The organism is Actinomadura violacea (genome assembly GCF_017573465.1).
In the GTDB taxonomy this organism is placed as follows: Bacteria; Actinomycetota; Actinomycetes; order Streptosporangiales; family Streptosporangiaceae; genus Spirillospora; species Spirillospora violacea.
In genome coordinates this window covers 226,940-281,500 of record NZ_JAGEPF010000008.1, presented here as the reverse complement: position 1 = coordinate 281,500, position 54,561 = coordinate 226,940, and the positions used below count along the sequence as shown (strand labels likewise).

58 protein-coding genes (2 of these 58 only partly in view) are annotated in these 54,561 nt (G+C 73.1%); 31 read left to right on the top strand and 27 right to left on the bottom strand.

Features of this window, described 5'->3' with window-relative positions; genetic code table 11:
• Positions 1–357, top strand: partial view of an SCO6745 family protein gene (locus tag J4709_RS14490; protein ID WP_208240995.1) — the 3' portion only. It extends 468 nt beyond the left edge of the window; 357 of the gene's 825 nt are visible here — the last part of the coding sequence; the start codon falls outside the window, past its left edge; it ends in the stop codon at positions 355–357.
• Positions 358–475: 118 nt separating this feature from the next.
• Positions 476–2,503 carry an elongation factor G gene (fusA, locus tag J4709_RS14485; RefSeq protein ID WP_208240994.1) on the top strand — a complete coding sequence of 676 codons (2,028 nt, stop codon included), beginning with the start codon at positions 476–478 and terminating at the stop codon, positions 2,501–2,503.
• A 41-nt stretch (positions 2,504–2,544) separates the two neighbouring features.
• Here fusA and J4709_RS14480 read toward each other — a convergent pair whose 3' ends face one another.
• A complete protein-coding gene (locus tag J4709_RS14480; protein WP_208240993.1) occupies positions 2,545–3,606 on the bottom strand; it encodes a hypothetical protein in 1,062 nt (353 codons plus the stop codon).
• A 212-nt stretch (positions 3,607–3,818) separates the two neighbouring features.
• Between J4709_RS14480 and J4709_RS14475 the strand changes: the two genes are divergently transcribed.
• A complete protein-coding gene (locus J4709_RS14475; RefSeq protein ID WP_208240992.1) occupies positions 3,819–5,588 on the top strand; it encodes a hydroxysqualene dehydroxylase in 1,770 nt (589 codons plus the stop codon).
• Here the strand turns inward: J4709_RS14475 and J4709_RS14470 are convergent.
• Entirely contained in the window at positions 5,585–6,778 is a 1,194-nt protein-coding gene (locus tag J4709_RS14470; protein WP_208240991.1) for a PucR family transcriptional regulator, read from the bottom strand. The genes J4709_RS14475 and J4709_RS14470 overlap by 4 nt on opposite strands.
• Positions 6,779–6,995: 217 nt before the next feature.
• Between J4709_RS14470 and J4709_RS14465 the strand changes: the two genes are divergently transcribed.
• The 5 genes from J4709_RS14465 (at position 6,996) to J4709_RS14445 (ending at position 12,239) form a co-directional block, all read left to right on the top strand.
• The gene (locus tag J4709_RS14465; RefSeq protein WP_208240990.1) at positions 6,996–7,847 is read left to right on the top strand and encodes an SGNH/GDSL hydrolase family protein; all 852 of its coding nucleotides are present in this window, start codon (positions 6,996–6,998) and stop codon (positions 7,845–7,847) included.
• Positions 7,848–8,015: 168 nt separating this feature from the next.
• Positions 8,016–8,819: a maleylpyruvate isomerase family mycothiol-dependent enzyme gene (locus tag J4709_RS14460; protein WP_208240989.1), complete on the top strand. Its 804-nt coding sequence runs from the start codon at positions 8,016–8,018 to the stop codon at positions 8,817–8,819.
• A 116-nt stretch (positions 8,820–8,935) separates the two neighbouring features.
• On the top strand, positions 8,936–10,042 hold the full coding sequence (locus tag J4709_RS14455) for a hypothetical protein (protein WP_208240988.1): 1,107 nt from the start codon (positions 8,936–8,938) through the stop codon (positions 10,040–10,042).
• Positions 10,043–10,206: 164 nt separating this feature from the next.
• Positions 10,207–11,187, top strand: coding sequence for a DUF7064 domain-containing protein (locus tag J4709_RS14450; RefSeq protein ID WP_208240987.1), 981 nt, complete (start codon positions 10,207–10,209; stop codon positions 11,185–11,187).
• Positions 11,184–12,239 (top strand): phosphotransferase, encoded by a 1,056-nt coding sequence (locus J4709_RS14445; protein ID WP_208240986.1) that lies wholly within the window; start codon positions 11,184–11,186, stop codon positions 12,237–12,239. The genes J4709_RS14450 and J4709_RS14445 overlap by 4 nt, the downstream gene beginning before the upstream one ends.
• 47 nt (positions 12,240–12,286) lie before the next feature.
• Here J4709_RS14445 and J4709_RS14440 read toward each other — a convergent pair whose 3' ends face one another.
• Positions 12,287–12,781, bottom strand: coding sequence for a nuclear transport factor 2 family protein (locus J4709_RS14440; RefSeq protein ID WP_208240985.1), 495 nt, complete (start codon positions 12,779–12,781; stop codon positions 12,287–12,289).
• On the bottom strand, positions 12,778–13,653 hold the full coding sequence (locus J4709_RS14435) for an LLM class F420-dependent oxidoreductase (protein WP_208240984.1): 876 nt from the start codon (positions 13,651–13,653) through the stop codon (positions 12,778–12,780). Before J4709_RS14435 ends, J4709_RS14440 begins: the two co-directional genes overlap by 4 nt.
• A 177-nt stretch (positions 13,654–13,830) precedes the next feature.
• On the opposite strand from J4709_RS14435, the gene J4709_RS14430 reads away from it, so the two are divergent.
• The gene (locus J4709_RS14430) at positions 13,831–14,727 is read left to right on the top strand and encodes an IclR family transcriptional regulator (protein WP_208240983.1); all 897 of its coding nucleotides are present in this window, start codon (positions 13,831–13,833) and stop codon (positions 14,725–14,727) included.
• A gap of 19 nt (positions 14,728–14,746) precedes the next feature.
• Here the strand turns inward: J4709_RS14430 and J4709_RS14425 are convergent, their stop codons facing one another.
• Positions 14,747–15,355, bottom strand: coding sequence for a flavin reductase family protein (locus J4709_RS14425; protein WP_208240982.1), 609 nt, complete (start codon positions 15,353–15,355; stop codon positions 14,747–14,749).
• A 236-nt stretch (positions 15,356–15,591) separates the two neighbouring features.
• On the opposite strand from J4709_RS14425, the gene J4709_RS14420 reads away from it, so the two are divergent.
• The 4 genes from J4709_RS14420 to J4709_RS14405 are packed head-to-tail and all read left to right on the top strand — an operon-like array spanning position 15,592 to position 20,382.
• Positions 15,592–16,461 carry an alpha/beta fold hydrolase gene (locus J4709_RS14420; protein ID WP_208240981.1) on the top strand — a complete coding sequence of 290 codons (870 nt, stop codon included), beginning with the start codon at positions 15,592–15,594 and terminating at the stop codon, positions 16,459–16,461.
• On the top strand, positions 16,458–18,155 hold the full coding sequence (locus tag J4709_RS14415; protein ID WP_208240980.1) for an FAD-binding protein: 1,698 nt from the start codon (positions 16,458–16,460) through the stop codon (positions 18,153–18,155). The genes J4709_RS14420 and J4709_RS14415 overlap by 4 nt, the downstream gene beginning before the upstream one ends.
• The gene (locus J4709_RS14410) at positions 18,152–19,177 is read left to right on the top strand and encodes a ferredoxin--NADP reductase (RefSeq protein ID WP_208240979.1); all 1,026 of its coding nucleotides are present in this window, start codon (positions 18,152–18,154) and stop codon (positions 19,175–19,177) included. Before J4709_RS14415 ends, J4709_RS14410 begins: the two co-directional genes overlap by 4 nt.
• A gap of 20 nt (positions 19,178–19,197) precedes the next feature.
• Positions 19,198–20,382: an acyl-CoA dehydrogenase family protein gene (locus J4709_RS14405; protein WP_208240978.1), complete on the top strand. Its 1,185-nt coding sequence runs from the start codon at positions 19,198–19,200 to the stop codon at positions 20,380–20,382.
• A gap of 58 nt (positions 20,383–20,440) precedes the next feature.
• Here the strand turns inward: J4709_RS14405 and J4709_RS14400 are convergent, their stop codons facing one another.
• Entirely contained in the window at positions 20,441–21,277 is an 837-nt protein-coding gene (locus J4709_RS14400; RefSeq protein WP_208240977.1) for an SDR family NAD(P)-dependent oxidoreductase, read from the bottom strand.
• Between the two features lie 156 nt (positions 21,278–21,433).
• Between J4709_RS14400 and J4709_RS14395 the strand changes: the two genes are divergently transcribed.
• Genes J4709_RS14395 through J4709_RS14375 form a run of 5 tightly spaced genes read left to right on the top strand, consistent with a single transcriptional unit; the run spans position 21,434 to position 25,969 of the window.
• Positions 21,434–22,339 (top strand): VOC family protein, encoded by a 906-nt coding sequence (locus tag J4709_RS14395; RefSeq protein ID WP_208240976.1) that lies wholly within the window; start codon positions 21,434–21,436, stop codon positions 22,337–22,339.
• Positions 22,340–22,343: 4 nt separating this feature from the next.
• Complete coding sequence (locus J4709_RS14390; RefSeq protein WP_208240975.1) at positions 22,344–23,828, top strand: FAD-dependent oxidoreductase; 1,485 nt, start codon at positions 22,344–22,346, stop codon at positions 23,826–23,828.
• Positions 23,825–24,706: an LLM class F420-dependent oxidoreductase gene (locus J4709_RS14385; protein ID WP_208240974.1), complete on the top strand. Its 882-nt coding sequence runs from the start codon at positions 23,825–23,827 to the stop codon at positions 24,704–24,706. Before J4709_RS14390 ends, J4709_RS14385 begins: the two co-directional genes overlap by 4 nt.
• Positions 24,703–25,164: a nuclear transport factor 2 family protein gene (locus J4709_RS14380; protein WP_208240973.1), complete on the top strand. Its 462-nt coding sequence runs from the start codon at positions 24,703–24,705 to the stop codon at positions 25,162–25,164. The genes J4709_RS14385 and J4709_RS14380 overlap by 4 nt, the downstream gene beginning before the upstream one ends.
• Positions 25,157–25,969, top strand: coding sequence for an SDR family NAD(P)-dependent oxidoreductase (locus J4709_RS14375; RefSeq protein ID WP_208240972.1), 813 nt, complete (start codon positions 25,157–25,159; stop codon positions 25,967–25,969). The genes J4709_RS14380 and J4709_RS14375 overlap by 8 nt, the downstream gene beginning before the upstream one ends.
• Before the next feature lie 64 nt (positions 25,970–26,033).
• Here J4709_RS14375 and J4709_RS14370 read toward each other — a convergent pair whose 3' ends face one another.
• Genes J4709_RS14370 through J4709_RS14350 form a run of 5 tightly spaced genes read right to left on the bottom strand, consistent with a single transcriptional unit; the run spans position 26,034 to position 31,587 of the window.
• Complete coding sequence (locus J4709_RS14370) at positions 26,034–27,002, bottom strand: ABC transporter ATP-binding protein (RefSeq protein WP_208240971.1); 969 nt, start codon at positions 27,000–27,002, stop codon at positions 26,034–26,036.
• Positions 27,002–27,976, bottom strand: a complete 975-nt coding sequence (locus J4709_RS14365; protein ID WP_208240970.1) for an ABC transporter ATP-binding protein — start codon at positions 27,974–27,976, stop codon at positions 27,002–27,004. Before J4709_RS14365 ends, J4709_RS14370 begins: the two co-directional genes overlap by 1 nt.
• An 8-nt stretch (positions 27,977–27,984) precedes the next feature.
• Positions 27,985–29,016, bottom strand: a complete 1,032-nt coding sequence (locus J4709_RS14360; RefSeq protein ID WP_208240969.1) for an ABC transporter permease — start codon at positions 29,014–29,016, stop codon at positions 27,985–27,987.
• A complete protein-coding gene (locus J4709_RS14355) occupies positions 29,009–29,962 on the bottom strand; it encodes an ABC transporter permease (RefSeq protein ID WP_208240968.1) in 954 nt (317 codons plus the stop codon). The genes J4709_RS14360 and J4709_RS14355 overlap by 8 nt, the downstream gene beginning before the upstream one ends.
• 11 nt (positions 29,963–29,973) lie before the next feature.
• Entirely contained in the window at positions 29,974–31,587 is a 1,614-nt protein-coding gene (locus J4709_RS14350) for an ABC transporter substrate-binding protein (protein WP_307801233.1), read from the bottom strand.
• A gap of 163 nt (positions 31,588–31,750) precedes the next feature.
• Between J4709_RS14350 and J4709_RS14345 the strand changes: the two genes are divergently transcribed.
• Complete coding sequence (locus J4709_RS14345; protein WP_208240967.1) at positions 31,751–33,367, top strand: AMP-binding protein; 1,617 nt, start codon at positions 31,751–31,753, stop codon at positions 33,365–33,367.
• 29 nt (positions 33,368–33,396) lie between these two features.
• On the opposite strand, the gene J4709_RS14340 is transcribed toward J4709_RS14345, so the two are convergent.
• Together J4709_RS14340 and J4709_RS14335 are read right to left on the bottom strand one after the other, a co-directional pair.
• Positions 33,397–33,840, bottom strand: a complete 444-nt coding sequence (locus J4709_RS14340; protein ID WP_232383455.1) for a MarR family winged helix-turn-helix transcriptional regulator — start codon at positions 33,838–33,840, stop codon at positions 33,397–33,399.
• 24 nt (positions 33,841–33,864) lie between these two features.
• Positions 33,865–34,773: an MBL fold metallo-hydrolase gene (locus J4709_RS14335; protein ID WP_208240966.1), complete on the bottom strand. Its 909-nt coding sequence runs from the start codon at positions 34,771–34,773 to the stop codon at positions 33,865–33,867.
• A gap of 101 nt (positions 34,774–34,874) precedes the next feature.
• Between J4709_RS14335 and J4709_RS14330 the strand changes: the two genes are divergently transcribed.
• Positions 34,875–35,750 carry a LysR family transcriptional regulator gene (locus J4709_RS14330; RefSeq protein ID WP_208240965.1) on the top strand — a complete coding sequence of 292 codons (876 nt, stop codon included), beginning with the start codon at positions 34,875–34,877 and terminating at the stop codon, positions 35,748–35,750.
• Positions 35,751–35,834: 84 nt separating this feature from the next.
• A complete protein-coding gene (locus J4709_RS14325; protein WP_208240964.1) occupies positions 35,835–36,200 on the top strand; it encodes a hypothetical protein in 366 nt (121 codons plus the stop codon).
• Here J4709_RS14325 and J4709_RS14320 read toward each other — a convergent pair.
• Together J4709_RS14320 and J4709_RS14315 are read right to left on the bottom strand one after the other, a co-directional pair.
• The gene (locus J4709_RS14320; RefSeq protein WP_208240963.1) at positions 36,197–36,628 is read right to left on the bottom strand and encodes a VOC family protein; all 432 of its coding nucleotides are present in this window, start codon (positions 36,626–36,628) and stop codon (positions 36,197–36,199) included. The genes J4709_RS14325 and J4709_RS14320 overlap by 4 nt on opposite strands.
• The gene (locus J4709_RS14315) at positions 36,618–37,553 is read right to left on the bottom strand and encodes an NADP-dependent oxidoreductase (RefSeq protein WP_208240962.1); all 936 of its coding nucleotides are present in this window, start codon (positions 37,551–37,553) and stop codon (positions 36,618–36,620) included. The genes J4709_RS14320 and J4709_RS14315 overlap by 11 nt, the downstream gene beginning before the upstream one ends.
• 138 nt (positions 37,554–37,691) lie before the next feature.
• Between J4709_RS14315 and J4709_RS14310 the strand changes: the two genes are divergently transcribed.
• The 3 genes from J4709_RS14310 to J4709_RS14300 all read left to right on the top strand — a co-directional run bounded on the left by J4709_RS14310 (position 37,692) and on the right by J4709_RS14300 (position 40,862).
• Positions 37,692–39,038 carry a hypothetical protein gene (locus J4709_RS14310; protein WP_208240961.1) on the top strand — a complete coding sequence of 449 codons (1,347 nt, stop codon included), beginning with the start codon at positions 37,692–37,694 and terminating at the stop codon, positions 39,036–39,038.
• 129 nt (positions 39,039–39,167) lie between these two features.
• Positions 39,168–40,376 carry an MFS transporter gene (locus J4709_RS14305; RefSeq protein ID WP_208240960.1) on the top strand — a complete coding sequence of 403 codons (1,209 nt, stop codon included), beginning with the start codon at positions 39,168–39,170 and terminating at the stop codon, positions 40,374–40,376.
• 78 nt (positions 40,377–40,454) lie between these two features.
• The gene (locus J4709_RS14300) at positions 40,455–40,862 is read left to right on the top strand and encodes a nitroreductase family deazaflavin-dependent oxidoreductase (RefSeq protein ID WP_208240959.1); all 408 of its coding nucleotides are present in this window, start codon (positions 40,455–40,457) and stop codon (positions 40,860–40,862) included.
• Here the strand turns inward: J4709_RS14300 and J4709_RS14295 are convergent, their stop codons facing one another.
• The 5 genes from J4709_RS14295 to J4709_RS14275 form a co-directional block, all read right to left on the bottom strand.
• Positions 40,863–41,525 carry a response regulator transcription factor gene (locus J4709_RS14295; protein WP_208240958.1) on the bottom strand — a complete coding sequence of 221 codons (663 nt, stop codon included), beginning with the start codon at positions 41,523–41,525 and terminating at the stop codon, positions 40,863–40,865.
• A complete protein-coding gene (locus J4709_RS14290; RefSeq protein WP_307801231.1) occupies positions 41,510–42,877 on the bottom strand; it encodes a sensor histidine kinase in 1,368 nt (455 codons plus the stop codon). Before J4709_RS14290 ends, J4709_RS14295 begins: the two co-directional genes overlap by 16 nt.
• Positions 42,874–43,092: a hypothetical protein gene (locus J4709_RS14285; RefSeq protein WP_208240957.1), complete on the bottom strand. Its 219-nt coding sequence runs from the start codon at positions 43,090–43,092 to the stop codon at positions 42,874–42,876. Before J4709_RS14285 ends, J4709_RS14290 begins: the two co-directional genes overlap by 4 nt.
• Before the next feature lie 113 nt (positions 43,093–43,205).
• Positions 43,206–43,739 (bottom strand): DUF488 domain-containing protein, encoded by a 534-nt coding sequence (locus J4709_RS14280; RefSeq protein ID WP_208240956.1) that lies wholly within the window; start codon positions 43,737–43,739, stop codon positions 43,206–43,208.
• Between the two features lie 59 nt (positions 43,740–43,798).
• Positions 43,799–44,422, bottom strand: coding sequence for an NAD(P)-dependent oxidoreductase (locus J4709_RS14275; RefSeq protein WP_208240955.1), 624 nt, complete (start codon positions 44,420–44,422; stop codon positions 43,799–43,801).
• A 102-nt stretch (positions 44,423–44,524) separates the two neighbouring features.
• On the opposite strand from J4709_RS14275, the gene J4709_RS14270 reads away from it, so the two are divergent.
• On the top strand, positions 44,525–44,911 hold the full coding sequence (locus J4709_RS14270; RefSeq protein WP_208240954.1) for a winged helix-turn-helix transcriptional regulator: 387 nt from the start codon (positions 44,525–44,527) through the stop codon (positions 44,909–44,911).
• A 2-nt stretch (positions 44,912–44,913) separates the two neighbouring features.
• Here the strand turns inward: J4709_RS14270 and J4709_RS14265 are convergent, their stop codons facing one another.
• Entirely contained in the window at positions 44,914–45,282 is a 369-nt protein-coding gene (locus J4709_RS14265; protein WP_208240953.1) for a hypothetical protein, read from the bottom strand.
• Between the two features lie 257 nt (positions 45,283–45,539).
• Positions 45,540–46,124, bottom strand: a complete 585-nt coding sequence (locus J4709_RS14260) for a TetR/AcrR family transcriptional regulator (protein WP_208240952.1) — start codon at positions 46,122–46,124, stop codon at positions 45,540–45,542.
• A 96-nt stretch (positions 46,125–46,220) separates the two neighbouring features.
• Here J4709_RS14260 and J4709_RS14255 point away from each other — a divergent pair, with 96 nt between their 5' ends.
• From J4709_RS14255 to J4709_RS14245, 3 genes are all read left to right on the top strand, one after another.
• Positions 46,221–47,450 carry an alpha/beta hydrolase gene (locus J4709_RS14255; RefSeq protein WP_232383454.1) on the top strand — a complete coding sequence of 410 codons (1,230 nt, stop codon included), beginning with the start codon at positions 46,221–46,223 and terminating at the stop codon, positions 47,448–47,450.
• Positions 47,451–47,518: 68 nt separating this feature from the next.
• Positions 47,519–48,490: a zinc-binding dehydrogenase gene (locus J4709_RS14250; protein WP_208240951.1), complete on the top strand. Its 972-nt coding sequence runs from the start codon at positions 47,519–47,521 to the stop codon at positions 48,488–48,490.
• A gap of 239 nt (positions 48,491–48,729) precedes the next feature.
• Positions 48,730–49,233 (top strand): DinB family protein, encoded by a 504-nt coding sequence (locus J4709_RS14245; RefSeq protein WP_208240950.1) that lies wholly within the window; start codon positions 48,730–48,732, stop codon positions 49,231–49,233.
• Here J4709_RS14245 and J4709_RS56145 read toward each other — a convergent pair.
• Positions 49,230–49,622 carry a transposase gene (locus tag J4709_RS56145; RefSeq protein ID WP_372442078.1) on the bottom strand — a complete coding sequence of 131 codons (393 nt, stop codon included), beginning with the start codon at positions 49,620–49,622 and terminating at the stop codon, positions 49,230–49,232. The genes J4709_RS14245 and J4709_RS56145 overlap by 4 nt on opposite strands.
• A 1,069-nt stretch (positions 49,623–50,691) precedes the next feature.
• Between J4709_RS56145 and J4709_RS14235 the strand changes: the two genes are divergently transcribed.
• The gene (locus J4709_RS14235) at positions 50,692–51,474 is read left to right on the top strand and encodes a type IV toxin-antitoxin system AbiEi family antitoxin (protein WP_208240949.1); all 783 of its coding nucleotides are present in this window, start codon (positions 50,692–50,694) and stop codon (positions 51,472–51,474) included.
• A 92-nt stretch (positions 51,475–51,566) separates the two neighbouring features.
• On the opposite strand, the gene J4709_RS14230 is transcribed toward J4709_RS14235, so the two are convergent.
• Positions 51,567–51,752 (bottom strand): DUF397 domain-containing protein, encoded by a 186-nt coding sequence (locus tag J4709_RS14230; protein WP_208240948.1) that lies wholly within the window; start codon positions 51,750–51,752, stop codon positions 51,567–51,569.
• Entirely contained in the window at positions 51,749–52,558 is an 810-nt protein-coding gene (locus J4709_RS14225) for a helix-turn-helix domain-containing protein (RefSeq protein ID WP_208240947.1), read from the bottom strand. The genes J4709_RS14230 and J4709_RS14225 overlap by 4 nt, the downstream gene beginning before the upstream one ends.
• A gap of 177 nt (positions 52,559–52,735) precedes the next feature.
• Here J4709_RS14225 and J4709_RS14220 point away from each other — a divergent pair, with 177 nt between their 5' ends.
• Both J4709_RS14220 and J4709_RS14215 read left to right on the top strand, forming a co-directional pair.
• Positions 52,736–53,113, top strand: a complete 378-nt coding sequence (locus J4709_RS14220; RefSeq protein WP_208240946.1) for an ATP-binding protein — start codon at positions 52,736–52,738, stop codon at positions 53,111–53,113.
• Between the two features lie 107 nt (positions 53,114–53,220).
• Positions 53,221–53,463 (top strand): hypothetical protein, encoded by a 243-nt coding sequence (locus J4709_RS14215; protein ID WP_208240945.1) that lies wholly within the window; start codon positions 53,221–53,223, stop codon positions 53,461–53,463.
• 43 nt (positions 53,464–53,506) lie between these two features.
• Here the strand turns inward: J4709_RS14215 and J4709_RS14210 are convergent, their stop codons facing one another.
• Together J4709_RS14210 and J4709_RS14205 are read right to left on the bottom strand one after the other, a co-directional pair.
• Positions 53,507–54,406, bottom strand: coding sequence for a hypothetical protein (locus J4709_RS14210; protein ID WP_208240944.1), 900 nt, complete (start codon positions 54,404–54,406; stop codon positions 53,507–53,509).
• A protein-coding gene (locus J4709_RS14205; RefSeq protein ID WP_208240943.1) for an RNA polymerase sigma factor crosses the window boundary here: on the bottom strand, positions 54,403–54,561 show its final stretch. 363 nt of this gene lie beyond the right edge of the window; the window shows 159 of its 522 coding nt (coding positions 364–522); the start codon falls outside the window, past its right edge; the stop codon is at positions 54,403–54,405. The genes J4709_RS14210 and J4709_RS14205 overlap by 4 nt, the downstream gene beginning before the upstream one ends.

Below are 54,561 nucleotides of genomic sequence, written 5' to 3'. Positions count from 1 at the left end.
CGCGGCGACGGGCACATCGCCGCCCTCACCGACGCGGGCGTCGCACCGCTCGAAGCCCTCGTCCTGCACGCCGCCACCGGCACCATCCCGACGCCGTTCCTCAAGGCCAGCCGCGCGTGGCCGGCCGAAGAATGGGCCGCGACCGAGGACGCGCTGCGCGCCCGCGGCCTCCTCGACGGCGACGAGCTCTCCCAAGCGGGCAAGGAGTTCCGGCAGCGCATCGAGGACCGCACCGACGAGCTCGCGCTCCCGGCCTACGCCGCCCTCGGCGAGGCGGACTGCGAGCGCCTCGCCGAACTGGCCCGCCCGTTCGGCCGCGCCGTCGTCACCGCGGGACTGCTGAACCCCGGAAACTGATCGCTCCCGGGCCCGGAAAGCGCCGGAAAACCCTTGGCGCCGATTCCGGGCCCCCGGTTATCGTCGCGGGGCCGCGGAAATTCCGCGCGCACGGGATCCGGAAAAGGAGTGATTCCCGATGACCGCGACCTTCCTTGACCTGACGACCGTTCGCAACATCGGGATCATGGCGCACATCGACGCCGGCAAGACCACCACCGCCGAGCGGATCCTCTACTTCACCGGCGTCTCGCACCGCATCGGAGAGGTCCACGACGGCAATACCGCGCTCGACTGGACCGACCAGGAACGCGAACGCGGGATCACCATCACCTCCGCCGCCACGACCTGCCACTGGCGCGGCCACACGATCAACCTGATCGACACGCCGGGCCACGTCGACTTCGGCATCGAGGTCGAACGCTGCCTGCGCGTCCTCGACGGCGCCGTGGCCGTGTTCGACGGCGTCGCCGGCGTCGAGCCGCAGTCCGAGACCGTGTGGCGGCAGGCCGACCGGTACGGCGTCCCGCGCATCTGCTTCGTCAACAAGCTCGACCGCGCGGGCGCCGACCTCGCCCGTTGCGCCGGCATGATCGCCGACCGGTTGGGCGCGGTCCCGCTCGTCCTGCAGCTGCCGATCGGCGCCGAGGCCGGCTTCACCGGCGTCGTCGACCTGGTCGAGGACCGCGCGCTCGTCTGGGCCGGCGGCGGCGAACCGGACGTCCGGCCCGTCCCGCCCGGCCTGCGGGCCGACGCGCGGCGGTGGCGGGCCCGGCTCGTCGAGACCCTCGCCGAGCACGACGAGACGATCATGGAGCTGTACGTGGCCGGCGCCGAACCGCCGGCCGGGCGGCTGCACGAGGCGATCCGCCGGCTCACCGTCGCGTCCGCCGCGACCCCGGTGCTGTGCGGCAGCGCGTACAGGAACAAGGGCGTCCAGCCGCTGCTGGACGCGATCGCGCGGTACCTGCCCTCGCCGCTGGACGCCGAGGGGCCGCGCGCCGCGTCCGACCGGGCACCGCTGTCCGCCCTCGCCTTCAAGATCATGACCGCCCGGCACGTCGGCCGGCTCGCCTTCGTCCGGATCTACTCCGGCCGCCTGGAGCCCGGCACGTCCGTGCTGAACAGCGTCACCGGAGCGAAGGAGCGCATCGGCAAGATCTACCGCGTCCACGCGAACCGCCGCGAGGAGATCGCGTCGGCGGGCGCGGGCGACATCGTCGCGGTCCTGGGCCTCAAGCGGACCACGACCGGCGACACGCTCTGCGACCCGGCGCACCCGGTCGTCCTGGAGTCCCTGGACGTCCCCGCCCCGGTCATCGAGGTCGCCATCGAGCCCCGCGCGAAGGGCGACCAGGAGAAGATGGCCGCCGCCGTCCGGCGGCTCGCCGAGGAGGACCCGTCCTTCCAGGTGCACGCCGACGCCGAGACCGGCCAGACCGTCATCGGCGGAATGGGGGAGCTGCACCTGGAGGTCATCGTCGGCCGCCTGAAGGACGACCACGGCGTCGCCGCCAATGTCGGCCGGCCCCGCGTCGCCTACCGGGAGACCATTCGCCGGACCGCTTCCAAGGTCGAGACGACCTACCGGAAGCAGAACGGCGGAAAGGGGCAGTATGCGAAAGTCCAGCTCTCCATCGAACCGATCGAGGAGCATTATGAGTTCGTCAACGAAGTGACCGGTGGCCGCGTCCCGCGCCATTTCGTGCCGTCCGTGGACGACGGCTGCCAGCAGGCGATGCGGACGGGCCCGCTCGCGGGCTTCCCGATGACGGGCGTCCGCGTCACGCTGCTCGACGGCGACCACCACCCCGTCGACTCGTCCGAGCTCGCCTTCACGATCGCCGGCTCGCTGGCGTTCCAGGAGGCGGTCCGGCGCGCGTCGCCCGCGCTGCTCGAACCCGTGATGGCCGTCGAGGTCACCACGCCCGCCGAGTACATGGGCGCGGTCATCGGCGACCTCAACGCGCGCCGCGGCCGCGTCGAGGGGACCCGCCCGCAGGGCGGCGCCGAGGTCGTCCGCGCCCTCGTCCCGCTCGCGGAGATGTTCGGCTACGTCGGACATCTGCGCGGCGCCACGTCGGGCCGCGCCGTCCACTCGATGCGGTTCGACTCGTACGCCTTGGTCCCGCCCGCCGTGGCGGCCAAGGTGACGGCGGCCGCCTGACCACCCGGCCGCACGGGCCCGCGCCCGTGCGGCCGGCCCTTTCAGCGGACGCCGTCGATGACCCAGCCGGCGCTCGCGCGCACGAGGTACAGGCCGGGCCCCGGGATCTCCGCCGCCTTGGTGAACGTGTCCGAACCGGCGACCACCGACCCCGCCAGCTCGCACTCCCACGAGAACCGCAGCAGCGCGAACGACCCCCGCCCCTTCTGCCGGACCCGGATCGGCACCGGCCCGCCGTCATGCCGGAACAGGTACATGCCGTGCCCGGACATGCCGTCCCGCAACGGCGGCACGTCCGCCGGCGCGACCGGCCACGCCGCCCACGGCACGTCGGACGAGACCTGCAGCGTCAGCAGCCGCTTCCGGCCGGGGGCCAGCGGGAAGACCACCCGCCGGATCCTCTCGCCGCCCGACGTCCACAGCGACCTCGGGCTTCCCCGGTGCTGGATGTCGACGGACGCCATCGCCGGGCCGGAGAAGCGGACCACCAGGACGGACGCCTCCCGTGGAGCGACCGAGAGCTCCACGCGGGCGTTGCCCTTCCTGCGGGCCACGCTCTCCTGCGGCGTCCCGGGGGGAGGCGCGTCGAACGGAGCCGCGCCGTCCGGCTCGTCGGGCAGAGCCCGCTCGGCCTTCCGGCTCCCGGACGCGGCGGCGCGGCCCGTCTCGATCGGCGGGAGGCCGTCCTCCAGCCGCACCGCGTCAGCCGCGCACACCGGCACCGGACGCGCCGCCTCGCCCGGCGGAGCCCACACCACCAGCCGCACCGACGGCCCGTGCCGCGCGTCGAAGAAGCACAGCGGCCGGTGCTCCGGCACCGCCCGGCCCGCCAGCCGGGCGTCCACGCAGGCCAGCGCGTGGCGCCCCGCGTCCAGGGCCCGGACGGCGTCCTCGGCGTCGAGCAGGTCCCTGTCCCCGACGAACGCGCGCTTCGCCTGCTCGTAGGAGTCGAGGGCGCGTTCGTAGTCGGCCAGCAGAGCCGTGTCGCCGGCATGCTCGGCCGGCTCCAGCGCGAGCGCCGCCAGCGCTTCCCCGAACGCGGTGATGTCCGCCTCGACCGCGGCGAGCCCGGCCCCGCGACGCCGCTTGAAGATCCCGAACACCTCGGCAACGTACCGCCCCGGGCCGCGGCCCGGCGCCGGATCCGGCCGGATGCGGCGATGGTCCCGTGGCCACTGTTGGCAGCGGTTCCGTCGCTATTGGCGGCGCGTTAATAGCGTGTTACAAGTAACTCAACACTTATGCAGCGCCCGGTCGGGGGGCGCGCGGGCGCCCTGCGGGCTCCGGAGAAACCGGAGCGCCAGAGGAGGTCACCATGGGTGAGACCACGCGCAGACGGTTCCTGCGCGACGCCGGGCTGATGGGCGCGGCCACGGCGGGAGCGCTGGCGATGGGACCGGCGCCCGCGCGGGCCGCGGCCGGCAAGCGCGTCGCCGTGCTCGGCGGCGGCGTCGCCGGGCTGAGCGCGGCGCACGAACTGGCCGACCGGGGCTTCCAGGTCGACGTCTACGAGCGCACCGCCCTCGGCGGCAAGGCGCGCAGCATCTTCCCGCCGGGCACCGGGACGGGCGGCCGCCTCGACCTGCCGGGCGAGCACGGGTTCCGGTTCTTCCCCGGCTTCTACTTCAACCTGACCGACAACATGCGCCGGACGCCGTTCCCCGGCAACAAGAACGGATGCTGGGACAACCTCGTCCGCGCCGACGCGTACATGATGGCGCGGCAGGGACGGCCCGACCTGACCATCCCGTTCCCGTTCCCGCTGCCGCCGAAATCCAGCATCTACGACAAGGCCAGCTTCCTCGCGACGATCCAGTCCGGGCTGCAGACGGTCGCGAAACTGTCGCTCACCGAGGCCGCGTTCGCCGCGCAGAAACTGCTCGTCTACGTCACGAGCTGCGACGCCCGCAAACTCGGGCAATGGGACGACCTGACCTGGTCGGACTACATCCGCGCCGACCGGTTCTCCGACGAGTACAACAAGTTCATCGCCGACGGCACGATCCGCAACCTCGCCGCGACCAAGTCCAAGGACGCCAGCACCCACTCGATCGCCAAGGTCGGCGAGGCGACGGTGTGGAGCATCCTCGACCTCGGCAACGAGCCCGGCGGGACCGTCGACCGGGTGCTGGACGGGTCGACGTCGGAGATGTGGCTCGACCCGTGGATCGCGCACCTGAAGAGCCTCGGCGTCACCTTCCACGTCGGCTACAACGTCGATTCCCTGCAGCTGTCCAAGGGCACCGTCACGGGCGCCGGAGTCACCGCGAACGGCGGTTCCAGCACGGTCACGGCCGACTACTACATCGTCTCGATGCCGTGCGAGCGGGCCGTGAAACTGCTCAGCGACGACGTCCTCAAGGCCGACCCGTCACTCGCCGGAATCAAGAGCCTGCGCACCGACTGGATGACCGGCCTGCAGTTCTTCCTCAAGAAGAAACTGCCGCTGGCGCCCGGCCACGTGAACTACGGCGACTCGGCGTGGGCGGTCACGTCCATCAGCCAGGAGCAGTTCTGGAAGCGGGACTTCTCCACCTACGGGGACGGCACCGTGCAGGACTGCCTCTCGTCCATCGTCTCCGACTGGTTCACCCCCGGCACGTTCAACAAGAAGAAGGCGAGCGAGTGCACGCCCGCCGAGATCGCCGCGGAGACGTGGGCCGAGATCAAGGCGCACCTCAACGACACCGGCACCGTCCTCACCGACGACATGCTGCACTCGTGGTTCCTGGACCCGGCGATCGTCCGCAGCGGGACCGGCGTCACCAACGACACCCCGCTGTTCATCCAGCAGCCCGGCTCGTGGAAGCTGCGGCCCGACTCCAAGACGAAGATCCCGAACCTGTTCCTGGCCGGCGACTGGGTGAAGACGCCGATCAACGTCACGACGATGGAGGGCGCGAACCAGGGCGGCCGGCAGGCGGTGAACGCGCTGCTGGACGCGGCCGGGTCGAACGCGTCGCGCTGCTCGGTGCACGAGCTGTACGAGTCGCCGCTGTGGACGCTGTTCAAGGCCAACGACAAGGTCCGCTACGCGCTCGGCCTGCCGCACGAGTTCGACATCCTCGACGCGCGCTGGCCCTAGCCGAGTGACCGCCGCGCCACCAGCGCCGCGTTGAGCAGCTGCAGGTCCGTCGGGCGGGCCGGGTCCAGGCCGGTCAGCTCGCAGATCCGGCGGACGCGGTAGGCGACCGTGTTCGGGTGGACGTGCAGGGCCGCCGCGGTGGCGCGGCGGTCCAGGTCGTCGGCCAGGTAGCGGCGCAGCGTGTGCAGCAGCTCGGGCTTGCGGTCGAGCGGCTCCAGCAGCCCGGCGAGCGGGACGAGCGCGCCGCTCGGCCGGCTGAGCTGGTAGTCCAGCAGGACGTCGGCGAGCCGGTACAGGCCGGGCGGGCGGCCCGTCCCGCGGACGAGGTCGATGACCTCGGCGGTCTGCGCGACGGCGGCGGGGATCCCGGACGGCCCGGTGACCTCCGCCGCCGCCGTGACGCGCGTGTCGGCGGCCTTGCCGGCCTGCGCGACCAGGTCGTGCAGCAGGTCGAAGGACGGCGGCGCGGCGAACGGCAGCAGCGCCGTGCCGCCGGACGCGTCGAGCGCGGTGAGGGCGGGCTCGCCGGCGAACCGGTCCAGCACCGTCCGGACGCGGCGGATCTTGCGGCGGGCCGCGACCCGGGCGCGCTGGCCGGCGCCGCGCTCGTCGGCCGTCCGGGTGAACGCCAGCGCCAGCACGGCGTACCGGGCGGCGGGCCGCAGGCCGGTCCGGCGGGCGATCTGGTCGAGCGGGTCCCCGGCGAGCAGCGCGGTCATCAGCGCGTGCCGCCCGCCCTGCTCCTGGCTGTCCAGGACCTGCCGGACCTCCAGGTAGGAGCCGCTGACCGACGTCGCCAGCCGGGCCTGGAAGTCGACGAAGTAGCCGAGCGCCTCCTGCAGGTCGGGCAGGTCGGACGGCAGCGCGCCCGCGGCCAGCTCGTCCCAGGCCATCGCCGCGCCGATCCGGTAGGCGGTGAGGATCGCCTCCAGCGGCACCCCCTCCTCGGCGCGCAGCGCGGCCGAGTCGCGCTGCCGCCCGAACTCGCCGGCGCCGGCCGGGCGGCGGCGCTCCAGCACGTCCGCGAACTGGCGGAGGCTGTGCTGGACGATCCCGGCGATGTCCCCGGCGATCTCCTCCTGCGGCAGCTCCGCGTAGACGGGCAGCTCGTCCAGCAGCCGCGCGAGCACGCGGCGGGTCAGCACCGGCGCGCGCGCCCGCAGATGGGCGGCCAGCGGCCGCCCCGCCATGCACAGCGCACGCGCCCCGGCCGCGCCCGCAGGCGGTCCGCAAGCGCCCGCAGGCGGTCCGCAAGCGCCCGCAGGCGGTCCGGCCGTGCTCAGCGGCCCCTTGTTGTCCTCCGGCACAACGGCTCCCGGGAAACTCTGCGCCCGCACCAATTGAACGGTGTGTCAAAAGTCTGGACGATCACGGCGTCATCGTCCATGACGGCCAGGGAGCGAAGTGATGAAGCGTCTGTTCGGCGGCGTGGTCGGCTCGATCGTCGCGGCGGCCGCGGCCCTGGCGGTCGCCGGGCCCGCGCACGCGGCGGCGGGACGGTACGTCGCGCTCGGCGACTCGATGGCGTCCGGCCCGCTCATCCCGGACATCACCGGCAACGTCGGCTGCGGCCGGTCCACCCACAACTACGCGCACGACCTGGCCTCGGCGATGGGCCTGAACCTCGCGGACGCGACGTGCAGCGGCGCGTCCACCAAGCACATGACGCAGTCGCAGGACACCAGCGTCGCGGGCGTCGACACCGGGACCGTCCCGCCGCAGTTCGATGCGCTCACCGCCGACACCAGCCTGGTCACGCTGACGATCGGCGGCAACGACGTGGGCCTGGTCGGCATCGCGCAGAACTGCGCGACGCTCGATCCGACCGCGACGCCGTGCAAGGGCAAGTACGAGGCGCAGGTCGCGCAGCGCACCGCCGACTTCGAGCCGAAGCTGTCGGCCGTGCTCGACGGCATCCGGCAGCGGTCCCCGAACGCCCGGATCGTCGTCACCGGCTACGGGCTCTACATCAAGCCGAACGGCTGCTGGCCCGTCCAGCCGGTGCTGTCCACCGACGCCAACTTCCTGCAGGGTTCCGTCAACGCCATGAACGCGGTCATCAAGCGGCAGACCGAGGCGCACGGCGACACCTACATCGACCTGGTCGCGCCGAGCGCCGGGCACGACTCGTGCCAGTCGGCGTCCAAGCGCTGGCTGGAGGGCTACGTCCCCGTGCACGCCGCCGCCCCGCTGCACCCGAACGCCTCCGGCGAGGCCGCCTACGCCGGGATCATCCGGGGCGCGATCGACGCCTCCTGAACCCGGCCTCCGCGACCACAGGCGCCGTGTTCGGCGACATGGCGCCGCCTCCGGCCTGGGCGCCGTCCCTCCTCCAAGGGGCGGCGCCCAGGCGCGTCCAGGGGGTGTCGGTAGATTGAGGACGCCTTTCCCCCTTTGACGCTTTCCCCTTTGACTAAGGACGCCGGGATGAACGCAGAGATGCGCGGCAACGTCGCCGCGTTCGAGCAGACGGTCCGCTCCTCCCTCGCACTGGCCGCGACGCTCGGCGCCGCCGAGTGGGACCGCGCGACCGAGTGCCCGGGCTGGACGGTCAAGGACCAGTTCGCCCACCTCGTCTCGGTGGAGGCGGCACTGCTCGGCGACCCCGCCCCCGAGGTCGAGGTCCCCGAGTTCGACCACGTCCGCAACGACTTCGGGCGGTTCCTGGAGGCCGGCGTGCACGCCCGGCGGGCCGTCCCCGGGCCGCAGGTCGCGGCCGAGCTGGCGGACGTGCTGGAGCGCCGCCTCGTCCAGCTGGCCGACCAGGACCCGGACGCGCCGGCGACCCTCCCGAACGGCAAGGAGGGCACGTACGCGCTGTTCATGCGGTTCCGCGCGATGGACTGCTGGACGCACGAGCAGGACGTGCGGCGCGCGGTCGGCCGTCCGGGCAACCTGGACGCGCCCGCCGCGGGCTGCTTCTGGGCCATCCTCAGCAAGGGGCTGCCGCTCGTCGTCGCGCGCAAGGCCGGAGCGGAGCCGGGGCAGTCGGTGCTGTTCCGGATCAGCGGGCCGGTCGAGCACCGGGTGGCCGTGGTGGTGGACGGCGGCGGGCGCGGGTCGTTCGCCGACGGCGTGCCGGACGCCGCGACGGCCGAGCTGGACCTGGACTGGGAGGGCTACGTGCGGCTCACCGCCGGACGGTGCGGCCCGGACGCGGTGAAGTCGCAGGCCAAGGGGGACGCGGAGCTGGCCGGCCGGGTGCTGGCGAACATGGCGCTGACCCCGTGAGGCGCGGCGGCGGGCGGTAGCCGGTTCCGGCCACGGGCGGCCGGGACGGCTTTACACCCCGATCATGCCAGTGAATGCTGGCACGGTCGAGTTTCCCGCCCGCGAGGAGTCCGCCCGTGAGAACCGCGCTCGCCCGCCGAACCGCCCCGCTCGCCCTCGCCGCCGCAGTGGCCGGCACGCTCACCGGCGCCGGCCTGACCGGCACCGTCTTGACCGGCACGGCGCTCGCCGACGCCCCGTCCGGCGCCTGGACCGCCACCGAGATCACCGGCCTGACCGCCCCGTCGCTCTACGGGGTCACGGCGCCCGACCGCAGGCACGCCTGGGCCGTCGGCACGCAGGCGTCCGCGTCCGCCCCGCTGATCCTGAGCTACCGGCACGGCGCCTGGACGCCGCAGGCCGCGCCCGCCGGAACCGCCCCCGAACTGGTGGACGTCGCGTCCGGCGGGCCGTCGAACGTGTGGGCCGTCGGGCAGGGCGGCGGCGACGCCGCGGCGAAGTCGCTGCACTGGAACGGCCGCGCGTGGAAGGCCGTCGCCTACCCGCGGTCGCAGCCGATGGCGGTGTCGGTCGACTCGCGCGGCAAGGCGTGGTCGGTCGGCTCCAACACCGACGGCAGCGGCGCCGGCGTGTTCCGCCGCACCGGCGGCACCTGGACGGACAAGGGACTCGCGCTCACCGGCGGAGGTCTGCTCGACGCGCTGGCCGCGCGCACACCGAAGGACGTCTGGGCCGGCGGCATGGCCTCGTCCGGCGACGGCCTGTGGCACTACGACGGGACCGCATGGACGCAGATGGACGTCCCCGGCGACTGGCCGCACTGGGTGCTGCAGATCGTCGCGCCGTCGCCGAAGGACGTCTGGTTCTACACGCTCCCGCAGGACCCGCTGTTCTCCGGCCCGGACCTCGTCCACTGGGACGGGACCGCGTTCACCGTGACGAAGACGCCGTCGCCGTACGGGCAGGTCCGCACCTACGCCCAGCACGTCGGGTTCCTCGGCGACATCGCCCCCGACGGGCACGGCGGCGTGTGGCTGCAGGACAGCCGCACCGCCTACTACCGGCACTTCGACGGCACCGCCTGGACGGACGTGCCGCGCCCCGGTGGCGGCACGGGCGGCGCACCGCAGGTCTACGCCCTCGCGGAGGCGGGACGCACCGCGTCGGTGTGGGGCGTCGGGCCGGGCGCCGGCGACCGGCTGCTGATCGACGGGTTCCGCTGACCCCGGCCCCCGGCCCCGCCGTCCGGGCGGCGGGGCCGGGCGGCGCTGGCAGGAGGTGGGACGGGGCACCCTCGCTTCCGCGGGCCGCGGCTGCGAAGATCTCCAGGAGCCGCCCGCGCGGCCTCGCCGCCCCCTGACCCCCGACCACCCCCGGAGGTTCGCCCATGGCGAAGATCATCGAGCACGGCACCTGGCCGCTGACGGCCGCGGACGAGGGGCTGCACGAGCCCGGGCCCGAGGTGCTGTGGAACGAGTCCTACTACTTCGACTTCGCCGCGCCCGACGGGTCCGTCGCCGGGTACGTGCGGCTCGGCCTGTACCCGAACTGGGACCGCGCCTGGTACTGGGCGTGCGTCACCGGGAAGGACCGGCCGCTCGTCCTGATCGCCGACAACGACGCGCCGCTGCCGAAGCCCGGCACGACCGACGTCCGCGCCGGCACCTACCAGGCGACGCAGACCATCGACGCCCCGTTCGGCGCGGCGCGGATCGGGCTGGACGGAGAGGCCGTGATCCTGCCCGACCCCACCGCCGCGTACGGCGACACCACCGCCGCCGAGACCACCCGCCTCACCTTCGACCTGCGGTGGGACACCGTCAGCGGCGTCTACCCCTACAAGGACATCCCGCGCTACGAGATCCCCTGCACGGTGTCCGGCACCGTCACGGTCGGGGACGAGACCATCGCCGTCGACGCGCCCGGCGAGCGCGACCACAGCTGGGGCGAGCGCGACTGGTGGAAGACCTCGTGGCTCTGGTCGTCCGGACGGCTCGGCGACGGCACGTTCTTCCACTGCATGCAGGCCAACATCGGGTTCGCGATCCCGTGGCCGTCTTTCGCGGTGCCGCCCGGCGGCGAGATCGAGCACCGCGACGGGTTCTCCGCCGAGACCCGCTTCGCGGCGGACGACCTGCCCGCGTCGTCGCACCTGCGGGTGCCGGGCGTCCCGATGACCGCGACGCCGGTCGCGTTCGCGCCCGTCGCCGTCGTCTCGCCGGTTGGGGAGACCGCGCACTTCCCACGCGCGCTCTGCCGCTTCGACACCGAGGACGGGCGCACCGGCCACGGCTGGACGGAATGGCACCAGCCGCCCGGCTGGCGGGACCACGGCTGGTCGTACCTCGCCGAAGGCGACGCGCAGTGACCGGGCCGGTCGCGGGCGGCGCCGGCCTCACCGCGTCCTGGCTGACCGAGGCCCTCGCGGACGGCCTCGGCGGCACGGCGGTCACCGCCGTCGGCGCCGAGCCGGTCGGCACCGGCCAGGTGTCGGACAGCCTGCGCCTGCGCCTCACCTACGACGGCCCCGCCGGGCTGCCCGCCACGATGATCGCGAAGGTCCCGGCGGCGGACGAGGCGAGCCGCGCCGCGGCCCGCGCGATCCGTACCTACGAGGTGGAGGCGAGCTTCTACGCGGGCATCGCGGGCGGGCTCGACGCCAGCGTGCCCGCCTGCTACTTCTCCGCCTACGAGCCCGAAAAGGACGACTACGTCGTCCTGCTCCAGGATCTCGCCCCGGCGCAGGCGGGCGACCAGCTCGCGGGCGTCTCGCCGGACGAGGCGGCCGCCGCGGTCGACGAGATGGCCGCGCTGCACGCCGCCGGATGGAACGATCCGGACCTCGCCGCGCTGCCCTGGCTCAACCGGCACAGCGCCGAGGCCGCCGAGTTCACCACCGCGATGGTCGCCGGCCTGTACGAGGGCTTCAAGGAGCGGTACGCGGACCGGCTCGAACCCGAGGTCATCGGCCTGATCGAGGACTTCCTGCCGTCGATGGGCGGGTACCTCGCCGCGCGGGACGGCGCGTCCACCCTCATGCACGGCGACTTCCGCGCCGACAACCTGCTGTTCGGCGGGCCGCGCCCGGTCGTCCTCGACTGGCAGACCTGCGCGTACGGGCCGGGCGCCGCCGACCTCGCCTACTTCCTCGGCTCCAGCCTGCCCGTCGAGGCGCGGCGCGAGCACGAGCGCGCGCTCGTCCGCCGCTACCACACCGCCCTCACCGGACGCGGCGTGGCGCTGACCTGGGACGACTGCTGGGACGCCTACCGCCGGTACGCCTTCCAGGGCATCGTCATGGCGATCGGCGCGTCGATGCTGGTCGAGCGCACCGACCGGGGCGACGAGATGTTCTGCACGATGACCGCGAGGCACGCGCACCACGCCCTCGACCTCGACGCCGCGTCCCTCCTGCCCTGACGCCCGCCGTGGCGCCCCGCGTCCGGGGGCGCCACGGCGGTTCCGGTTCAGACGCGCTCGGCTTCCGGGAAGTGCGAGGCGAGCAGGTCGGGGGACTCCCGCCGGCCGTCCAGCACGCGGTTCGTCCGGTTGGTGACGCTCCAGCCCTCCGGCGTGCGGTGCAGCGTCCAGTGGTTGGCGGTCGCGCGGCGCAGCGTGAAGCCGCCGTCCTGGTTCACGATCATCAGCGTGTAGCCGACGGCGGTGGCCTCGTCGCCGGACACGGTGACGTGCGGCGGCCCGACGAAGTGCGCGCAGCCGCCCGCGATCCAGCGCTGGTGGTTGCCGGAGCGGACCATCGCGTCGATCGCGGGACGGCCGTCCATCATCAGCTCGTCCACGTCGTACACGCCGTCCTCGTCCCACAGCCCGGCGACGGCCTCGGCGCAGCCGCTGTCGACGAGCGGCCCGTAGGACAGGATCAGCCGGGTGATCTCCCGCTCGTCCTCCAGCGCGCGCAGCCGGCCCTCAAGCGCGGCGAGCCGGGTCTCGACGTCGGTCACAGGATGTCTCCAAAGGTCAGGTCGTAGGTGCCGGCGAGGTCGCGGAGCGCGGCGAGCTGCTCGCAGTAGTGCGCCGCCGACTCCGCCGTGATGCGGACGCCCGCGACGGTCGCGCCCGCCTCCCGCAGCCGGACGAGGGCCTTGCCCGCGCCCTCGGCGTCGCCGATCGGGTCCAGCGGGCGGGACGGGGCGAGCACCACGTCGAAGCCGGCCGGGACGTCGGCCTCCGCCAGCATCTCGGCGAGCTGCGCCAGGGGCAGCCCGAACGGCACCCATCCGTCGGCGGCGAGCGCGCGGCGCAGAGACCGGGCGGTGCGGCCGCCGATCCAGAACGGGACGTGCTCCTGCACGGCGTGCGGTTCGACGACCATGCCGGAGAAGTCGTAGTGCTCGCCGTGGTACTCCGGCACGCGCTTCGCCAGGGACGCCCGTAGCGCGGCGATGGCGTCGTCCGCGCGCGCGCCGCGTCCCGCGAAGGGGGCGCCGAGCAGGTCGAACTCCTCCTCCAGGCTGCCGACGCCGAGCCCGAGCGTGAGCCGCCCGCCGCTGACCCGGTCGAGCGTGCCGTACCGCTTGGCGATCGCGAGCGGGTGGTGGTAGCCGAGCACGAGCACCTGGGTGGCCAGCCGGATCCGGGCGGTGCGGGCGGCGAGGTAGCCGAACGTGGCGAGCGGGTCCCAGTACACGCCGCCGCGCTGCTCGGCCGCCTCGACCGGCACCGCGACGTGCTCGCTGCAGGTCAGGTGGTGGTAGCCGAGCCGGTCGGCGGTCTCGGCGATCCGGCCGATCTCCTCGATGCCGGCGTCCCGCTCCCAGCCGGCGTGCCCGAGCGGCGGCTGGGCCACCACCGGCGTGACGATGCCGACATGCATCGCGTCCCCTCTCGACAGAAAAACGTTCTACTCGCGGCCCCGCCGTCGTCGGCGCTCCGGGCGTTTCCCCGCTGCTCCTGCGTGACCTGGCCTGACGCTACCCCTTTCGGTCCACGCCAGGACTTGCTAGATTCCACTCAACAAGAATTCATTTCAGTCGTGTTCCCGGGAGGTGCGATGACCGAGACCCTGGCCGCGCCCGAGCGGCGCGATGCGCCGCCCTCGATGATCGAGCGGATGACGCTGATCCTCGACGCCTTCAACGGACCGTCCGCCCGGCTCACGCTGGAGGACGTCGCCCGCCGCACCGGGCTGCCGCGCTCCACCGCGCACCGAATCCTCGACCAGCTCGTCCGCCAGCGCTGGCTCGCCCACCACTCCTTCGGCTACGGCCTCGGCCAGCGCGCCCTCGGCCTCGGCGGCCAGGACGGCGGGCACGGCAAGATCCGCGAGGCCGCCGCGCCCTACCTGCACGAGCTCCAGGTCACCACCGGGCTCGTCGCGCACCTCGCGGTGCTGGACGGCGCCGAGGTCTTCTACCTGGACAAGCTCGGCGGGCGGCTCGCCGCCTCCGTGCCGTCCCGGGTCGGCGGCCGCGCCCCCGCGCACTCCACCGCGCTCGGCAAGGCGATGCTCGCCTGGCTGGAGCCCGAGCAGGTCGACGCGCTGCTCGGCACCGGGATCACCCGGCTGACCAGCCGCACCATCGGCGAGCTCGGCACCCTGCACCAGGAGCTGCACCGCGTCCGGCAGCGCCGCGGCCTGGCGTTCGAGCGCGGCGAGTCCTTCCCCGGCATCGCCTGCGTCGCCGTCGCGATCCGCGGCGCCGAGGGCCCCGTCGCGGGGATCTCGCTGGTCGGCGACATCCACACGCCGCTGGAGAACGTCGCGCCGCTCGTCGTCACCGCCGCCCGCGAGACCGCGCAGGTGCTGTTCCCCGGCTCGGCGGCGGCGGGACGCCCCGGCGGCCGCACCCGCCGCGCGCACGCCGACCGGCCCGTCCCCGCGCACACCTGGTCCGCCGCCACCATGAACCGGCTGCTCGCCGTGGACGGCCGCGGCGACTGGATGTGACCCGCGCGTCCCGGTGAACTCAGCCCCAGCCCCAGCGGTCGCCCTCGCCCCACGGGTCCGGGGCGAACGGCACCTCCGGCGGGTGCACCCCGAACCGGCTGCGGAAGAAGAGCATCGGGCGGCGCCACACCGCGCCCGGCGCCTCGTGCACCCGGACCGACAGCACCCGTCCGATCACCACGTCGTGGTCGCCGGCCTCGTGCACGGCGTGCACCTCCGCGTGCACGTTCAGCAGGACGTCCCGCAGCTGCGGGGTGCCGTGCGGGGACAGGTCCCACTCCAGGCCCTCGTACTTCAGGCCGCGGCTCGACCCGAACCGCGCGCACAGGTCCGCCTGGTCCTCGCCGAGGACGTTCACGCAGAACCGGCCGGCGGAGCGGATCCGCGGCCACGACCGGCCGCGCCGGTCCGCGCAGAACAGGATCAGCGGCGGTTCGAGCGACACCGACGCGAACGACTGGCACGCGAACCCGACGGGCTCGTCCCCGTCGATCGCGGTCACCACGGTGACGCCGGTGGCGAACTCCGCCATCGCCCGCCGGAACTCCAGGGGGTCGGGGGAGTCCGCGGGCCCTGCGGCCCCGGAGTTCCCTGCGGGCTCTGCGGTGAGCGCTGGCTCTGCTGGCATGAAGTCACCTCGCGGCTTCCGAAGACTGTCGCCGGTCTCGATGCACCGGAACGTAGGCACGCGCGGCGCCGCGCGGGCCCCCGGATCCCAATGAGTGGAAGCCCGCGCCGCACCGGCCGTCAAGAGGGCCCCCGCGGCGCCCCTCCCGCGAACGTCCCGCTGATCGGGAATGCACTGGACGATCTCGACCAAACGCCCGTTAGGTTTCCGGCAAGCCACCCAGAAGGACTGAGAACATGCCCACGGAGCTGACCTACGAGTCGACCTTGCGCGAACTCGCCACGGACCAGGGCGTCCTGCGCTATCACGAGGCCGGCGACGGACCGCCGCTGCTGATGCTGCACGGCTCGGGCCCCGGCGTGACGGGCTGGCGCAACTTCCGCGGCAACCTCGCGCGGTTCGCCGAGCACTTCCGCTGCCTGGTGCTGGAGTTCCCCGGCTTCGGCGTGAGCGACCCGACCGACCAGCACCCCATGCTCGCCGCGTCCGGCGCCGCGGTCCGCTTCCTGGACGGGCTCGGCCTGGAGCAGGTCGACGTGATCGGCAACTCCATGGGCGGCATCGTCGGCGCCCAGATGGCGCTCGCGCACCCCGACCGGGTGCGCCGGCTGGTCACCATCGGCGGGATCGGCCGCAACATCTTCAGCCCCGGCCCCGGCGAGGGCATCAAGCTGCTGATGGAGTTCACCGACGACCCGACCCGCGAGCGGCTGATCCGGTGGCTGCACTCCATGGTCTTCAACCCGAGGGTCGTCACCGAGGAGCTCATCGAGGAGCGCTGGCAGCAGGCCACCGACCCCGAGACGCTCGCCGCCGCGCGCCGGATGTACTCCACGGCCGCGATGACCGCGAACTTCAAGGCGCAGGCCGCCTCCGACCAGCCGCCCTACTGGGCGATGCTGCACCGGCTGAAGGCCGAGACCCTCATCACCTGGGGGCGCGACGACCGGGTCAGCCCCGTCGACATGATGCTCGTCCCGATGCGGACGATCCCGAACGTGCAGGTCAACATCTTCCCGAACTGCGGGCACTGGGTGATGATCGAGCAGAAGGCGGCCTGGGAGAGTGCCGTGCTGGCCTTCCTGACCCGCAAGGACGAGTCGTGAGCGGCGGCGACGCCGGCTGGGACGGCGAATACGACCTGGTCATCGTCGGCAGCGGCGGCGGCGGCATGGCCGCCGCGCTCACCGCGCACGACGCCGGGCTGAAGGCGCTGGTCATCGAGAAGGGCAAGAAGTTCGGCGGGTCCACCGCGCTGTCCGGCGGCGGCATCTGGATCCCGAACAACCCGACCCTCAAGGCCCGCGGGCACGACGACAGCCGCGCGTCGATCCGCCGCTACCTCGACCTGCTCACCGAGGGCAAGGTCCCCGCGGCCCGGCTCGACGCCTACGTCGACAACGGCCCCGCCGCCATGGAGCTCATCTGCCGCAGCAAGTGGATGAGGTTCTTCTGGACGAAGGGCTACGCCGACTACCACCCCGAGCTGGAGGGCGGGCGGCCGCTCGGCCGGTCCATCGAGGCCAAGCCGTTCGACACCCGCAAGCTCGGCGAGGACGAGCAGTACCAGCGGCCCAACAACATGAAGGGCCCGCTCGGGCTCTGGGTGACCGCGAAGGACTACCACGACCTCGCGATGGCCAAGCGGACGTGGGCGGGCCGCCGCGCGTCGCTGGTCGCGGCGTGGCGCGTGTCGTCCAACATGGTCCGCCGCCGGCACATGGCGACCGGCGGGCGCGCGCTCGCCGCCCGGCTGCGCATGGCGCTGAAGGACGCCGGCGTCCCGCTGTGGCTGAAGACCGCGATGACCGAGCTGGTCACCGACGCCGACGGCCGCGTGATCGGGATCGTCGCGCAGACCCGCGACGGCAAGACGCTGCGGATCCGCGGCACCAAGGGCGTCCTGCTGGCGACCGGCGGGTTCGACCACAACCAGGACATGCGGGACAAGTACCTGCCCAAGGGCGGCCAGGAGGACTTCGCCATGGGCGCCCGCGAGAACACCGGCGACGGCATCCGCGCCGGCGAGGGCCTCGGCGCCGCCATCGACCTGATGGACGACGCCTGGTGGATGCCGGCCGTCCGGCACCCGCTCGGCGCGGTGATCCCGCTGGTGTCCGAGCGCGCCATCCCGCGGCAGGTCATCGTGAACGCGGAGGGCAGGCGGTTCACCAACGAGGCCGCCCCCTACGTCAACTTCGTCCACGACCAGCTCGAAGGCGGGCACGTCCCGGCCTGGTTCGTGATGGACGCCAAGGCCCGCGCGCGCTACCCGTTCGCGCAGATCCTGCCCGGCGCGCCCATCCCGAAGGCGTTCTACGACAAGGGCATCGCCTTCAAGGCCGACTCCCTCAAGGAGCTGGCCGAGAAGATCGGCGTCCCCGCGGACGCGCTGGAGGAGACCGTCCGCACCTTCAACGGCTACGCCCGCGACGGCAAGGACCCCGACTTCGGCCGCGGCGACTCCGCCTACGACCACTACTACGGCGACCCGAACCTGAAGAACCCGAACCTCGACCCGCTGGAGACCGCGCCGTACCACGCGTTCCGGCTGGAGGTCGGCGACCTCGGCACCAAGGGCGGCCTCGTCTGCGACGAGCACGCCCGCGTGCTGCGCGAGGACGGCTCGGTGATCGACGGGCTCTACGTCACGGGCAACTCGTCGTCGTCGGTGATGGGCAACGAGTACGCCGGGCCCGGCGCGACCATCGGCCCGTCCATCGTGTTCGGCTACATCGCGGCGCGGCACGCCGCCGGCCTCATCGCGGCGGGCGGAGAGAAGGCGTCGGGACGGGCATGACCGCATCGCTCAAGGCGCGCGTCGTCGAGGTCGTCCGGGAGACGCCCGACGCGAACTCGCTCGTCCTGGAACCCGCGGAGGGCGAGGAGGGTCGGTTCCAGTACCGGCCCGGCCAGTTCCTCACGGTCCGGGTGCCCGCCGGCGACGGCTGGGTCGCGCGCTCGTACTCGCTGTGCAGCTCGCCCGTCTGCGACGAGCGGCTCAAGGTGACGGTGAAGCGGGTCGCCGAGGGGATCGGGTCCAACTGGATCTGCGACAACGTCGCCGCGGGCGACGTGCTGGAGGTGCTGCGGCCCGCCGGCACGTTCACCCCGCACTCCCTCGACGGGGACCTGCTGCTCGTCGCGGGCGGCAGCGGCATCACCCCGGTGATGTCGATCCTCAAGTCCGTCCTCGCGGGCGGCACCGGCACCGTCACGCTGCTGTACGCCAACCGCGACGAACGCTCGGTGATCTTCGCCGGGGAGCTGCGCGCCCTCACCGAGGAGCACGGCGAGCGGCTCACGGTCGTGCACTGGCTGGAGTCGGTGCAGGGCCTGCCGACGCCCGCCGCGTTCCACTCGCTCGCCCGGCACTTCACCGGCCGCGAGGCGTTCGTGTGCGGACCCGGCCTGTTCATGGACATGGCGGAGGCGGCGCTGACCGGCCTCGGCCTGCGGGTGAACGTCGAACGGTTCTTCTCGCTCACCGGCGACCCGTTCGAGGAACCGGACGCCGACCCGCCGACCGAGGCCGACGAGGCCGGCGTCGCCGAGATCGAGGTCGAGATCGACGGCGAGACGCAGACGGTGCCGTGGCCGAAGTCGCAGCTGCTGCTCGACGCGCTGCTGCGCGCCGGCGTCGACGCCCCGTTCTCCTGCCGGGAGGGCAACTGCTCCGCCTGCGCCTGCGTGGCGCTGGAAGGGGAGGTCGCGCTCGACGCCAACTCGGTCCTCGACGAGCAGGATCTCGCCGACGGCCTCATCCTCGCCTGCCAGGCGAGGCCGGTCAGCGACCGGCTCAGGATCAGCTACGACGGCTGACGGACACATCGGAGGACTTGATGACGAACCCCGTGCTCGACGCGATCATGGAGCGGGCGGAGGAGATCCGCGCGCTCGGCCCGTCGAACGAGTCGCTCGGCCGGCTCGACGACCAGGCCGCCAAGGCGCTGCGCGACGCCGGTGTGATCCGCCAGCTGCAGCCCCGCGCGCACGGCGGGCTCGAGGTGCACCCCCGCGAGTTCGCCGAGACGGTGATGGGGATCGCCTCCCTCGACGGCTCGACCGGCTGGGTCGCCGGGATCGTCGGCGTCCACCCGTGGGAGATGGCCTACGCCGACCCGAAGGTGCAGGAGGAGATCTGGGGCCAGGACCCCGACACCTGGATCGCCTCCCCGTACGCGCCGATGGGCATCGCCCGGCCCGTCGACGGCGGCTACATCTTCAACGGCCGCTGGCAGTTCTCCTCCGGCACCGACCACTGCGACTGGATCTTCCTCGGCGGGATGCTCGGCGACGAGGACGGCAAGATGGCGCAGCCGCCCAAGTCGCTGCACCTGATCCTGCCGCGCTCGGACTACGAGATCGTCCAGGACTCCTGGGAGGTCGCCGGCCTCAAGGGCACCGGCAGCAAGGACATCATCGTCAAGGACGCGTTCGTCCCGTCCTACCGGACGCTCTGGTACGACAAGGTCGTGGACGGCTCGGCGCCGCGCGAGGCGGGGCTGACCAACCCGTCCTACCTGATGCCGTTCTCCTGCGTGTTCCCGCTCGGCATCACCGCCGCGGTGATCGGCATCGCCGAGGGCGCGCTCGCCCACCACCTCGCCTACCAGCGCAACCGCGTCCAGATCACCGGCACCCGGATCAAGGACGACCCGTACGTGCTGTACGCGATCAGCGAGGCCGCCGAGGAGATCAAGGCGTCCCGGACCGCGCTGCTGGACAACTGCTCGCGGATGTACGACCGGACCGCGGCGGGCGAGGAGATCAGCTTCGCCGACCGGGCGGCGGGCCGCCGCACCCAGGTCCGCGCCGCGTGGCGCGCCGCGCACGCGATGAACGAGATCGTGGTGCGCTCCGGCGGCAACGCGATGCGGCTGGACAACCCGATCCAGCGGTTCTGGCGGGACGCGCACGTCGGCCTCGCGCACGCCATCCACGTGCCCGGCTCGGTGTACCACGTGTCCGCGCTGACCGACCTGGACATCGAGCCCCCGCAGGGCCCGATGCGCTCGATGATCTGACGTCGACTTGCGGCGTGTCGGCCTTATGGAGGCCGTCTTAAGGACGACACGCCGCAACTCAACGGAGGAGGGCGCGGTCGGCGACGAGCTTCGGCGTCCAGATCACCCGGCCTAGGAACGCGTCGGCGTCCGGTGAGGCGACGAGCCAGGCGACGGCGGCGGCGGGCGCCTCCTCCGGCGTCGCCTCGAACCCCTCGTCCTGCAGCGTGCCGAGGCCGCCGCGCGCCGCGCCCGCCTCGGTGACCACGAACCCGGGGTCGAGGTTGAACGCGCGGATCCCCCGGCCGCGGTACTCGGCGTTGACCGCGCCCGCGAGCCGGCCGAACGCCGCTTTCGACGCCGCGTACGCCACGCCCCAGCCGCCCTCGCCGGGCGGTCCCGGCGGGTCGCTGGTCGCCGACCCCGAGCACAGGTTCACGATCGTCCCGCCGCCTTGGTCCAGCATCGCCGGAAGCACCGCCTGGATCAGCGCGATCTGGTTCAGGTAGTTGCCGGCCATGACGCGCTCCGCGACGTCCACGTCCAGGTCGAGGAACCGCTCGTGGGTGCCCGCGAGATGTGCGACCGCGTTGTTGACCAGCACGTCCACCCGGCCCCACGCGTCCAGCACCGCCGCGGCGGCGGCCGTCACGCTCGCCCGGTCGAGCAGGTCCATCCGGACGGGCAGCGCCCGCGCGCCGAGCGCCTCGATCTCCGCCCGCGTCCGCGCCAGGCTGCCCGGCACCGGGATCGCGCCGGCGTCGCCGTAGCGCGGCGGTATCCGCCCCTGCCCCTCCTCGACGGTCCGCGCCGTGAACGCCACGTCGTACCCGGCGGCGGCGAGCGCCAGCGCCACCCGCCGCCCGATCCCGCGGCTCGCCCCGGTCACCACCGCCACCTGCCTCGTCTCCGTCATGCGCCCAACGAAGCAGGGGCGGCGGACCGGCGCCGAAAGACTCTCACTGAGCGGGAAGGTCTCCGCGGCGCGGCACCGGATTTGGCAGGTTGACGGAAACGGGCGCCGCGCCGGCCGCGCCGCCGCACGGGCCGACCACCGAAGGGACCGAGGACAGTGACGCACATCCGAGGGCTGGGCTATCTGAAGGTCCAGACCCAGCACATCGACCGCTGGCGCGAGTTCGCCCTGGAGGGGCTCGGCTTCGCCGAGGGCGAAGGCCCCGACCCCGACGGCCTCTACCTGCGCATGGACGAGCGCCGGTCCCGGCTGCAGCTGGTGCCCGGCGACAGCGACAAGGTGCTGGCCGTCGGCTGGGAGGTCCGCGACCAGTACGCGCTCGCCGCCGTCCGCGAGGCCGTCGAGAAGTCCGGCACCGCCGTGGCGGTGCTGACCGCGGAGGAGGCGACCGCGCGCGACGCCGAGGAGGCCATCGCGTTCACCGACCCCGGCGGCACCCCCGTCGAGGTGTTCTTCGGCCCGGTCCTGGACCACAGCCCGCTGCGGACGAAGTTCGCGCAGAAGTTCGTCACCGGCGCGATGGGCATGGGCCACGTGGTGCTGCCCACCCCGAACTTCGCCGAGACCGTCACGTTCTACAACGAGGTGCTCGGCTTCCTGCCGCGCGGCGCGATGAAGGTCGGCGGCCCCGTCCGCATCCGCTTCATGGGCGTCAACCAGCGCCACCACAGCGCCGCGATCTGCCCCGCCCCGCACGACGGCGCGCCCGGCCTGGTGCACCTGATGGTCGAGGTCGACTCCCTGGACGCCGTCGGCATCGCGCTCGACGCGGTCAAGGAGCGCGGCTTCTCGATCTCCTCCACGCTCGGCCGGCACACCAACGACAAGATGGTGTCGTTCTACGTGCGCGCCCCCGGCGGCTGGGACATCGAGTACGGCTGCGAGGGCATGCTCGTCGACGAGACCTACTACACCGCCGAAGAGATCACCAAGGACAGCTACTGGGGCCACGACTGGTCCGGGTCCGAGCCGCTGGCCGCCTTCGTCCCGCCGGGGAAGTGAGCCGGTGACCTCACGGTCCTCGGTCGAGCCGGTCCCGGCGGACGGGATCGGCGCGTTCGACCACGAGTGCGACGTGCTCGTCGTCGGGTTCGGCTGCGCGGGCGCGGCGGCGGCCTACGAGGCCGCCCGCGCCGGCGCGGACGTGCTGGTGCTGGAGCGGGCGAGCGGCCCCGGCGGGTCGTCGGCGCAGTCCGGCGGCGAGCTGTACCTCGGCGGCGGCACCGAGGTGCAGAAGGCGTGCGGGTTCGACGACGACCCCGACAACATGTACGCCTACCTGGTGAAGGCGCTCGGGCCGAACGCCGACACCGCGAAGATCCGGCTGTACTGCGACGGGAGCGTCGGGCACTTCGAGTGGTTCCGCGAGTGCGGCGTCACGTTCAACCCCAGCTTCTACGACCAGCCGACGTGGATGCCCATGTCGGAGGACGGGCTGATGTGGCTGGGCGAGAACTCCTGGCCGTACAACACGGTCGCCCGCCCCGTGCCGCGCGGGCATCGTCCGGCCGCGAGCGGGTTCGGCGGCGCGGTGCTGATGGAGAAGCTGTCGGCGGCGGCGACCGCCGCGGGTGCCGTCACGCACGTCGACACCGTGGCGTCCAACCTCGTCCTGGACGCGGACGGGCGCGTCGCCGGGCTCGTCGCCCGCAAGTACGGCGAGCGGGTCACCTACCGGGCGCGCCGCGCGGTGGTGCTCACCACCGGCGGGTTCGTCGACAACGAGGAGATGCTCGCCGACCACGCCCCCGTCCTGCTCGGGCACGGCAAGGTCAGCGACGGCCTCGACGACGGCTCCGGCATCCGGATGGCCGCGGCGATCGGCGCCGCGACCCGGCGGATGGGCGTGGTCGAGATCGCGCTGACCGCGCTCCCCGCGATGGTCTGCCGCGGCATGCTCGTCGACGGGATGGGCCGCCGGTTCCTCAACGAGGACGTCTATCCGGGGCACTGGAGCGTCCACGCGGTCCGCGACCAGCCCGGCCCCTACTGGACGATCATCGACGAGGAGGGGTACGAGTCCGTCCCCGAGGCGGACCGGTGGGGCGTGCTGCCGAAGCACGCCGCCGAGACCCTCGCCGAGCTGGAGGAGTCGCTCGGCATGCCGCCCGGCGCGCTGGAGGCGACGGTCGAGACCTACAACCGGCACGCCGCCAACGGCGAGGACCCCTACTTCCACAAGGACCCGAAGTGGCTGCGGCCGCTGCGGCCGCCGTTCGCGGCGATCGACCCGGGCGCGGGCTTCTTCGGCGGCACCGGCGGGCCGGCGAGCGGCGCGTCCGGGTTCACGCTCGGCGGGCTGCACACCACCGCCGACGGCGAGGTCCTGAACAACTCGGGCGACCCGGTGCCGGGCCTGTACGCGGCGGGCCGCGCCGCGTCGGGCATGCACGGCGAAGGCTATGTCAGCGGGACGTCCCTGGGCGACGGCACGTTCTTCGGCCGCCGCGCCGGACGCGCCGCCGCCGCTCTCGAGAAGGAGAATGCATGAAGTACGCCGTCCTGCTGCCGGTCGCGGCGGGCGTGACCGCCGATCCCGCGTGGATCGGCGAGTACGTCCGGCACGCCGAGGACTGCGGTTACGAGTCCGTCGGCGCGGTCGAGCACGCGGTGGTGGCGAGCGGCTACTCCTCCGTCTACCCCTACGACAGCTCGGGGAAGATGGAGCTGGCGGACGACCTGGACATCCCCGATCCGCTGGACCTGCTCGCGTACCTCGCCGGCCGGACGAGCCGGATCGGGCTGGCCACGGGCGTGCTCGTCCTGCCGAACCACCATCCGGTGGTGCTCGCCAAGCGGCTCGCGACGATCGACGCGCTGTCGGGCGGGCGGCTGCGGCTGGTCGTCGGCATGGGCTGGATGCGCGAGGAGATCGAGGCGTGCGGCGCCGACTTCGACTCGCGCGGCCGGCGCGGCGACGAGCAGCTCCAGGTGCTGCGGAAGCTGTGGGCGGAGACGGGGCCGGAGGGCGCGTCGCACGACGGCGAGTTCTTCCGGTTCAAGGGCGCGATGAGCTACCCGAAGCCGGTCCAGGAGGGCGGCGTGCCGATCCACGTCGGCGGCCACACCAAGGCCGCCGCGCGGCGCGCGGGCCGCTACGGTGACGGCCTCCAGCCGCTCGGCGTCGCCGGCGACGAGCTGCGCGGCCTCGTCGCGCTGATGCGCGAGGAGGCGGAGAAGAACGGCCGCGACCCGGACGCGCTGGAGCTGACCCTCGGCCATTCGCTGTCGGCGGTCACGCCGGAGAAGGCGGGCCGGCTCGGCGACCTCGGCGCGGGGCGGCTCGTCCTGCGCGGGACCGTGACGACGGACCTGAACGAGGCGAAGGACGAGCTGTCCGCCTGCGCCGAGCGCCTCGGCCTCTCATGACGCTGCGGACCGGCGACCGGGTCGAGCTCCTCGACCTGGTCGCCCGCTACGCCCTGCACGCCGACCGCCGCGACATCGACGCGATGGCGGGCCTGTTCACCGAGGACGCGGTGCTCGTCCTGCCGTCCGCGCCCGACGTGCTCGACCCGGTGCGCGCCTTCACCGGGCGCGCGGAGATCACCGCGACGCTCGCGGTGCTGAACACCATCCCGGTCACGTTCCACGCCCTCGTCGGCCAGGTCTTCGACGCGGGCCCCGAGCCCGGCACGGCCACCGGCGAGATCGCCTGCGTCGCCCACCACCTGACCGAACGCGACGGCCGGACGTCTGACCTGGTGTGGAACTGCCGCTACACCGACGCCTACCGGCTCGACGGCGGCGCCTGGCGGATCGCCCGCCGCGAGCAGCGCGTCGACTCGATCGAGACCCGACCCGTGCGGAGGCGCCGCGATGCCTGACGGCACCCGGATCAGCGTGGTCACCGGCGGGGCCCTCGGCATCGGGGGAGCGGTCTCGCGCCGCCTCGCCGCCGCCGGGGACCTCGTCGTCCTCAACGACATCGACGCGGACGCCGCCGAGCGCGCGCGCCGCGACATCGAGTCCGCCGGAGGCCGCTGCGTCACCGTGATCGGCGACATCGTCGAGGACGGCACCGTCGCGCGGGTCAAGGCCGCCGCCCTGGAGCACGGGCGCGTGGACGTGCTGGTCAACAACGTCGGCGACTTCCGTCCCGCCGCCCCCTCGTTCCAGGACAGCACGCCCGACCAGTGGCAGCGGCTCTACGAGCTGAACCTCCTGCACGTCTTCAAGCTCACCCACGCGCTGCTGCCCACGATGATCGAGCAGGGGTCGGGGAGCATCGTCAACAACTCGACCGTCGAGGCGTTCCGCGGCATCCCGCAGCACCCGGTGTACTCGGCGTTCAACGCGGGCGTGTCCGCGTTCACCCGCAGCCTCGCCGTCGCGGCCGGCCGGCACGGCGTCCGCGTCAACGCGATCGCCCCCGACCTCGCCAACACCGAGCAGACCCCCGTCGCGTGGATGCGCCGCGGCTACGACGAGGGCCTGGAGCACACCTGGGTCCCGCTCGCCCGCTTCGGTGAACCCGACGACTACGCGGCCGTCGTCGCGTTCCTCGCCTCCGACGACGCCCGCTTCGTCACCGGCCACACGATCCCGGTCGACGGCGGCACGCTCGCCGCGTCCGGCTGGTTCGTCCGCGCCGACGACCAGGGCTGGACGAACCGCCCCCACCGCGCCTGACCCCCACGTCGAGTTGCGGCGTGTCGGCCTTAAAACCGCGGTTTTAAGGCCGACACGCCGCAAGTCAACGAGAGGCGTGGTGGCAGGCGACGTGGTGGCCGTCGGCGGTCCGGCGGAGCTTCGGCTCCTCCTTCGCGCACAGGTCGGTCGCCAGGGGGCAGCGGGTCCGGAAGCGGCAGCCGCTCGGCGGGTCCAGCGGCGACGGGAGCTCCGCCGCCCCCGGCTCCGCGCCGCCCTGCGGGGCCTCCGGGACCGACGCCAGCAGCAGCCGCGTGTAGGGGTGCAGCGCCGACCCCGCCAGCGCCGCCGACGGGATCACCTCGCAGACCTTGCCGAGGTACATCACCATGATCCGGTCGCTGACGTTCTTCACCACGGCGAGGTCGTGCGCGATGAAGACCATGCTGAGCCCGAGCCGCTTCCCGGTGTCCTCCAGCAGGTTGAGGATCTGCGCCTGGACGGAGACGTCCAGGCTCGACACCGGCTCGTCCAGGATCAGCACGCGCGGGTCCAGCATGAGCGCGCGGGCGATGCAGACGCGCTGGCACTGGCCGCCGGACAGCTCGTGCGGGCGGCGGTCCCAGACCGTCGCCGGGTCGAGGCCGACCGCCTCCAGCGCCGCCTCGATCCGCGCCCGGTCCGGCCTGCCGCCCCGCACCGCCGGGCCCTCCGCGACGAGGTCGGCGACCCTGCGGCGCGGGTTCAGCGCGGCGACCGGGTTCTGCAGGATCATCTGCATGTCCTTGCGGTGCTCGCGCAGCGCGGCGGGCGCGAGCCCGGTCAGCTCCGTCCCGTGCAGCCGCACCGACCCGGCGGTGGGCGGCGGCAGCTGCATCACCGCGCGCCCCGCGCTGGACTTCCCGCAGCCGGACTCGCCGAGGATGCCGAGCGTCTCGCCGTCCAGCAGGTCGAAGCTGATCCCGGAGACGGCGTGGACCCGCCGGCCGCGCCCCGCCGGGAACTCGACGACGAGGTCCTCGACGGACAGGACGCGGTCGCCGGACCGCAGGTGGGTGGTGCCGGTGCCGGCCATCAGGCGCCTCCAAGGTCGACGGGGTGGTGGCAGGCGACGGCGCGGGCGCCGTCCGCGGCGAACTCCGGCGGCGCCGCGCAGGCGGGCGAGGCGTGCCGGCAGCGCGGCGCGAACCGGCAGCCGTCCGGCGGCGCGGCCATGTCCGGCGGCGCGCCGTCGATCGTCCGCAGGACGGAGTGGGGCGGGTCGCCCAGCCGCGGGACGGACGCGAGCAGCGCCTCGGTGTAGGGGTGGCGGGGGCTGTCGAACAGCTCGCCCGCCGGGGCCAGCTCCGCGAGCCGCCCCGCGTACATCACCGCGACCCGGTCGGCGCGGCCCGCGACCACCGCGAGGTCGTGGCTGATCAGGATGATCGCGGTGCCGAGCTCGGCCTGCAGCCGGCCGAGCAGGTCGAGGATCTGCTTCTGCACGGTGACGTCCAGCGCGGTCGTCGGCTCGTCCGCGATGAGCAGGGACGGCTCGCCGGCCAGCGCGACGGCGATCACGACCCGCTGGCGCATGCCGCCGGACAGCTCGTGCGGGTACTGGCGCAGCCGGCGGCGCGGCTCGGGGATGCCGACCAGGCGCAGCAGCTCCTCGGCGCGGTCGCGGGCGGCGGCGCGGGACAGGCCCCGCATCGCCTCGGTGAGGTGCCGGCCGACCCGCTTGACGGGGTTGAGGGCGGTCCCCGGGTCCTGGAAGACCATCCCGACGCGCGACCGCCACAGCCGGCGCCGCCCGGCGTCGTCGAGGGCGTGCACGTCGGTGCCGTCCAGGACGACCTTCCCGGTCACGGTCATCGCCGGCCCGGAGGTGTACAGGCCCATGACCGTCCGGCCGAGCACCGACTTGCCGGACCCGGACTCGCCGACGATGCCGAACATCTCGCCGGGGCGGACGGTGAAGGACACGCCGTCCACGGCCCGGAGCGGGCCGCGGGCGGTGCGGATCTCGGTGCGCAGGTCGTCGACGGACAGCAGGGGTGCGTCGTTCATGCCGTCTCCTAGAGGTTCGCCCGGCGCGGGTCCCACCGCTTGCGGGCCTTCTCGCCGATGAGGTTGAACGCGAAGACGGTCAGGAAGAGCGTGACGCCGGGCACCAGCACGATGTGCGGGTATTTCGTGAAGGCGTCGTTCTCCTGCCCCTCGGCGATCATGTTGCCCCAGGACGGCGCGGGCGGCTGGACGCCGAGGCCGAGGAAGCTCAGCGACGCCTCCGCGACGATCAGCACCGACACCATGACCATCCCGTAGGACGCGAGCGGCAGCACGACGTTGGGCAGCAGCTCGCGGGTCATGACCCGCCACCGGGACGCGCCCATCGCCTCCGCCGCGACGACGAATTCGCGCCGCGCGAACGCCATCGTGCTCGCGCGCGCCATCCGGACCATGCCGGGGATCGCGAGCAGCGACAGCGCGACGGCGATGTTGCGCAGGTTCGGCTCCAGGACGGTGCCGAGCGCGATCAGCAGGATCAGCGGCGGGACGGCCAGCAGCGAGTTCGTCAGGACGCCGACGGTCGCGTCGGCGCCGCGCCGGAAGTAGCCCGCCGCGATCCCGGCGGCGCCGCCGACGACCATGCCGATGACGACCGCGCCGAGCGACACCACGAGCGACGACCGCGCCCCGTAGACGACGCGCGCCAGCAGGTCGAGGCCGAAGTTGTTGGTGCCGAGGGGGTGCGCGGTGGACAGGTCGGGGACGGCCATGCCGGGGGTGTCGAGCGTCTTCACGATGTCCTGGTGCTCGCCGAGCGGCAGCACCGGGGCCGCGACCGCCGCGACGACCAGGACGGCCAGCCAGGCGGCGCACAGCCAGAACATCAGGTCGAACGCGTCGCCGAACAGGGCGCGCCCGGCGGCGTTCAGGCCGGTGTAGGCGCCGGCGAGGCCGGCGACGACCAGGGCGGCCTGCGTCCAGCCGTGCCCGGCGAGGACGGTCACCGACAGCCCGAGCACGGCGAGCCCGGCGAGGGCGAGGGCCGGGCCCCGCCACCGCGGGGCCGTGCGGGGCGCTGCGAGAGGAACGTCAGACATGTGCCCGCCTGATTCGTGGGTCGAGACGGCCGTAGGACAGGTCGATCACCGCGTTCACCAGCACGTAGATCAGCGCGATCACCAGCACCGCGCCCTGCACCATCGGCACGTCGCCCTGGTCGGCGGCGCCGATGATCAGGGTGCCCATGCCGGGCAGCGCGAACAGGTACTCCACGATCACCGTGCTGCCGATGAGGCGGCCGAGGCTGATGCCCATCAGCGTGACGAGCGACAGCGACGAGGGCCGCAGCGCGTCGTGGAACAGCACGTGCAGCGGCGTCATCCCCTTCGCCTTCGCCGACAGGATGAAGTCCTCCTGCAGGGTGGTGATGAGGTCGCCGCGCAGCACCCGGGTGAACGTCGCGGCCTCCATCAGCGCGATCGTCAGCGCGGGCAGGAACGCGTGGTAGAGGTTGCCGCCGAGGCCGTCGCCGATCCGGGACCACTCCAGCCGCGGGAACCAGCCGAGCCGCTGCGCGAACAGCGCGATGAACAGCATGCCGGCGAGGAAGCTCGGCACCGACAGCACGCCGAACGTGACGGCGCCGACGGCGCGGTCGACGACCCCGCCCGCCCGGTACGCCGACCACATCGCGAGCGGGATCGCCACCACCAGCGCCATCAGCAGCGCCAGGACGGCCAGTTCGGCGCTCACCGGCAGCGCGGCGGCGACGCGTCCGCCGACATCGCTGTTCGGCGGGATGAACGACTTCCCGAGGTCGCCGGTGAGCGCGTCGCCCACCCAGTGCCCGTACCGGACCGGCAGGGCGTCGTCGAGGCCCATCGAGTGCCGCTGCGCGGCGTACTCGGCGGCCGTGTGGCCCTCGCCGAGCACGACCACGGCGGGGTCGCTGGGCATCAGGTCCACCAGCGCGAACGTGCCCATGCTGACGATGACGAGCACCAGTGCCAGTTCGATGAGCCGTTTCACGAGGTCGCGTGCCATGTCGTCCCTCCTCAGCCCTTCGAGATCCAGGCGTCGCCGAGCAGGACCATGCTGTTGGTGGTCCCGGCGACGCCGTGCACGGTCTCCGGCCAGGCGACCAGCTCCGGCTGCGGGCCGAACACCAGGGCGGGCACGTCCTCGTTCCACTGCCGCTGGACGCGGGCCATGACCCCGCGCTGCTCGTCCAGGGTCGCGGCGCCGCGCAGCTCCTCGATGAGCCCGGACATCTCCGGCGTGGTCGCCATCCCGACGGTGAGGTTGCCCTTGGCGTGCAGCGTCGCGTACATGCGGCCGAACGGGCCCGAGTCGCGCCAGCTGATGCCCCAGCCGGACACGTCGTAGTCGCGGCGGACGGCCACCTTCGAGGTCTGGTCGGCGACCGACCGGACGAGGTCGAGCTCGACCTTGAAGCCGGCGTTCTCCAGCATCGCCTTGATCGCGAGGGCGGTCGTGCGGGACGCGGGGTCCTGCGCGTCGAGGTAGGTCACCTTGCCGTCGTAGCCGTCGGCCTTGGCCTGCTTGAGCAGTTCGCGGGCCTTGCCGGGGTCGTAGGGCAGCGGGGCGGCGCCGGTGTGCAGGGCCGACGACTCGGGGAACAGCGCGCTGCTCGCCAGCCCCGTGCCCGGGTAGGCGCGCTCGTAGATCACCTCGGGTTTGATCGCGTAGGCCATCGCCCTGCGCACCCGCGGGTCCGCGCCCGGGTGGCCGGCCGTGGCGTTGATGACGGCGACGTTGCCGAGGCTGACCATGCTGAGGAAGCCGTGCTCGCCGGCCTTGAGCGCCTTCTGGACGGCGACGGGGTCGCGCAGGAACGCCGCCTGGATCCGCCTGGACTTCAGCGTGTCGAGGGCCGCGTTGGGGTCGTCGACGTAGACCATCCGGACGCGGTCGAGGTTCGGCCGCCCGCCCCAGTAGCCGGGGTTGGCCTTGAGGAGGGTCTCCTCCTTGGGCCGGTAGCGCTCGAAGGTGAACGGGCCGGCGCCGACGGGCTTGAACCCGCCGCCCGCGTCGGACGACTTCGCGACGATCATCCCGGGGCCGGTGGTGAGCAGGTAGGGGAAGGTCGGCCACTTGTTGGCGAGCTTGAAGACGACGGTGCGGTCGCCGTGCGTCTCGACGGCGGTGACGTTGCTCTTCCACAGTGCCGCCTCGTCGCCGCCGTCCTTGACGTAGCGCTCGATGCTCCATTTCACGGCCTGCGCGTCGAGCGGCGTGCCGTCGCTGAACTTCACGCCGTCCCGGAGGGTGAGGGTGAAGGCGGTGCCGTCGCCGTCGGGCTTCAGGTCCTCGGCGAGCTGGGGGCGGACCTGCCCGCTCCCGGCGTCCCAGCGCATCAGGACGTCGTAGATCGCGGCCATCTCGACGCCGCCGGTGGAGCCCGCGACGATGGTCTGCGCCGGGTCCAGCAGCCCGGCCTCGGAGTAGGCCGCGAACGTCAGCGTGCCGCCCTTGGCGGGGGTCCCGCCGCCGTCGTCGCCGATCATCCCGACCGTGTACTTCACCGGTCTCCCGGCGGTGACCGCGCGGCCGCCGTCCTCGCTCTGCCAGGCGCACGCCGACGACATCGCCGCGACGGCGAGCAGCCCGGCGCAACGGCGGCGCCATCTTCTCCCGGACGTCTTCACATTCCTCCTGAGAACGGCCGCCGACCTGGCTGATCCCTGTTTCCGTCAGACCGGAACGAGATAAACAGCGCGGTCCTTATAGGGCGGGCGATGATCCCGCTCAGTGGGATCCCGAACATGCCGGAGGCCCCCGGTGGTCGAGCTTGGACACCGGGAGGGACAGATGGCAGAGGTGCTGGGGGACGACCGGCCGCGCGAGGACGTCACGTTCGCGGGGCTGGTCGCCGCGCGGGCGGACGACGACCGGACGGGCCTGTGGTTCGAGGACCGCGCGTGGACGTGGCGCGAGGTCGTCGCGGAGGCGCGGCTGCGCGCCGGCCTCGCCGCGCGGAGCCGGCAGGCCGGGCCCGGGCATGTCGGGCTGTTCCTGGAGAACGGTCCCGAGCACCTGTTCTGGCTGCTCGGCGCGGCCCTCGCCGGCATCCCCGTGGTCGAGCTGAACCCGACCCGGCGCGGCGCCGAGCTGGCCCGCGACATCACCCACACCGACTGCGCGCTGCTGGTCACCGAGGCGTCGCGGGCGCCGCTGCTCGACGGGCTCGTCCCGGACGTCCCGGTGCTGACCGTCGACGGCCCCGGATACGCCGAGGCACTCGCGGCGGCGCGGCCCGCCGCGATCGAGCCCGTCGCCGCGGAGACGATCTTCTCGCTCGTGTTCACGTCCGGGACGACGTCGGCGCCGAAGGCCGTCGTCTGCACGCAGGGGCGGCTCGGCCGCATCGCGGTGCAGCAGCGCGACCGGCGCGGCCTCACCCGCGACGAGGTGTTCTACGTCGTGATGCCGATGTTCCACTCGAACGCGCTGATGGCGGGCATCGCACCGGCGGTCGCGACCGGCGGCTGCGTGGTGGTGCGGCGCAGGTTCTCCGCGTCCGGGTTCCTGCCGGACGTCCGCCGCTACGGCGTCACGTTCTTCAACTACGTCGGCAAGCCGCTGAACTACATCCTCGCCGTCCCCGAGCGGCCCGGCGACGCCGACAACCCGCTGCGGATCGCGTTCGGCAACGAGGCGGCGCAGCGCGACATCGAGGAGTTCGCGCGCCGGTTCGGCTGCACCGTCATCGACTCCTACGGCTCCAGCGAGGGCGAGATCCGGCTCACCCGCGTCCCCGGCACGCCGCCCGGCTCGCTCGGCGTCGCCGAGGCCGGCACCGTGGTCATGGACCCGGACACGCTGCGCGAATGCCCGCCCGCGAAGTTCGGCCCGCACGGCGAGCTGCTGAACGCCGACGAGGCGATCGGCGAGATCGTCGACATGAAGGGCGCCGGCAAGTTCGAGGGCTACTACAACAACCCCGAGGCGACGGCGAAGCGCGTCCGCAACGGCTGGACGTGGTCGGGCGACCTCGCCTACCGTGACGCCGACGGCTACTGGTACTTCGCCGGCCGCGACAGCGACTGGCTGCGGGTGGACGGCGAGAACTTCGCCGCCGCGCCCGTCGAGCGGCTCCTCGCCCGGTTCGAGGCGTTCGCGGAGGTCGCCGTCTACGCGGTGCCGGACGAGCACGTGGGCGACCAGGTCATGGCGGCGGTCGCCATGGCGCCGGGATGCGCGTTCGATCCTGCCGCGTTCGCCGCGTTCCTGGTCGCCCAGCCCGACCTCGGCACGAAGTGGGCGCCGCGCTACGTCCGGATCGTCGCGGAGCTGCCGCGCACCCCGACCAACAAGGTGATCAAGCGTCCGCTGCGGGACGCGGCGTGGAACACCGCCGACCCCGTCTACGAGCGCCGCGACGGCTCCTACGTCAGGCGGTCCCCGGGTAGTCCGCGCCGAGGGTGACGTTGCGCCGAACGCCGCCGCACCCGTCCTCAGCCGGTCGGCAGGCCCTCGCGCTCCGCGATCGCGCCGAGCGCCTCGTGCAGGGCCGCGCGCTGCTCCGGGCCGAGCGGCGCGGCGATCTCCTCGTCGACCTCCCGCGCCGCCTCCGCGCACCTGCGCAGCAGCTCGCGGCCGTCCTCGGTCAGCGTGAGGACCTGGCGGCGCCGGTCGGCGGGGTCGCGGCGCCGCTCGATCGCGCCGAGCTTCACCAGGTGGTCGGCGAGCGCGACGACCAGGCTCGGCGCGACGCCCATCCGCGCGGCCAGGTCCTGCTGCGACGCGGCGACGCCCGCCTCCAGCGCCGTCATCAGCCCCGCGTGCTTGAGCTTCAGATCATGGACGGCGATCTTCGCGGCGAGCCGGTCGCCGTAGATCGCGCCGAGCGTGCCGAGCCGGAACGCCACCGTCGCGGGCAGCCCGCTGGGATCGCTCATGCCGCCGATGCTACCGGCGCCGAATCATTCTCCGGCTGAATCGTCCGGGTGCTCGGCGCAGAGGCAGCCGACGCCCCGCTCGATCCACTCCCGTCCCGCCCATTCCGGGTGCCGCCCGATCATCAGCGCCCGGATCTCCGCGGCGATGGCCTCCTCGCCCGCGGCGGAGTCCCGGCGCGCCCAGGTCTCGTCGCGCAGCAGTTCCAGGTAGTCGCGGACGTCCGCGAGCAGCCCCGGACCGCCGACGTCACCGTGCCCCGGCACCACCACGCGCGGCGCCTGCTCCGCCAGCCGCCGCATCACCGCGATCCAGCGGGTCCCGGAGACGTCGGTGTCGTGCGGCGGGAACCACGGGAAGATCGCGAACTGCCCGGCCTCGGCGAGGTCGCCGGTGAACATCACCCCGGCGTCCGGGACCGTCACCACCTGGTCGCCGCGGCTGTGCGCGCGGCCCGTCGCCCGCAGCCGCACCACCCGTCCGCCCAGATCGAGGTCGTGCGCCGCGTCGTAGACGACGTCGGGGGCGCGCAGCGCGACGCCTTCGAGCTGCCGGGCGACCGGCGCGCCGAGGCCCCGGAACATGTGGAGGTAGCCGTCGCCCTTGGCGGCGAGATCCTCGGCCTGCGCCCGGTTGACCAGGTACGTCGCCTCCCCGGCGAACGCCTGCGCGCCGAACGCGTGCTCGGGGTGGAAATGCGTCGTCGTCAGGTACAGCCTGCGGCCCCCGGCGTACTCGGACGCGAACTTCACGACGCTCTCGGCGTTCCGCGGCCCGAGCCCGGTCTCGACGACCAGCACCGAATGCGAGCCGCCGATGACGCCGATGTTCGGCACCAGCTGCACGCCGCGGTCGGGGATCACCACCAGGTCTTCGGCGACGTCCTGCGCTCCGGTGACGTCGACGATCGGGTCGGGCGCCGTGTACTCGGGCATGTCGCTCCTTCTCTCGGGAGCCTTCAGTGCAGCGCCGGGACGTCCGGGACGTCCAACACCGGTTCCGTCCGCCCGATACCGTCCGCGTATCGTCGCCGGTGATGGACCTACGCTCGCTGCGCTACTTCGTCGCCGTCGCCGAGGAACGCCACTTCGGACGCGCCGCGGCCCGGCTGCACATGACCCAGCCGCCGCTGAGCAGGGCCGTCAAGCAGCTGGAGACCGACCTCGGGGCCGTCCTGCTGGAGCGCTCGCCCGCCGGGGTCGCGCCGACCGCCGCCGGGGCGGTCCTCTACGACGAGGCGCGCCTGCTGCTGGAGCAGGCCGAGCGGCTGCGGACGCGCATCGCCGCCGCCGGCGGCACCGCGACGCTGACGGTCGGGATGCTCGCCGACAGCGGCGGGCGGACCGGCATCCGGCTGGCCGAGGCGTTCCGGCGCCGCCATCCCGGCGTCGACGTCCGCGTCCGCGAGGCCGACCTGACCGACCCGGCCACCGGCCTGCGGGCCGGGCTGGTCGACGTCGCGCTCACCCGGACGCCGTTCGACGACACGGGGATCACCGTCCACGAGCTGCGCGCCGATCCCGTCGGCGTGGTCCTGCGCGCCGACGACCCGCTCGCCGGGCGCGCGTGGCTGCGGCTGGCCGACCTCGCCGGCCGGCGCTGGTTCCGCTTCCCGGACGGCACCGACCCGATCTGGGCCGCCTACTGGACCGGCTCCGCGCCCGCCTCCGCGGCGGACGGCCCGGTGGTCCGCACCGTGAACGAGTGCCTGCAGGCCGTCCTGTGGAGCGGCTCGATCGGGCTGGGGCCGGTCGCGGACGCCCTGCCCGACGGGCTCGTCTCCGTCCCCGTGACCGACATGCCGCCGAGCCGGCTGGTCGTCGCCTGGGCGGGGGAGGACCCCGGCCCGCTCATCCGGTCGTTCGTCCAGATCGCCGCCGCGCTCTTCAGGCCCGAGGCGCCGAACCCGTAGCCCGGCGGGCCCTTGACGTCGCCCATGGCGCGGACGATACTCATCCCTAATCATTCAGAATGTGAATCATTTGGAGTGTGAAAGATGAGCGCCGTCGAGACGATGCTGATCGCGGCCAACGCCGCCGCGGCCGTGGTGACGGGCGCCGCCGGCGTGCTGGGCGCCGCCCGTCCCGGCCTGATGCTGGCCTCGGGGGAGACCGTCACCTCCGGAGTCGACTTCTACGCCCGCGTCTACGTCATCCGCGCGATCCCGCTGAGCATCGCCGTCATCGCGGTCCTGCTCGTCGCCGACGCGGCCGCCGTCGTGCCGCTCCTGGTCGTCGCGGGGGTGATCCAGGCCGGGGACGCGGCGCTCGGCGTCCTGCGCCGCGTCCCCGGCATGGCCGCCGGCGGGGGCGTCCTAGCCGTGGTCCACCTGCTGTCGGCCCACTGGTACGCCACCCACTAGCGCCGGCCCGGCGGCGGCTCCTCGCCGAACACCCAGGGGGCGAGGACGACCTGCCAGCCGTCCGGATCCTCGAACACCACCGACCCGTGATCCGACCAGTACGGGTTCTCCGGTGCGACCGTCCGGTGCCCGAGCCCGGCCAGCCGCGCCGCCGCCGCGTCGCGTGCCCCGGTGCCCCGGAGGTAGAGGACGAGCTGGTTCTCCGGGTGCGGCTCCGGGATCCGGGGCGGCACGCCGCTCTGGGTGATCTCCATGTGCACGGGCGTGCCCGGCAGCCCGAACACCGCGCCGTCGTAACCGGCGTGGCCGCGCCACTGGGCCAGCACCGGCAGGCCCAGCGCGTCCCGGTAGAAGGCGAGGATCTCCTCGAAGCGGGCCGTCGGCCGCGCGAACCGGACTGCCCCGACGTTCAGGTGCTCAGGCCACATCGCCCTGCCCCCCCTCCGGCAGCGTGAGGACGACCTTGCCGCGGCCGTGTCCCGTCGCGACCTCGCGGTGCGCGTCCGCCGCGCGGTCGAGCGGGAACACCGCGCGGACGTGCAGGCCCAGCCGCCCCTCCGCGTAGAACCGGGCGGCCTGCGCGACGCGCGCCGACGACCGCTTGTCCGGGGTGGTGCGCACGCCCAGCCCGGCGGCCCGCGCGTGCTCGACCAGCGTGATGATCCGGTTCCGGTCCCGGACGAGCTTCAGCGACACCTCCAGCGCGTCGCCGCCGGCGCCGTCCAGGGCGGCGTCGACCCCGCCGGGCGCCGCGTCCCGGATCCGCTCCTCCAGGCCGTCCCCGTAGGCGACCGGGAGCGCGCCGAGCGAGCGCAGGTAGTCGTGGTTGGCCTCGCTCGCGGTGCCGACGACGGTCGCGCCGGCGATCCGCGCGAGCTGGACGGCGACCGCCCCGACCCCGCCGGCCGCCGCGTGCACGAGCAGCGTGTCGCCCGGGCCGACGCTCATCTCCTCCAGCGCGATGTGCGGCGTCATCACCGCGGCCGGGAAGCCGCCCGCGACGTCCCACGGCATGCCCGCGGGCTTGGCCGTCACCGCCTCGGCCGGCACGACGACGTACTCGGCGTAGGCGTTGAGGCGGCAGTTGCCCATCACCTCATCGCCCGGCCGCAGGCCCGTCAAGCCGTCGCCGACCTGGTCGACGGTGCCCGCGAACTCGTTGCCCGGCACGCGCGGGAACCCGTCCGGCGTCCCCGGCGGCGTCCAGCCCTCGCGGACGGCCAGGTCGAACGGCTGCACCCCCGCAGCGCGGACGCGGACCCGGACCTGCCCGGGCCCCGCCTCCGGGGCCGGCACGTCCAGCACCCTCAGCACGTCCGGTCCGCCCGGCTGCTCGAAACCCGCGACCCGCATGATTCCTCCCTCAGAGTCGATCACGCAGCACGCTAGGACCTGGACCGAACTTGAGGTCAAGGCGCCGTTCCCGCCGGGAAGTGATGCCCGATTCGCTCGGTCACGTGCGGATTTGTCATATCTCACTAGGATGCTTCCGTGCACGAAGATCAAGACGGCCGTCCGGCCGCCGGCACCGAGGCCCTCGACCTGGCGACCGCGCCGCTGCGACCGCTGCCCGACGACCCGGCGGCCCTCGACGACCGGGAACCGGAGCCGGCCCCCGCCGCCGTCGCCGAACCGGCCGCCGAACCCGCCGCCGAGGAGCCCGAACCCGGGATCTGCGAGCACTGCGCACGGCCCCTGCCGGCCGGCGCGGCCCGGTTCTGCAGCGACGCGCACCGCTCCGCGCACGCGCGCGAGGCCGAGCGGCGCGACGCCGCCGGCACCGTCGCCCTGCGCACCTTCGGCGACGACGTCGACCGGCTCGGCGACATGGTCGTCGACCTGGTCAAGGCCGCCGCCGCGCTCGGCGAGCGGCTGGACGGGGAGGTCCGCGGCGCGATCGACGGCGGCCAGGAGGCCCTCGCCGAGGCGCGCGCCGAGCGCGCCGCCGCCGCCGAGGCCGACGTCCGCACCCGCGAGGCCGAGGCCCGCGCCGAGGCCGCCCGCGCGGAGGCCGCCGCCGCGCTGGAGGAGCTGCGCAAGGGCATGGCCGCCGCGAAGGCCACCGTCGCCGCCGCGCAGGAGAGCGAGGCCGGCGCCTGGAAGGAGGCCGGCGCCGCCCAGCAGGCCCGCGCCACCGCCGCCAACGAGGCCGCGCAGGCCGACGGGCTCCGCAAGCACGCCGAGGCGGCCTGGCGGACCGAGCACCAGGCCCGTACCGACGCCGAGAACGAGCGCGACGCCCTCGCCGGCCGCCTCGCCGGCGAGCAGACCGCGCTCGCCACCGCGCACGCCGAGCTGAAGGAGGCCCGCGCCGAGCTCGACGAGGCGCGCTCCCGGCTCGACGCCGCCGCCGAGACCGAGCGCCGGCTGCGCGCCGAGCTGACCGCCGCGCAGGCCGAGTCCGCCCGGCTCGCCGCCGAGCGCGAGTCCGCCGTCGCCCGCGCCGACGAGCAGGCCGCCCGCGCCGACCGCGCGGAGAAGCTCGCCGACGAGACCGCCGCCCGCGCCGAGGGCGCCGACGCCCGGATCGAGCGCGCCGAGCAGCGTGCCGAGACCGCCGCCGAACGTGCCGACCGGGACGCCGCGACCGTCCGCTCCCTGCAGGACACCCTGCGCGCGGCCCTCGACCTCCCGGCCGTCGAGGAGATCGGCGAGGCCCAGGGCGTCCGGGTCGGCGACACCGGCGCGGTCATCGCCAAGCCCGGCGGGCTGATCGGCGTCGAGCAGGTCCCGGACGTCCTCGACAGCGAGCTCGCCGCCCGGTTCGCCCGCGCCGTGCTGGCCGTCCGCGTCCACCAGGCCACCCAGCGCGCCGTCCTGGACACCCCCGCCGACTGACCCCGGCCGCTCGGGGACATCGCGGGAAACCGACATCACCCATGTCGGTGTCGGAAACCCGCCAGCCCTCCGTCCGCTCCACCTATTTGCTGTGACGCGTCCTTGCCGCTCCGAACCAGGACGGAACCGATGCGCACGGCCACCTCTCCGGCCACAGGCCGGCTCGCCCCACCCTCGTCCAACCGGCCCGCGGTGCTCGCCGTCGCGGCCGGCATCTTCGCGATCGTCACCACCGAGATCCTGCCGATCGGGCTGCTGACCTCCATCGGCGCCGGCTTCACCATCTCCGACGGCACGGCCGGGCTGACGATGGCGCTGCCCGGCTACGTCGCCGCCGTCGCGGCGCCCGCCGTCACCGTCGCGACCGCGGGCGTCGACCGGCGCCGGATGCTGTGCGCCTTCATGGTCCTGCTGCTGGCCGCGAACCTCCTCGCCGCCGCGGCACCGGCGTACTGGGCGGTGCTGGTCTCCCGCGTCCTCGTCGGCATCGTCATCGGCGGCTTCTGGTCGGCCGGCGCGGGACTGGCCGGCCGGCTCGTCCCCGCCCGGTCCGCGCGCCGGGCCACCGCGGTCGTGTTCGCCGCCGTTCCACTGGGATCGGTCGTCGGCGTGCCGCTCGGAACGCTGATCGGCGACCTCGCCGGATGGCGGGCCGGGTTCCTCATGTCGGGCGCGCTGTCGGCGGCGGTGCTGGTCGCGCTCGCCCTGCTGCTGCCGCCGCTGCCCGCCGAGCGGGCCGCGCGCCTCGGCGTCCTGCGCGGCATGCTCCACCGCACCGGCACCCGCTCCGCGCTCCTGCTGACCTTCCTGATCATCCTCGCGCACTTCGGCGCCTACACCTATGTGACGCCGTTCCTCGAACGCGTGACGGAGGTGCCGTCGGCGCGGGTCACGGTCTTCCTGCTCGTCTACGGCGCCGCCGGGGTCGCGGGCACCTTCCTCGCGGGGTCGGCCGCGGCCCGCCGCCCGTACGCCGCGTTCGGGACCGCAGGTGCCCTGATCGCCGTCGCCGTCCTCGCGCTGCCGTTCCTCGGACGGACGGAACCGGGCGCGCTCGCGCTGCTCGTCGTCTGGGGGATCGGGTACGGGGCCGTCCCGGTCTGCTCGCAGGCGTGCTTCGCCGGGGCGGCGCCGGAGAGCCCGGAGGCCGCATCGGTGCTGTTCACCGCGTCGTTCCAGGCGACGCTGTCGAGCGGTGCGCTGGTCGGGGGAGCCGTCCTCGACCGGACGTCCCCGCCGGCCCTCATGCTGCTCGGCGGCGCGACCGCGGCGGCGATGGTCGCCGTCACGGCCCTGCTCGGCCGCGTCCGGAAAAGCGGGGAAGATTTCCCCGCTTAGGGTTGCAGGGGGCCCGGGCGGCGTGCCACGCTCAAGTGGAGATTGATTCCCCGCTTAGGTGGCATCGAAGGAGTCGTGATGGCCTCCGCCGAACTCCCGCCGCGGCTGGCACGGATGAGCCGCGGCCCGCTCCGGCTGCTCGGCTGGGGCGTCCCGATGGGCCCCCTGGTCCTGCTGCGCACCCGCGGTAAGCGCAGCGGCCTGCCCCGCACGGCCCCGGTCGCCCTGCTCCGATTCGAAGGACGGCAGTGGCTCGTCTCGCCGTTCGGCGACACCCACTGGGTCCACAACGCCCGCGCGGACGGCCGGGCCGGGCTCGGCCGGGGACGGCGGCTCCGGCCGGTGCGCCTCACCGAGATCGACGACGACCGCAAGGCCCGCGTCCTGCACGCCTACCGGCGCAAGTTCCGGATCGTCCCGTTCGTCCGGGACGCGTTCCGCACCGGCGGGCCCCGGCCGGTCTTCCTCGTCGAACCGGACGGCTGATCAGCCGCCGTCCCGCCCCGCCGCGCCGAGATACGCCAGCACGGCCCGGACCCGCCGGTTCGTGTCGTCGTCGGCGGCCAGCCCGAGCTTGGCGAAGATCGTCGTCGTATACTTGCTGATCGCGCCCTCGCTGAGGAACAGCCGGCCCGCGATCGCCGCGTTCGACAGCCCCTCGGCCATCAGCGCCAGCACCGACCGCTCCCGCTCGCTGAGCGCCGCGAGCGGATCGGCCCGCAGCGGCCGGCCGAGCAGCTTCGCGACCACCGTCGGGTCCAGCGCCGTCCCGCCCGCGGCGACCCGGTCGAGCGCGTCCATGAACTGGTCGGCGTCCATGACCCGGTCCTTCAGCTGGTAGCCGACGCCGCCCCGCCCGTCGGCGAGCAGCTCGCGCGCGTAGAGCTGTTCCACGTGCTGCGAGAGGATCAGCACCGGGAGCCCCGGCACCTCCCGGCGCGCGGCGAGCGCCGCCTGCAGCCCCTCGTCGGAGAAACCCGGCGGCAGCCGGACGTCCACGATCGCCGCGTCCGGACGCTCGCCGAGCAGCGCCGCCAGCACCGCCGGCCCGCTGTCGACCGCCGCCACCACCGAATGCCCGTACGCCTGGACGAGCCGGACGAGCCCGTCGCGCAGCAGGAAGAGGTCCTCGGCTATGACAAGTCGCATGGCACCGCCACGGTGACGCGGGTCGGGCCGCCGGCCGGGCTGTCGATCTCCAGCCGTCCGCCGAACGCCGCCGCCCGTCTCTTGATCCCGTCCAACCCCGACCCTTCCCTGGCGGCGGCCCCGCCGCGCCCGTCGTCGGTCACGCTCGCGGTGAGCGTCCGGTCCGAGTATCCGAGGTCGATCGTCGCGCGGGTCGCGCGGGCGTGCTTGCCGACGTTCGCCAGCAGCTCCGCGACCGCGAAGTAGACCGCCGCCTCCACCGGGCGCTCAGGCCGCGCCGGCACCGCGCTGTGCACGCTCACCTCGACGGGGGCGTCCAGCGCGAGGGCCCGGACGGCGTCGACGAGGCCCCGCTCGGTCAGCACCGGCGGGTTGATGCCCCGCACCAGCGAGCGCAGCTCGTCCAGCGCCGCGAACGACGAGGCGCGCGCCGCGGCGAGGATCTCCTTCGCGGCGGCCGGGTCCGCCTCGACGAGCCGCTCGGCGGCCTGCATCGACATGCCCATGGCGACCAGCCGCGCCTGCGTCCCGTCGTGCAGGCCCCGCTCGATCCGCTCCAGCTCCGCCGCCTGCGTCTGCGTCATGTCCGCGCGGACCGCCTCCAGCTCGGCGATGCGGCGGCCGAGCCGCGAGCGCGGGATCGGCCCGAGGAACCGGGCCGCCACCGGCCCGAACACCCGCCACGCGAACGGCGCGGCCACCAGCCCCGCCGCGACCAGCGCGGCGCCGGACCCCGGGTGCCCCGCCGCGACCAGGGCCGCGCCGCCCGCGAGGCCGAGCAGCGGCAGCGCCGCGACCGGCATGACCGTCAGGCCCGCGACCAGCACCCACACCCCGTCCCAGTGCAGTTGCGGATCGTGGAACCGGGCGTGCATCCCGGCCCGCCGGCGCGCCTCCCGCTCCGACTTGTGGTACTCGTGGCCGTCCCACCAGTACCTGGTCGACATCCGCGTGACCTGCGGAACCGTCCGGTACTCCACCTCGAACCGCAGGCCGAGCCAGCGCCCCGCGACCCGCCGCGCGGCCCGGGCGAGCGTCCGGCTCGTCAGCGGATGGACGATCCACATCGCCGCCGCCACCCACACGACCGCCAGCAGCGCCTCCCCGGCGTCCGCGAGCAGCCGCAGGACGAGCGGCGCCGACGACCCGTCGGAGAACGACGACACCACCCGCGCCCCGCCCAGCCCGACACCGACCCCGACCGCCACCTGCAGGAACGTCAGCCCCACCAGGACCGCCGACCGGTACAGCCCGCGCACGGCCTCGAACGGCCACAGCAGCGGGCCACCGTCCGCGAACCGACCCATCCCCGCGCCCCTCTCCGCCGCGACGACCCTATCCGCGCCGCTCACCGGCCCTCCCCGCCGGCCGCCGCCCGGGCCCGGCGAACGTCCCGCGCGGCGCCCCCGCACATCACGACGCCGACCACCGCCAGGATCACCCCGTGCACGAGCAGGCCGTCCACCAGCGCCGACGCGGCGATGACCGCCAGCCCGGCGGCCACCAGAACGGCACCCGTGATCATCCGCGCACGGACCCCGAGACGGCGCAGCAGCAGAAAGATCATCACTATTCTCCGATCCCCGGCCGCGTCCGTCGCGCCCGGCACCGGAGAAGCTACGGTCGGCCGCCCGCCTCCCGATATCCCGCTGAACCCCGCACCGGGTGGGCCTAGCCCCACTACTCGCCGTCGTAGACGAGCAGGCCGTCCGGTCGCAGGCGCGCCCCGGACGTCGGCGGATGCTCGGTGAGACGTCCGTCGTGCGCCAGATGCAGGACCGGACGGTCGCGCGCCAGGACGGCGAAGTCGGCGATCAGCCGCCGATGGCAGCGCCACCACACCGACTCGCTGCACATCACCGCGGTGCCGGCCCGATCGGCCGCCGGCAGCAGCTCGTCCATCGCGGCCAAGAACTCCGGATCGCGGGTGTACCCCGCATAGCCGCGGAACGAGTCGTTCCGCCAGAACGTGTCGGGCGAATCCGGCGCGGCCTTCCGGAACCCCCCGAGCCGCTTCTCCCAGCGGTAGCCGATCCCCTCCGCCGGCAGCCACTCGGACAGCGCGTCCCGCTGCACGTCCGGGTTCCGGCGGCTGCCGGGTGCGGTCCGCACGTCCACCACCGACCGCACCCCGGCTTCGCGCAGCAGAGGCGCCAACTGCTCCCGCCCCGCCGTCCCATGCCCGAACGTCAGCAACGGCCGCTTCTCGTCCACACTCCAGCATGAGCACACCCGGCGAACCGCCGAGCCGCGGGGCCCCGTTCAGGCGGGGCTCATCCTTCCCGGACGCTGGCGGTGGCGCGGTGGTGGTGGGGCGTGACCACCTCGTCGACCAGCGCGATGGCGAAATCCTGGTAGGAGATCTGGCTGGCGGGGTCCCCGTGATCGGCGAACTCGTACCGTCCGGACCGCGCTCCGTCATGGTCGAAGTCGCCCGCAGGCGCCACGTAAGCCCAGTCGAGGTCGCAGGCCCGAAGCTCCTCCAAGCCCGCCGCGTGGCCGAGGTAGAAGGAGCGGTACTCGTTGGGGTAGCCCGGCTCGTCCATCAAGGGCGCACCGGACGCCCCGGGCAGGACCGAAGCGAGCCCGACCACCACCAAGCGGCGCACGCCCGCCTTCGCCAGGCCGGCGGCCAGCGCGCGGGACGAGGCGGTGAAGAACTCGTGCGGCGGCACGGTCAGGTCCGCGGCGGCGCTGATCGCGGCGTCGTGCCCGGCGGCCGCCTGTCCGATGCCGGCCTCGTCGGTGACGTCGCCCGCCACCACCCGCGCGCCCGCAAGGTCGCCGTGACGTGCGGGATCGCGCACCACGGCGGTGACCTGGTGCCCGCGCCGGCGCGCCTCCGCGACGGCCTGCCGTCCCGCGCGCCCGCCCGCGCCGAAGACCACGATGTTCATGACGAACCGCCTCTCACCAGGGCCGGCGCCCGTGCGCCCGGCCGGTCCGGCGACGTTAACGAGGGCCGCGGTTACCTCCGGGATACCGGTTATCGTGAGGCCATGAGGGAACCGCTGCCCGCCGACATGTTCGACGAGCTGTGCCCGTCCTCGCTGAACCCGATCCGGTTCGGCGACAAATGGGCGGGCCTCGTCATCCGCTGCCTCGAAGGCGGGCCGCGCCGTTTCTCCGAACTGCGCGTGCCGCTGAGCCGCGTCACTCCGAAGGTCCTCACTCGGTCGCTGCGCTCCCTCGAAAGGGACGGCCTGATCAAGCGCACCGTCTACGCCGAGGCCACCCCGCACGTGGAATACGAGCTGACCCCGACGGGCCGCAGCATGCTCGAACCCATGGCGATCGCCTGCACCTGGGCCGAGCAGCACTGGGACGAGATGCTCGACGCCCGCGAGTCCTACGACAACGCCGCGTCCCTCGACCAGGCCGGATGACGTCAGTACGACAACGGCGCAGAGGCGGACAAACGCGCGGTCAGAATGTTCCTCAGTCGGTGGTCCTGGAAAGCCGTCAGCCGCGGCATGGCAAAGAGCGCGACTTTCGCGCCCGACCCTTTCTTCTTCAACTCCCGCCACGAGTGGCCAGGACAGGGCCGAGCGACATAGAGGTCCACCGTGCCATGGGTAGGCCGCGCAGGACCGATCTCGACCGGAACCACGAATCTCGCATTGAAGCCCAGCGGCACGGACGGGTTCTGCCCGCCGACGACGATCCCGTGGTCAAGAATCAGCAGCCGGAACGGCCGGGTGTCACTGGGGGCGGTGATGCGGGCGGCCATGGCGGAGGTGATCGTGTAGTCGACCACCGGTGCCCCATCGCGGCCTGCCCGAACGGCCGCGAGCCGCAGCGTCAGGGGCCCTTGCGAAGACGGGGAGAGCGCAGGCCGTTCCCCGCACCTGTAGACATGCGAGATCGGATCCGGACTCGGAGCGGTGGAGTGTGCCCGCTCCCCGCAGACACCAAGGCACAGAGCCGCCCCGAAGACGGCTAAGAAGAAACCGAACGCACCCTTGGCCGGGGAAGCCGAAAGGCGGCGCAGCATAGGGCTCCTCGGTGGCGGGATCAGTGCGGGGTGGGCGGGGTGAGGGCGCGGAGGGCGTGGGTGATGAGGGAGCCGAGGTAGGCGGGGCCGGGCATGCCGAGGTGAAGTGCCATCCGGTGGTAGATCGGGCCGTACAGCAGGTCGAGTGCGACGTCGAGGTCGGCGTCCGGGTGCAGCCGGCCGGCGTCCTGGGCTCGGCGGAGCCGTTGCTTGAACGCGTCGATGCCCGGCTGGATGAGGCGTTCGCGCAGGTCGCGGGCGAGGTCGGGGTCGTTCAGCGCCTCGGAGATCACTCCGGTGCCCGCCGAGTCGCGGGTGAGGATATCGACGATCTCGGTGAGCATGGTGTGCAGGTCGGCGGCCAGGTCGCCGGTGTCGGGCGGGGCGGTGGCGATGGTCGCGGTCTCGCCGAGGAGCTCCAGGACGACCGCGCCCTTGGACGGCCACCACCGGTAGATGGTCTTCTTGCTCACCCCCGCGCGGGCGGCGATCGCCTCGATGGTCAGCCGCCCGTACCCGACCTGGCTGCACAGCTCCCCGGTGGCGGCGAGGATCGCCTGCCGGCTGCTCTCGCTGCGGCGCGCTGGGTTCGGTGGCTTGGCCATGCCTCCAGCCTAAGGGGAAACGGCACGTGTCGTGTTGACATGGGGCGGCATCTCCGCCATTCTCCTGACGACACGACACGTGTCGTTTATCCATCGATGGAGGCCGCGCGGGTGATGGCGGTCCCCGTCCGGCCGGTGTTCGCCCCTGGAGGTTTCGTGCCCGTCGGATATCTGATCCCGGTGCTGCTGGTCGCCACCGGCACGCTGTTCGCGCTGCGGCCGGTGCCGTGGGAACGCCCGCTCGGCCGCCCGAGCTACTTCTTCGGCCTGGCCGCCAACGAACTGCCGTTCGCCGCCTTCTTCTGGCTGCTGCTGATCCCGACGGCGCTGGCGTTCGCCGAAGGCGACATCGACTCGGTGGGCGCGTGGGCGATCGTCGCCTTGGCCGCTGCGACCCTCCCAGGGCTCGAGGTCATCGCCCATCGCGGGATCGGGGACCGGGCGAGGATCGAGCGCGCCATGGACGAAGGGCTCGGTGTGGGATGGCGCACCACCCTGGACGCCGAGCTGGCCGGCGGGCTGCGGCGCCGGCCGCCGCTCGCCCGGATCCTGTTCCTGCCCATCCTCAAGCGCCGTCTGGACGTCCGGCGCGTGGCCGACCTCGCCTACGGCGACGCGGGCCGCCGCAACCTGCTCGACGTCTACCACCACCGCTCGCGCCCGCACGGCGCGCCCGTCATGATCCACGTGCACGGCGGCCACTACGACTCGGGCCATAAGAACAGCCAGTCGCTGCCGCTGCTCTACCGGCTCGCAAGCCAGGGCTGGGTGTGCATCAGCGCCAACTACCGGCTGCGGCCCGAGTTCCAGCATCCGGACCACCTGATCGACCTCAAGAAGGTCATCGCCTGGGCGCGGGAGCACGCCCACGAGTACGGCGCCGATCCGGCGACGCTGTTCGTCGCGGGCAGTTCGGCGGGCGGGCACATGGCGGGGCTGGCCGCGCTCACCCAGAACGACCCCGCGTTCCAGCCGGGCTTCGAGGACGCCGACACCTCCGTGACCGGCGCCATCTACATGAACGGCTGGTACGGCCCCTATTTCGGCCAGGGCCCCGAGTCGTCGCCGCTGGCCCACATCACGGCGGACGCGCCGCCCTTCTTCCTCGCGCACGGCGACAAGGACACGCTGGTGCCCGTGGAGGACCCCCGGCAGTTCGCCGACCGGCTACGCCAGACCTCGACCGCCCCCGTCGTCTACGCCGAGCTGAAGGGCGCGCACCACGCCTTCGACCTCTATCACTCTTTCCGCTTCGATGCGGTCGTCGACGCGATCGAGGCGTTCACCGCCTGGGTGAGATCCCGCGAGAGGACGTCGAGGCCCTGAATCCGCCCGTGCGAGGAGCGGGCCGGAACGTTGGAATCCATGTTGGTGAACGGTGAGGGGTGGTCGCTGTGCGTGTGATTCAGGCGCTGCGGTTCGGGGGCCCGGAGGTGCTGGTGCCCGGTGAGGCGCCGGATCCGGTGGCCGAGGCGGGACAGGTCGTGGCCGAGGTGGCGGTCGCGGGCATGACGTTCGTCGAGACGCAGATCCGGCGTGGCGTCGACAAGTGGCATGCCAGGCCGTCGCTGCCGTACGTGCCGGGTGCTCTGGTGGCCGGTCGTGTGAGCTCGGTCGGGCCGCGGGTGGATCCGGCGTGGCTCGGGCGCCGGGTCATCGCCGGTACCGGGGAGAGCGGCGGGTTCGCCGAGCGTGCCGTGGCCGAGGTCCAGGACCTGTTTCCGGTGCCGGACGGGCTGGGCCTGCCGGAGGCCGTCGCCCTGCACAGCGACGGCAGCACCGCGCACGGCCTGACGGAGAAGGCCGGCATCGGCCCCGGTGACCGGGTGCTGGTCGAGGCTGCGGCCGGTGGCGTCGGCAGCCTGCTGGTGCAGCTCGCCCGTTCGGCGGGCGCTCGGGTCGTCGGCGCCGCCCGCGGAGCGCGCAAGCTCGACCTTATCCGGGAACTGGGCGCCGACGCCGCGGTCGACTACTCCGAGCCGGCCTGGACCGAGCGGGTGCTCGAAGCGACCGATGGCGCGGGACCGGACGTGGTGTTCGACGGTGTCGGCGGACGGATCGGGCGGGCCGCCTTCGGGGTGACGGCCCGCGGCGGCCGGTTCTCGGTGCACGGAGCCTCCAGCGGCGAGGTCACGCAAATCGACCCCGCGGAAGCCCGGTCCAAGGGGGTGGAGGTGATCGGTATCGAGCAGCTCTTCGACTTCGGGCCGAACGTGGTCCGGTGGGCGGAGCAGATGATGTCCGAGGCCGCGGCCGGCCTGGTCCGGCCGGTCATCGGACAGACCTTCCCGTTGGAACGCGCCGCCGACGCGCACGCCGCGATCGAGAATCGCACCGCCCTGGGGAAGACCCTCCTGCTCATCTAGTGGCTCGTCACGCAACCTTGGTGGGGTAACTGGTCCATGATCGAGCCCGGGCCGAACAGGGTTGGCGTTGCCTCGGGCCGATCTCGACCGCCGAGAGGTATCGGCAGGGGCGTACCAAGAACGAGGCCGCTGGACCGACAAGACCCAGGTCACGGCCGTGTCAGCTCTGTGCAAGGGTGGTGATTCGAGAGCAATATGTGGCGCGCAAGCTACATGAACGCGAACGCGGGGGTGGAGAAATGGCCGTGGTCGTGGACACCGAGATGTCGGTGCTGCTGCGGTACTTGCAGGCGCAGCGCAAGCACGTGCTGGGCGTGCTGGAGGGCCTCGACGATCAAGCGCTGCGGCGGGCGGTGCTGCCCTCTGGTTGGAGCTGCCTGGGGATGGTGCAGCACCTCACGCTGGCAGCGGAACGCATGTGGTTCCGTGCCGTCGTGGCTGGAGATTCGGAGGCCATCGACCAGGTCAGCAGCATGGCCAGTTCGTGGCAGGTGGACCCCGAGGTGCCGGCCACCGAGATCCTCGACCGGTACCGCCATGAGGCGTCCCTGTCGGATGCCGTGATCGCCGCCTCATCTACGGACGCGGACCTGCTCTGGTGGCCTTTCCCGGAGGGCGAGTGGCGTCTGCATAACGTTCGGGAGGTCCTGCTCCACGTGATCACCGATACCGCGTGTCACGCCGGCCAGCTTGATGCGGTGCGCGAACTCATCGATGGGCGACAGTGGCTGGTGAACACCTAGGAGCTCGTAGCGAGGCCTTGCTGGGGGTAACTGGTCCATGATCGGATCGGGGAGCCGGCGGCGAAGCTGATCTTAGGCTTGGCGTTGTGGTCGTGCCGGCGGATGTAGGCGGCGATCGCGGTGTTCTGCTGATCGTGGCTGCGGTGGTCGGTGCCGTTGAGCGTGAAGTAGCGCAGCGCGGCAAGTTCGGACTCGATCCAGTTCAGCCACGACCCGTAGGTCGGGAGAAAGACCAGGTCGACGTCGTTGGCGGCGGCCCATTCCCGGACTTGGGCTCGCTTGTGCGGCGAGTGGTTGTCCACGATGACGTGCAGGTGCTCGCCGGGCCGGCGGCGGCGCAGGCTCTTGAGGAAGGACAGGAACTCCTGCCAGCGTTTCCGGCGGCGGATGCGGTAGTAGAGCTTGCCCGCGGCCAGGCCGAGGGCGCCAAGCAGGTGGCGGACGCCATCGTTGCGGTGTAGGTCGCCCGCAACCTGCGGGGGCTGCGGGTGGGCCGCCAGGCTTTGCCGGTGCGCGGCTGGAGGTTGAGCGGCCCGATCTCGTCCACGCAGATCACCCGGCCGCCCTGGGGCGGACGATCGTAGAGGGTCAGGACGGCTCGCATCTTGGCGATGAAGTCCGGATCATTGCTGCTCTTCCAGGTGGTCGTGGTCTGCCAGGAAACGCGGCCGGCCTTCAGGATCCGTCCCAGATGGGTCGGGAACAGCGAGGTGACCAGGCCGATCTTCTTCAGGTGGGCGGCCAGTTTCGCCAGGCTCCAGGTTGAGAATCCGGTGACGCCCCACTCGGCCGGGATCGTCCGGGCGATCAAGCAGATGCGTTCCCGCACCCACTCACCGATCCTCCTCGGACGGCCCCGCTCCATTTTGGGTCGAGCGCGTCGGCCCCCCGGCTCGTTGAAGGCGTGCACGACGTCCCGCACATAGTCGTCGCTGACCCGCATCAACGTCTTGATCGACAACGCGCTCTGGCCTTGCGCGGACATCAGGACCACGATCGCCCGCCGCAGCTTCACCGGGTCCTTCGCCCGCCGGGTGATCTGATGGAGCTTGCGGCCCTCCTCCATCGACAACGGCCACACGAACACCTCCGGTTTCCGCGCGCCACACCCACCTCCCAGACTCGACCTGGGACAAGGCTGACGCGCCACCCACCAGAGATCAATTACCCCAGCAAGGTTCCGTCATGAGCCACTAGCCCCCTTTCGTTGAGTGTCGGCGTGTCGCCCTCAAAACAGCCCCCATAAGGACGACACGCCGACACTCAACGAGAGAGACACGGGCGGAATACGGTCTGATCACAAGGTGTGCGGGTATTCGGCGGCACGGCTATGACCTTGCCGTGAAGACTCCCGGTGATGTTCCGCATGCTCTCCGCAATCGCCCATTTCGCTCCGCAGACGCCCGTCGGGTCGGCCTAACGGACAAGCAACTACGATCAGCGCAGTATCGACATGTCATGTATGACGTCTATGTAGCGGCGGACGTGGACGACTCTGTCCATATCCGTTGTGATGCCGCCGCGCTGCTGCTCCCGTCGACCGCGCTGTTCTGCGGAGTGACGGCCGCCCACCTGTACGGCGTGCCGGTGCCGGACCGAGACGAGCGGATTCACGCCGCCGTACCCGCGGGGACGCCCACCGTCGCCCGGATCGAGAAACTGAAAGTGCACAGGTACGCCATCCCGGCCGGCCACCGGACCGTCCTGCACGGACGCCGCGTCGTCGGCCCCGAGCGGCTGTTCCTCGAACTGGCGGCGGCCGTGCCCCGCATCGACCTGATCGTCGCGGGCGACCACATGCTGCGGCACCGGATCTGCGCAAGAGAGCAGCTCAACCGGTTCCTGCGCGACTGCCACCGGCGCCGGGGAGTGCGCAAGGCCAGGCTCGCCATGCCGCACCTGGAACCGCGCAGCGACTCGCCGCCCGAGACGCGGCTGCGGATGCTCATCGTGGACGCGAACCTCCCGCGGCCCGTCGCCAACCAGGACGTCTTCAACGACTGGGGCGTCTGGCTGGCGCGGCCCGACCTCTCCTACCCCGCACGGAAGATCGCGATCGAGTACGAGGGCGTCCACCACCAGCGGGACCACGTCCAGTACAGCCATGACATCGAACGCGACGGCCGCCTGATCGACCACGGCTGGCTCGTCATCCGCGTCGACAAGGAGGGCCTCTTCCGCGCCCCCCGCATCGTCGTCAACCGCGTCCGCAAGGCCCTCGCCGAGCACCGCCCCACCTGACCCCTCGTTGAGTGTCGGCGTGTCGCCCTTAAAACCCGCTCCTTAAGGGCGACATGCCGACACTCAACGCACCGGTCCTCGTCCCGCGTCCGTCAGTTGGACGGTTGGTCACGCTTCAGATCGGTGAGGAGGGCGGCGAAGGCCGAGCGGGGGAGCCGGAGGTGGCCCGCCTCCGGGTTCTTGCTGTCACGGATGCCGATGCCGTGGGAAAGGCGAGCCAATTCGACGCACTGGCCCCCGGTCTCGTCGCTGTAGCTGGACTTTCGCCAAGTGGTCATCTCATCAGTCCCAGCATGTGCTCGATCAGCGTTCGGGATTGGTCTTCGGGAAGCGCACGTGCTCCGATCCCGTCGTAGCCTACGCTCAGCTCACGAACTTCGACGGGGCGCTCGACGACCCTCCCCATGCGCCCGGATTCCAGATAAGCGACCTCGCTGTCACTCGTGGCCATGAGGCTGAGTGAGCCGCTGACACCCGGCCAGCCGGCCGAGACGGGGAACACTCTCAGACTCACGTGCTCGAGCCGTGCGACCTCAAGTAGATGTTCGAGCTGCCCTCGCATCACTCGTGAGTCGCCCACCTGCCACCACAGCACCGGCTGTGCCAGGATCACCCAGAGCTTGGGCGGCTTCGCTTCATAGAGGCGTTCTTGGCGTCCGAGTCGTTCCGCGACTGCGGCGTCGATATCGTCCACCACTCCGCCCCGCCGGAAGAGCGCCCTTGCGTAGCCCTCGCTTTGCAGGAGCCCGAAGACGACGTCCGACGTGTAGTTCTTGATCGACGTGGCCGTGCGCTCGTATTCGAGAAAGGAGCCGGCCCGGGGGCGGTCCTGGCCGTTCTTGGCGTGCTCGGCGAGGGACGTCAGCAGGTCGGCGGTGTCCCATGCCTCGTCGAGTGGTGCGAGGTTCGCCTGATTCGGGCGGCGGCGGCCCGCTTCCCAGTTTGAAACATGCGAGCGACTGGCCCTGGCGACGTCGCCTACCTGCTGGCACGTCCAACCGTGGGTCGTGCGGAGATTTCGCAGTTGGACTGCGACGAGGTCCCAGAGCGAGGAGCGCGGGTCGAGCGCGTCGTGGCTTTCCATCGGTCCCTCCCTGTAGATCCTTTGTTTTCGATGGTGCTGAAAGTGTGGTCAGGGTAATCAGCGAGCCGCACTCTTGTCCTGGAAAACCCGGGAAGGAAGGGGGAGGTCGTGGGGATTAAAGCCGCTAATTCGGGCGACTTGGACGTGGTTTGCCTGGCGGCGTCCACGGTGCCGGGTATGGTGCGGGCGCTGATCGAGTTTCGGCTCGCCGAATGGGGTCTGCCGGCCCTGGTGGGGGACGTTCATCTCATTGCCGGGGAACTGGTCGCGAATGCGATACAAAGCACGCCGGACCGGGAGATCCGGATCAGGTTCGTGCGGGAGGCGCGGGCCGTCGTGCTCCGGGTGTGGGACGCCTCGGACGCCCTGCCGGTCGCCAAGCCGGTGGTGGAACTGGCACCGGACGACATCGTCCCCGACGCGTGCGCGCTGGACGCGGGGCACGACGACGGGACGGGCGGATGGGGCCTGCCGATCGTCCAGGCCCTCGCGAGCCGGTGCGGTGTGGAGCGGACGAGCCCCGGCAAGTGGGTCTGGGCGGAGGTCGCCTTCTGATGCCCGGCCGGGTTCTCCCGAAGTGGCGGACGTACCGGCGCAGGGAATGCGCCGTCCGATATCTGGATCACTTGTCCGTCGCCGTGCGAATGGACGGCTGGCGGTGCGTGAAGTTCTACCGGGACGACCGCTTTCCTTTTGCGGAGCCGCTGTTGTGGATTTATGCGAGCGGCGTCGCCGAGGACGTGGGCGTCGTCGTGGGCGTGCGCGCCGTGCCCGGAACCGGGTGGGCCTATTGCGAGGCGCTGCGAGGTCGGAGCCGTTTCCTGTTCCCGTGCGGGGACGTCAATGCGGCGGCCGAAAGGGTCGGCCGGCTGCTCAGGCACCGCATGTTCCCGGCGACGTGGTGAGACGGTGCGCCCGTGCCCCGGCCTCGGGAGCACGGGCGCGGGGTCAGTTGTCCGGGACGGGTTCGGGGTCGCCCTTCTGCGGGGTGACGACGAGGCCGACCGAGTTCGAGCTGCGCATCCAGGCGCCGGTGATGCGGCGGTCGCCGGAAGGACGCCAGGTCGCGGGCGCGTCCCAGCCGCCGCCCGAGCCGTCGGGCTTGAACTCGCCGAGGAAGAACGCGCAGGTCAGGCCGCGGCGGTCGAGGTCTGCGAGGGCCTGGCGGACGGTGCGGCCGGTGAGGTCCAGGCTCTTCGGGTGGTCGCCGGGCCTCGGCCCGGTGTCCTGGTAGAGCTCGCCGGGGCGGGCGATGCGGCCGAGGACGATGTCGGCGCCCTCCAGATGGAACATCGTGCCGCCGAGCCGGACGCGGAGCGGGCAGGCGCCCCGGTCCGCCGGGCATGTCAGGTCGGTGTCGGACGTGCCGGTCACGCCGCCCGGCGGCAGGTCGCCGCTCGCGGCGTGCAGGGGGCCGACGCGGACGACCCGGCGCTCCTCGCCGGGCGACACCGGCACGATCCGCAGCCGGACGTCCAGGCCGAACCTCGCGAACGCCTCGCGGAACTCGCGCTGGTCGGCGTAGGCGTCCTTGACCTCGACCTCGTACTCGCCGTCGCCCGTCACGTCGATCCGCACGGCGGCGTTGGCGTAGCTGCGCAGCGGGCCGGAGTCGCGGGCGGGAAGGGCGGTGAGCGCCGCGGTGGCGGCGACGGCCACGGCGGCGGCGACCGCGAAGCGCAGGCGCAGGCGCAGGCGCAGGTGCGGGCGGAAGCGGCGGCGCGGGGCCGGGGCGGGCTCCGTGGTGATGGCCGTCAGGAGGGTGCGGGACGCCGCGTCCGATGGTGCGACGGCGTCGGCGCGGACGGGGTTCAGGGACGCCACGAGGTCGTCGACCGGGTTCGTCATGCCAGCTCGCTCCTGCTCAGGACGGGCCTGCCCGGCTCGCGTCGGTCGACTCCGGCGGCGCGCAGGGCGCGGGCGAAGCGCTTGCGGGCGCGGTGCAGGCGGATGCTCACGGCGTTGCGGGAGCAGCCGAGCACCGCGGCGATCTCCGGGACGGA

Excerpts from the sequence above, each read along its gene's own strand:
- fusA (WP_208240994.1), top strand. The coding sequence starts at position 476 with ATGACCGCGACCTTCCTTGACCTGACGACCGTTCGCAACATCGGGATC.
- J4709_RS14475 (WP_208240992.1), top strand. The coding sequence starts at position 3,819 with ATGGGTGAGACCACGCGCAGACGGTTCCTGCGCGACGCCGGGCTGATG.
- J4709_RS14470 (WP_208240991.1), bottom strand. The coding sequence starts at position 6,778 with ATGGCGGGGCGGCCGCTGGCCGCCCATCTGCGGGCGCGCGCGCCGGTG.
- J4709_RS14465 (WP_208240990.1), top strand. The coding sequence starts at position 6,996 with ATGAAGCGTCTGTTCGGCGGCGTGGTCGGCTCGATCGTCGCGGCGGCC.
- J4709_RS14460 (WP_208240989.1), top strand. The coding sequence starts at position 8,016 with ATGAACGCAGAGATGCGCGGCAACGTCGCCGCGTTCGAGCAGACGGTC.
- J4709_RS14450 (WP_208240987.1), top strand. The coding sequence starts at position 10,207 with ATGGCGAAGATCATCGAGCACGGCACCTGGCCGCTGACGGCCGCGGAC.
- J4709_RS14435 (WP_208240984.1), bottom strand. The coding sequence starts at position 13,653 with ATGCATGTCGGCATCGTCACGCCGGTGGTGGCCCAGCCGCCGCTCGGG.
- J4709_RS14430 (WP_208240983.1), top strand. The coding sequence starts at position 13,831 with ATGACCGAGACCCTGGCCGCGCCCGAGCGGCGCGATGCGCCGCCCTCG.
- J4709_RS14425 (WP_208240982.1), bottom strand. The coding sequence starts at position 15,355 with ATGCCAGCAGAGCCAGCGCTCACCGCAGAGCCCGCAGGGAACTCCGGG.
- J4709_RS14420 (WP_208240981.1), top strand. The coding sequence starts at position 15,592 with ATGCCCACGGAGCTGACCTACGAGTCGACCTTGCGCGAACTCGCCACG.
- J4709_RS14410 (WP_208240979.1), top strand. The coding sequence starts at position 18,152 with ATGACCGCATCGCTCAAGGCGCGCGTCGTCGAGGTCGTCCGGGAGACG.
- J4709_RS14405 (WP_208240978.1), top strand. The coding sequence starts at position 19,198 with ATGACGAACCCCGTGCTCGACGCGATCATGGAGCGGGCGGAGGAGATC.
- J4709_RS14400 (WP_208240977.1), bottom strand. The coding sequence starts at position 21,277 with ATGACGGAGACGAGGCAGGTGGCGGTGGTGACCGGGGCGAGCCGCGGG.
- J4709_RS14385 (WP_208240974.1), top strand. The coding sequence starts at position 23,825 with ATGAAGTACGCCGTCCTGCTGCCGGTCGCGGCGGGCGTGACCGCCGAT.
- J4709_RS14380 (WP_208240973.1), top strand. The coding sequence starts at position 24,703 with ATGACGCTGCGGACCGGCGACCGGGTCGAGCTCCTCGACCTGGTCGCC.
- J4709_RS14375 (WP_208240972.1), top strand. The coding sequence starts at position 25,157 with ATGCCTGACGGCACCCGGATCAGCGTGGTCACCGGCGGGGCCCTCGGC.
- J4709_RS14370 (WP_208240971.1), bottom strand. The coding sequence starts at position 27,002 with ATGGCCGGCACCGGCACCACCCACCTGCGGTCCGGCGACCGCGTCCTG.
- J4709_RS14365 (WP_208240970.1), bottom strand. The coding sequence starts at position 27,976 with ATGAACGACGCACCCCTGCTGTCCGTCGACGACCTGCGCACCGAGATC.
- J4709_RS14360 (WP_208240969.1), bottom strand. The coding sequence starts at position 29,016 with ATGTCTGACGTTCCTCTCGCAGCGCCCCGCACGGCCCCGCGGTGGCGG.
- J4709_RS14355 (WP_208240968.1), bottom strand. The coding sequence starts at position 29,962 with ATGGCACGCGACCTCGTGAAACGGCTCATCGAACTGGCACTGGTGCTC.
- J4709_RS14345 (WP_208240967.1), top strand. The coding sequence starts at position 31,751 with ATGGCAGAGGTGCTGGGGGACGACCGGCCGCGCGAGGACGTCACGTTC.
- J4709_RS14340 (WP_232383455.1), bottom strand. The coding sequence starts at position 33,840 with ATGAGCGATCCCAGCGGGCTGCCCGCGACGGTGGCGTTCCGGCTCGGC.
- J4709_RS14335 (WP_208240966.1), bottom strand. The coding sequence starts at position 34,773 with ATGCCCGAGTACACGGCGCCCGACCCGATCGTCGACGTCACCGGAGCG.
- J4709_RS14330 (WP_208240965.1), top strand. The coding sequence starts at position 34,875 with ATGGACCTACGCTCGCTGCGCTACTTCGTCGCCGTCGCCGAGGAACGC.
- J4709_RS14325 (WP_208240964.1), top strand. The coding sequence starts at position 35,835 with ATGAGCGCCGTCGAGACGATGCTGATCGCGGCCAACGCCGCCGCGGCC.
- J4709_RS14320 (WP_208240963.1), bottom strand. The coding sequence starts at position 36,628 with ATGTGGCCTGAGCACCTGAACGTCGGGGCAGTCCGGTTCGCGCGGCCG.
- J4709_RS14315 (WP_208240962.1), bottom strand. The coding sequence starts at position 37,553 with ATGCGGGTCGCGGGTTTCGAGCAGCCGGGCGGACCGGACGTGCTGAGG.
- J4709_RS14305 (WP_208240960.1), top strand. The coding sequence starts at position 39,168 with ATGCGCACGGCCACCTCTCCGGCCACAGGCCGGCTCGCCCCACCCTCG.
- J4709_RS14300 (WP_208240959.1), top strand. The coding sequence starts at position 40,455 with ATGGCCTCCGCCGAACTCCCGCCGCGGCTGGCACGGATGAGCCGCGGC.
- J4709_RS14295 (WP_208240958.1), bottom strand. The coding sequence starts at position 41,525 with ATGCGACTTGTCATAGCCGAGGACCTCTTCCTGCTGCGCGACGGGCTC.
- J4709_RS14285 (WP_208240957.1), bottom strand. The coding sequence starts at position 43,092 with ATGATCTTTCTGCTGCTGCGCCGTCTCGGGGTCCGTGCGCGGATGATC.
- J4709_RS14275 (WP_208240955.1), bottom strand. The coding sequence starts at position 44,422 with ATGAACATCGTGGTCTTCGGCGCGGGCGGGCGCGCGGGACGGCAGGCC.
- J4709_RS14270 (WP_208240954.1), top strand. The coding sequence starts at position 44,525 with ATGAGGGAACCGCTGCCCGCCGACATGTTCGACGAGCTGTGCCCGTCC.
- J4709_RS14260 (WP_208240952.1), bottom strand. The coding sequence starts at position 46,124 with ATGGCCAAGCCACCGAACCCAGCGCGCCGCAGCGAGAGCAGCCGGCAG.
- J4709_RS14255 (WP_232383454.1), top strand. The coding sequence starts at position 46,221 with ATGGAGGCCGCGCGGGTGATGGCGGTCCCCGTCCGGCCGGTGTTCGCC.
- J4709_RS14245 (WP_208240950.1), top strand. The coding sequence starts at position 48,730 with ATGGCCGTGGTCGTGGACACCGAGATGTCGGTGCTGCTGCGGTACTTG.
- J4709_RS14235 (WP_208240949.1), top strand. The coding sequence starts at position 50,692 with ATGTATGACGTCTATGTAGCGGCGGACGTGGACGACTCTGTCCATATC.
- J4709_RS14230 (WP_208240948.1), bottom strand. The coding sequence starts at position 51,752 with ATGACCACTTGGCGAAAGTCCAGCTACAGCGACGAGACCGGGGGCCAG.
- J4709_RS14225 (WP_208240947.1), bottom strand. The coding sequence starts at position 52,558 with ATGGAAAGCCACGACGCGCTCGACCCGCGCTCCTCGCTCTGGGACCTC.
- J4709_RS14220 (WP_208240946.1), top strand. The coding sequence starts at position 52,736 with ATGGTGCGGGCGCTGATCGAGTTTCGGCTCGCCGAATGGGGTCTGCCG.
- J4709_RS14210 (WP_208240944.1), bottom strand. The coding sequence starts at position 54,406 with ATGACGAACCCGGTCGACGACCTCGTGGCGTCCCTGAACCCCGTCCGC.